Origin of the sequence: Streptomyces sp. NPDC050418, from assembly GCF_044458745.1 — a bacterium.
Classification (GTDB): Bacteria; Actinomycetota; Actinomycetes; order Streptomycetales; family Streptomycetaceae; genus Streptomyces.
Genome location: NZ_JBITIG010000012.1, coordinates 166,948 through 223,580, shown reverse-complemented (window position 1 = coordinate 223,580; position 56,633 = coordinate 166,948). Strand labels below are relative to the sequence as shown.

At 71.1% G+C, this 56,633-nt stretch carries 46 protein-coding genes and 1 pseudogene (1 of these 47 running past the window's edge); 22 read left to right on the top strand and 25 right to left on the bottom strand.

Translation table 11 applies throughout. The features are described 5' to 3' along the window. The 4 genes from ACIBI4_RS28035 to ACIBI4_RS28020 all read left to right on the top strand — a co-directional run. Nucleotides 1–1,518, top strand: partial view of a hypothetical protein gene (locus ACIBI4_RS28035; RefSeq protein ID WP_399206865.1) — the 3' portion only. 432 nt of this gene lie to the left of the window's left edge; the window shows 1,518 of its 1,950 coding nt (coding positions 433–1,950); its start codon lies beyond the left edge, outside the window; its stop codon occupies nt 1,516–1,518. 91 nt (nt 1,519–1,609) lie between these two features. After that, nucleotides 1,610–2,545, top strand: coding sequence for a metal-dependent hydrolase (locus ACIBI4_RS28030; RefSeq protein WP_399206864.1), 936 nt, complete (start codon nt 1,610–1,612; stop codon nt 2,543–2,545). 1 nt (nt 2,546) lies between these two features. Then, entirely contained in the window at nt 2,547–3,605 is a 1,059-nt protein-coding gene (locus ACIBI4_RS28025) for a PDR/VanB family oxidoreductase (RefSeq protein ID WP_399206863.1), read from the top strand. A gap of 77 nt (nt 3,606–3,682) precedes the next feature. After that, nucleotides 3,683–4,396 (top strand): TetR/AcrR family transcriptional regulator, encoded by a 714-nt coding sequence (locus tag ACIBI4_RS28020; RefSeq protein ID WP_399206862.1) that lies wholly within the window; start codon nt 3,683–3,685, stop codon nt 4,394–4,396. 25 nt (nt 4,397–4,421) lie between these two features. Here ACIBI4_RS28020 and ACIBI4_RS28015 read toward each other — a convergent pair whose 3' ends face one another. Beyond that, a complete protein-coding gene (locus ACIBI4_RS28015; protein ID WP_399206861.1) occupies nt 4,422–4,766 on the bottom strand; it encodes a 5-carboxymethyl-2-hydroxymuconate Delta-isomerase in 345 nt (114 codons plus the stop codon). Between the two features lie 164 nt (nt 4,767–4,930). On the opposite strand from ACIBI4_RS28015, the gene ACIBI4_RS28010 reads away from it, so the two are divergent. Further along, entirely contained in the window at nt 4,931–5,443 is a 513-nt protein-coding gene (locus tag ACIBI4_RS28010; protein ID WP_399206860.1) for a GNAT family N-acetyltransferase, read from the top strand. Nucleotides 5,444–5,488: 45 nt separating this feature from the next. On the opposite strand, the gene ACIBI4_RS28005 is transcribed toward ACIBI4_RS28010, so the two are convergent. After that, nucleotides 5,489–6,715 (bottom strand): PucR family transcriptional regulator, encoded by a 1,227-nt coding sequence (locus ACIBI4_RS28005; protein ID WP_399206859.1) that lies wholly within the window; start codon nt 6,713–6,715, stop codon nt 5,489–5,491. 172 nt (nt 6,716–6,887) lie between these two features. Between ACIBI4_RS28005 and ACIBI4_RS28000 the strand changes: the two genes are divergently transcribed. After that, on the top strand, nt 6,888–7,622 hold the full coding sequence (locus ACIBI4_RS28000; RefSeq protein WP_399206858.1) for an AMP-binding protein: 735 nt from the start codon (nt 6,888–6,890) through the stop codon (nt 7,620–7,622). Here ACIBI4_RS28000 and ACIBI4_RS27995 read toward each other — a convergent pair. The 8 genes and pseudogenes from ACIBI4_RS27995 to ACIBI4_RS27960 all read right to left on the bottom strand — a co-directional run bounded on the left by ACIBI4_RS27995 (nt 7,552) and on the right by ACIBI4_RS27960 (nt 22,207). Continuing rightward, on the bottom strand, nt 7,552–9,210 hold the full coding sequence (locus tag ACIBI4_RS27995; protein ID WP_399206857.1) for a SpoIIE family protein phosphatase: 1,659 nt from the start codon (nt 9,208–9,210) through the stop codon (nt 7,552–7,554). The two genes, ACIBI4_RS28000 and ACIBI4_RS27995, sit on opposite strands and share 71 nt — an antisense overlap. 252 nt (nt 9,211–9,462) lie before the next feature. After that, nucleotides 9,463–14,751, bottom strand: a complete 5,289-nt coding sequence (gene pulA, locus ACIBI4_RS27990; RefSeq protein WP_399206855.1) for a pullulanase-type alpha-1,6-glucosidase — start codon at nt 14,749–14,751, stop codon at nt 9,463–9,465. A 111-nt stretch (nt 14,752–14,862) separates the two neighbouring features. Continuing rightward, a pseudogene (locus ACIBI4_RS27985) lies at nt 14,863–16,263 on the bottom strand (alpha-amylase family protein); the annotation flags it as partial. A 60-nt stretch (nt 16,264–16,323) separates the two neighbouring features. Then, nucleotides 16,324–17,418 carry a LacI family DNA-binding transcriptional regulator gene (locus tag ACIBI4_RS27980; RefSeq protein WP_399206931.1) on the bottom strand — a complete coding sequence of 365 codons (1,095 nt, stop codon included), beginning with the start codon at nt 17,416–17,418 and terminating at the stop codon, nt 16,324–16,326. Further along, entirely contained in the window at nt 17,403–19,037 is a 1,635-nt protein-coding gene (locus ACIBI4_RS27975; RefSeq protein WP_399206854.1) for a glycoside hydrolase family 13 protein, read from the bottom strand. The genes ACIBI4_RS27980 and ACIBI4_RS27975 overlap by 16 nt, the downstream gene beginning before the upstream one ends. A 46-nt stretch (nt 19,038–19,083) precedes the next feature. Next, a complete protein-coding gene (locus tag ACIBI4_RS27970) occupies nt 19,084–19,944 on the bottom strand; it encodes a sugar ABC transporter permease (protein ID WP_399206853.1) in 861 nt (286 codons plus the stop codon). Continuing rightward, on the bottom strand, nt 19,941–20,819 hold the full coding sequence (locus tag ACIBI4_RS27965; protein WP_399206929.1) for a carbohydrate ABC transporter permease: 879 nt from the start codon (nt 20,817–20,819) through the stop codon (nt 19,941–19,943). Before ACIBI4_RS27965 ends, ACIBI4_RS27970 begins: the two co-directional genes overlap by 4 nt. Nucleotides 20,820–20,932: 113 nt before the next feature. Continuing rightward, on the bottom strand, nt 20,933–22,207 hold the full coding sequence (locus tag ACIBI4_RS27960) for an extracellular solute-binding protein (RefSeq protein WP_399206852.1): 1,275 nt from the start codon (nt 22,205–22,207) through the stop codon (nt 20,933–20,935). 312 nt (nt 22,208–22,519) lie between these two features. On the opposite strand from ACIBI4_RS27960, the gene ACIBI4_RS27955 reads away from it, so the two are divergent. Both ACIBI4_RS27955 and ACIBI4_RS27950 read left to right on the top strand, forming a co-directional pair. Next, on the top strand, nt 22,520–23,536 hold the full coding sequence (locus ACIBI4_RS27955) for a LacI family DNA-binding transcriptional regulator (RefSeq protein ID WP_399206851.1): 1,017 nt from the start codon (nt 22,520–22,522) through the stop codon (nt 23,534–23,536). Nucleotides 23,537–23,716: 180 nt separating this feature from the next. Further along, the gene (locus ACIBI4_RS27950) at nt 23,717–24,613 is read left to right on the top strand and encodes a phosphatase PAP2 family protein (protein ID WP_399206849.1); all 897 of its coding nucleotides are present in this window, start codon (nt 23,717–23,719) and stop codon (nt 24,611–24,613) included. A gap of 83 nt (nt 24,614–24,696) precedes the next feature. Here ACIBI4_RS27950 and ACIBI4_RS27945 read toward each other — a convergent pair whose 3' ends face one another. Then, nucleotides 24,697–27,687, bottom strand: a complete 2,991-nt coding sequence (locus ACIBI4_RS27945) for a bifunctional [glutamine synthetase] adenylyltransferase/[glutamine synthetase]-adenylyl-L-tyrosine phosphorylase (protein ID WP_399206847.1) — start codon at nt 27,685–27,687, stop codon at nt 24,697–24,699. 148 nt (nt 27,688–27,835) lie between these two features. On the opposite strand from ACIBI4_RS27945, the gene ACIBI4_RS27940 reads away from it, so the two are divergent. Together ACIBI4_RS27940 and ACIBI4_RS27935 are read left to right on the top strand one after the other, a co-directional pair. Beyond that, complete coding sequence (locus ACIBI4_RS27940; RefSeq protein ID WP_399206845.1) at nt 27,836–28,267, top strand: VOC family protein; 432 nt, start codon at nt 27,836–27,838, stop codon at nt 28,265–28,267. 56 nt (nt 28,268–28,323) lie between these two features. Continuing rightward, nucleotides 28,324–28,698 (top strand): hypothetical protein, encoded by a 375-nt coding sequence (locus ACIBI4_RS27935; protein ID WP_399206844.1) that lies wholly within the window; start codon nt 28,324–28,326, stop codon nt 28,696–28,698. Nucleotides 28,699–28,763: 65 nt separating this feature from the next. On the opposite strand, the gene ACIBI4_RS27930 is transcribed toward ACIBI4_RS27935, so the two are convergent. Next, complete coding sequence (locus tag ACIBI4_RS27930) at nt 28,764–30,125, bottom strand: glutamine synthetase family protein (protein ID WP_399206842.1); 1,362 nt, start codon at nt 30,123–30,125, stop codon at nt 28,764–28,766. A 229-nt stretch (nt 30,126–30,354) separates the two neighbouring features. Between ACIBI4_RS27930 and ACIBI4_RS27925 the strand changes: the two genes are divergently transcribed. The 7 genes from ACIBI4_RS27925 to ACIBI4_RS27895 all read left to right on the top strand — a co-directional run bounded on the left by ACIBI4_RS27925 (nt 30,355) and on the right by ACIBI4_RS27895 (nt 36,414). Next, complete coding sequence (locus tag ACIBI4_RS27925) at nt 30,355–31,017, top strand: DUF3105 domain-containing protein (RefSeq protein WP_399206841.1); 663 nt, start codon at nt 30,355–30,357, stop codon at nt 31,015–31,017. Nucleotides 31,018–31,039: 22 nt separating this feature from the next. Further along, nucleotides 31,040–31,669 carry a DUF305 domain-containing protein gene (locus tag ACIBI4_RS27920; protein WP_399206840.1) on the top strand — a complete coding sequence of 210 codons (630 nt, stop codon included), beginning with the start codon at nt 31,040–31,042 and terminating at the stop codon, nt 31,667–31,669. A 49-nt stretch (nt 31,670–31,718) separates the two neighbouring features. Then, nucleotides 31,719–33,170, top strand: coding sequence for an APC family permease (locus tag ACIBI4_RS27915; protein ID WP_399206839.1), 1,452 nt, complete (start codon nt 31,719–31,721; stop codon nt 33,168–33,170). A 64-nt stretch (nt 33,171–33,234) separates the two neighbouring features. Further along, on the top strand, nt 33,235–33,942 hold the full coding sequence (locus tag ACIBI4_RS27910; RefSeq protein WP_399206838.1) for a DUF998 domain-containing protein: 708 nt from the start codon (nt 33,235–33,237) through the stop codon (nt 33,940–33,942). Then, complete coding sequence (locus tag ACIBI4_RS27905) at nt 33,939–34,784, top strand: alpha/beta fold hydrolase (protein ID WP_399206837.1); 846 nt, start codon at nt 33,939–33,941, stop codon at nt 34,782–34,784. The genes ACIBI4_RS27910 and ACIBI4_RS27905 overlap by 4 nt, the downstream gene beginning before the upstream one ends. Before the next feature lie 61 nt (nt 34,785–34,845). Continuing rightward, nucleotides 34,846–35,310 (top strand): DUF5990 family protein, encoded by a 465-nt coding sequence (locus ACIBI4_RS27900; RefSeq protein ID WP_399206835.1) that lies wholly within the window; start codon nt 34,846–34,848, stop codon nt 35,308–35,310. A 192-nt stretch (nt 35,311–35,502) separates the two neighbouring features. After that, nucleotides 35,503–36,414, top strand: coding sequence for a DUF4190 domain-containing protein (locus ACIBI4_RS27895; RefSeq protein WP_399206834.1), 912 nt, complete (start codon nt 35,503–35,505; stop codon nt 36,412–36,414). Nucleotides 36,415–36,520: 106 nt separating this feature from the next. On the opposite strand, the gene ACIBI4_RS27890 is transcribed toward ACIBI4_RS27895, so the two are convergent. The 3 genes from ACIBI4_RS27890 to ACIBI4_RS27880 form a co-directional block, all read right to left on the bottom strand. Then, nucleotides 36,521–37,540 (bottom strand): endonuclease/exonuclease/phosphatase family protein, encoded by a 1,020-nt coding sequence (locus ACIBI4_RS27890; RefSeq protein WP_399206833.1) that lies wholly within the window; start codon nt 37,538–37,540, stop codon nt 36,521–36,523. A 237-nt stretch (nt 37,541–37,777) separates the two neighbouring features. Beyond that, nucleotides 37,778–38,458, bottom strand: coding sequence for a TetR/AcrR family transcriptional regulator (locus tag ACIBI4_RS27885; RefSeq protein WP_399206831.1), 681 nt, complete (start codon nt 38,456–38,458; stop codon nt 37,778–37,780). Nucleotides 38,459–38,564: 106 nt separating this feature from the next. Next, nucleotides 38,565–40,157, bottom strand: coding sequence for an MFS transporter (locus tag ACIBI4_RS27880; protein ID WP_399206830.1), 1,593 nt, complete (start codon nt 40,155–40,157; stop codon nt 38,565–38,567). Nucleotides 40,158–40,280: 123 nt separating this feature from the next. Here ACIBI4_RS27880 and ACIBI4_RS27875 point away from each other — a divergent pair, with 123 nt between their 5' ends. Then, nucleotides 40,281–43,628, top strand: coding sequence for a BTAD domain-containing putative transcriptional regulator (locus ACIBI4_RS27875; protein WP_399206829.1), 3,348 nt, complete (start codon nt 40,281–40,283; stop codon nt 43,626–43,628). Nucleotides 43,629–43,684: 56 nt separating this feature from the next. On the opposite strand, the gene ACIBI4_RS27870 is transcribed toward ACIBI4_RS27875, so the two are convergent. The 3 genes from ACIBI4_RS27870 to panB all read right to left on the bottom strand — a co-directional run bounded on the left by ACIBI4_RS27870 (nt 43,685) and on the right by panB (nt 46,585). Then, nucleotides 43,685–44,536, bottom strand: coding sequence for an ABC transporter permease (locus ACIBI4_RS27870; protein ID WP_399206828.1), 852 nt, complete (start codon nt 44,534–44,536; stop codon nt 43,685–43,687). Next, on the bottom strand, nt 44,533–45,555 hold the full coding sequence (locus ACIBI4_RS27865; protein WP_399206827.1) for an ATP-binding cassette domain-containing protein: 1,023 nt from the start codon (nt 45,553–45,555) through the stop codon (nt 44,533–44,535). The genes ACIBI4_RS27870 and ACIBI4_RS27865 overlap by 4 nt, the downstream gene beginning before the upstream one ends. Before the next feature lie 151 nt (nt 45,556–45,706). Then, nucleotides 45,707–46,585 carry a 3-methyl-2-oxobutanoate hydroxymethyltransferase gene (gene panB / locus ACIBI4_RS27860; RefSeq protein ID WP_399206825.1) on the bottom strand — a complete coding sequence of 293 codons (879 nt, stop codon included), beginning with the start codon at nt 46,583–46,585 and terminating at the stop codon, nt 45,707–45,709. A 177-nt stretch (nt 46,586–46,762) separates the two neighbouring features. On the opposite strand from panB, the gene ACIBI4_RS27855 reads away from it, so the two are divergent. Then, entirely contained in the window at nt 46,763–48,163 is a 1,401-nt protein-coding gene (locus tag ACIBI4_RS27855; protein ID WP_399206824.1) for a recombinase family protein, read from the top strand. Between the two features lie 62 nt (nt 48,164–48,225). Then, nucleotides 48,226–49,023 carry a site-2 protease family protein gene (locus tag ACIBI4_RS27850; protein ID WP_399206823.1) on the top strand — a complete coding sequence of 266 codons (798 nt, stop codon included), beginning with the start codon at nt 48,226–48,228 and terminating at the stop codon, nt 49,021–49,023. A gap of 13 nt (nt 49,024–49,036) precedes the next feature. Here ACIBI4_RS27850 and ACIBI4_RS27845 read toward each other — a convergent pair whose 3' ends face one another. The 3 genes from ACIBI4_RS27845 to ACIBI4_RS27835 form a co-directional block, all read right to left on the bottom strand. Then, complete coding sequence (locus tag ACIBI4_RS27845) at nt 49,037–49,207, bottom strand: hypothetical protein (protein WP_399206822.1); 171 nt, start codon at nt 49,205–49,207, stop codon at nt 49,037–49,039. A 119-nt stretch (nt 49,208–49,326) separates the two neighbouring features. Continuing rightward, on the bottom strand, nt 49,327–50,055 hold the full coding sequence (gene npdG, locus ACIBI4_RS27840) for an NADPH-dependent F420 reductase (RefSeq protein WP_399206820.1): 729 nt from the start codon (nt 50,053–50,055) through the stop codon (nt 49,327–49,329). A gap of 44 nt (nt 50,056–50,099) precedes the next feature. Next, the gene (locus ACIBI4_RS27835; RefSeq protein ID WP_399206819.1) at nt 50,100–51,203 is read right to left on the bottom strand and encodes an exo-alpha-sialidase; all 1,104 of its coding nucleotides are present in this window, start codon (nt 51,201–51,203) and stop codon (nt 50,100–50,102) included. A 229-nt stretch (nt 51,204–51,432) separates the two neighbouring features. Between ACIBI4_RS27835 and ACIBI4_RS27830 the strand changes: the two genes are divergently transcribed. Continuing rightward, nucleotides 51,433–52,047, top strand: coding sequence for a hypothetical protein (locus ACIBI4_RS27830; protein ID WP_399206818.1), 615 nt, complete (start codon nt 51,433–51,435; stop codon nt 52,045–52,047). A gap of 117 nt (nt 52,048–52,164) precedes the next feature. Here ACIBI4_RS27830 and ACIBI4_RS27825 read toward each other — a convergent pair whose 3' ends face one another. After that, nucleotides 52,165–52,827, bottom strand: a complete 663-nt coding sequence (locus ACIBI4_RS27825) for a heme oxygenase (biliverdin-producing) (protein WP_399206817.1) — start codon at nt 52,825–52,827, stop codon at nt 52,165–52,167. 184 nt (nt 52,828–53,011) lie between these two features. After that, entirely contained in the window at nt 53,012–53,869 is an 858-nt protein-coding gene (map, locus tag ACIBI4_RS27820; protein WP_399206816.1) for a type I methionyl aminopeptidase, read from the bottom strand. A gap of 80 nt (nt 53,870–53,949) precedes the next feature. Here map and ACIBI4_RS27815 point away from each other — a divergent pair, with 80 nt between their 5' ends. Then, on the top strand, nt 53,950–54,186 hold the full coding sequence (locus ACIBI4_RS27815) for a hypothetical protein (RefSeq protein ID WP_399206815.1): 237 nt from the start codon (nt 53,950–53,952) through the stop codon (nt 54,184–54,186). A 57-nt stretch (nt 54,187–54,243) separates the two neighbouring features. Here ACIBI4_RS27815 and ACIBI4_RS27810 read toward each other — a convergent pair whose 3' ends face one another. Both ACIBI4_RS27810 and ACIBI4_RS27805 read right to left on the bottom strand, forming a co-directional pair. Next, a complete protein-coding gene (locus ACIBI4_RS27810) occupies nt 54,244–55,533 on the bottom strand; it encodes an MFS transporter (protein ID WP_399206814.1) in 1,290 nt (429 codons plus the stop codon). 82 nt (nt 55,534–55,615) lie between these two features. After that, a complete protein-coding gene (locus ACIBI4_RS27805; protein WP_399206813.1) occupies nt 55,616–56,605 on the bottom strand; it encodes a hypothetical protein in 990 nt (329 codons plus the stop codon). Between the last annotated feature and the right edge of the window lie 28 nt (nt 56,606–56,633).

Here is a 56,633-nt window from a genome sequence, read left to right as displayed (position 1 = left end):
GCCCTGGACCAGCGGCTCTCCGCACTGTCCGGGCCCGCGCGCGCCGCCTACGTACTGCGCGGGCTGGAAGGCCTCGCGGACGCGGAGGTGCGCAAGACCCTCGGCGCGGCCGGGGTGGACGATCCGCATGCCGCGCTCGCCGAGGCGGACGGGGTCGAGGCGATGTACGCGCTGCTCGACTCCCCGGAGTTCGACCCGTGTTCGCTGCAGGCCCGGCCCACCGATCTGATGCGCCGCCGCCAGCACACGAAGGCCGCCTTCGTCGCCACGGCCGCGCTGCTCGTGTGCGGTGCGCTGCTCGGGCTGCCCGGTGACGGCTGGGGTCCGGACGGGGCCGCGGCGCCCGCGTACGCGAAGAATCCGGCGGGCGAGGCCGCCCTGGATCCGGGGCAGTTGACGCGCGCGGACGCGAAGGCGTGGGAGCGCGCTGCCCGTACGGACTTCTCGGTGTGGCCCGCGCGCGGCTCGCTCACCGGCGACCAGGAGCTCCTGCGCCGCGCGCTCGCCGTGTGGGCGCGGCCCGGCGGCAGCGTGCAGGTCTCGGCGACCCCGGGGACACCGGCGGGCGCACCGCCCGGCCCGGCGCAGCTGCTCTTCGCGGGCGAGGTCGACCAGGCGCGGGTGGTGATGCTGTACGACGGGCTGCGGATCGCGCGCTATGCCGAGCCCAGGGAGGGCACGAGCGGCGCGGCGCTCGACTTCGCGCGGGTGGACGGCGCGGGGGCGCCCACCGCGAGCGCGCTGGTCGTGGGGCGCACGGACGGCAATGTCCGGTATCTGATGGCGCCTTGGGTGCGGGGCGTCTCGGTCCGCGACCTGACCGACCCGTCCGCGCAGCCACGCAGGCTGGAGCGCGACAAGGACGGGGTGACCGATCCGGTCGCGAGCCCGGCACAGGCCCGTACCTGCACGTCGTGGAACGCACTGGAGCTCAGCGACCGCTCCACCGCCCGCTCCACCACCCGCACCGTCACGGACCTCGGTGAGCTCACCCCGGCGCATCTCACCTCGGGCCGGCCCGAGGCGCCGCGCGAGGTCGCGGGCGCCGCGGCCCGCGAGAGCTGGGCGCGCACCGCGTGTCTGCTGCCCGCCGTGCGCTCGCACGGGGTGCGCTCGGTCAACTCGTGGGCGTACGCGGCCCAGGCGCTGCCCGAGGACAACGGCACCGCGACCTGGGTGTGCACCCGCGCCGAGACATGGCGCGGCGGCGGCAGCCGGACGCTCGCGCAGTTCCAGGCGCCGGGCAAGCCGACCGGGGCCATCGCGGCCAAGGCCGAGGACTCACCGGCCTGCGGGCCGCGCGATCCGAAGGTGCTCGCCGGGGTGATGTGGAAGTCGCGGGCGGGCAGCTGGTATCTGCTCGCGGGCGGCAGCCGTCAGGTCGCCTCGATCACCACCTCGGGCGGCGTCACTGCCTCCGCGCGGGGCAACACCCTGTCCACGCGTGCCGAGGACGGCGCCCGCGCTGAGCTCAACGGGCGGCTCGAGAACGGGGATCGGGTGCGGACGCTGCGCTGAGCGGGGCAGGTGGGAGAGGGGGCGTGGCGCCGGGGCAAAATCTCGTCCGTGAGGGGTGTGCAGACTTCTTACTCCCCAGTACATTGACGCCATGTCTAATACGCAGTCCAGGGTTCTCCCGCAGCCCGTTGCGTCGGAGCACACCGCCCTCAAGGCACGCAAGGTCTCCTTCGCCTGGGAGGAGACGCCGCTGCACTGGATACCCGGAGACCCGTTCACCACGCACACGATCAACGTGCTGCATCTGCTGCTGCCCGCGGGCGAGCGCTGGTTCGTGCACGTCTACAAGCAGATCCTGCCGTACATCAAGGACGAGCAGCTGCGCCGCGACGTGATCGGGTTCATCGGGCAGGAGGCAATGCACGCCCAGGCCCACGACGAGGTGCTGCCGCACCTCAAGGAGCAGGGGCTCGACCCGGCGCCGTATCTCGCGCAGGTCGACTGGCTCTTCGAGAAGCTGCTCGGGGACAAGACGCTGCCGCCGGGCAAGGCCCGCAAGTGGTGGCTGATGGAGCGGGTCGCGATCATCGCGGCGATCGAGCACTACACCGCGTTCCTCGGCAACTGGGTGCTCAACGCGGACGGTCTGGACCGCGAGGGCGCCGACCCCACGATGCTGGACCTGCTGCGCTGGCACGGCGCCGAGGAGGTCGAGCACCGGTCGGTGGCCTTCGATCTCTTCATGCACGTGGACGGCGGCTACGCGCGCCGGGTGCGGACCTGGGGCACGGCCTTCACCGCGCTGGTCTTCCTGTGGCAGCGCGGGGCGCGTTTCTTCATGGAGAACGACCCGACGCTCGTCGACGGGCGGGCCTCCTGGCGGGAGTTCCACTCGAAGGGCCGCGCGGGAGTGCTGCCGACGACCGGTGCGATGGTGCGGTCCATCCCGCGCTATCTCGGCCGCGCCTACCACCCCTCGCAGGAGGGCTCCACCGCCCAGGCCGTCGCCTACCTCGCCTCCTCCCCCGCGGCGCTGGCCGCCGAGGCGCGCGAGCACGGCACCCCGCTCGGGAAGGACGCCGTCTGACATGCCCCGTCTGCGTACCGTCGCCGCCGTGGCCGGCGTCGCCCTGCTGACCCGGCGCGCGCTGCGCCGCCGGATCGAGCGCTCGCCGCTGTGGCCGCTGCCCGCCCTGCCGGTGCCGACCTCGGGCCGCCCGCGCGGGCGCGCCCTGACGCTGACCGTCGGACGGCGCGAGGAGCCGGCCGAGGGCGTCGTCCAACTGCATCTGTACGGCGAGGACTTGCCGCCGTGGGAGCCGGGCGCGCATCTGGAGCTGACGCTGCCGTCCGGTCTGGTGCGGCAGTACTCGCTGTGCGGGGATCCGGCGGACCGGGCCGTGTACTCGGTCGCCACCCGGCTCGTCGAGGACGGCCGGGGCGGTTCGCGCGAGGTGCACGAGGCGCTGCGGGAGGGCACGCAGCTGACGGTGCGCGGCCCGCGGAACCGTTTCGCGCTCGCCTCCTCGCACGCGTACGTCTTCGTCGCGGGCGGGATCGGGATCACGCCGATCCTGCCGATGCTGCACGCCGCTGAGGCCTCCGGGGCGGACTGGCGGGTGCTGTACTGCGGGCGCAGCCGCGCTTCGATGCCGTTCCTCGACGAGGTCGAGAAGCTCGCGGGTCCCGCGCGGCTGACCGTCGTGGCCGAGGACGAGTCCGGACTGCCGGATCTGCGGGCGCTGTTCGTCGACGTACCGCAGGCCGCGGCCGTCTACACCTGCGGTCCCGAGCCGCTGATGGACGCGGTGGCCGAGGTGCTGCCCGCCGGGTGCACGCTGCATCTGGAGCGGTTCGCCGCGGCGGCGGTCGCGGCGCAGGGCAACGAAGCCTTCGAGGTCGAGCTGCGCCGCTCGGGCCGCACGGTGGAGGTCGCCGCCGACGAGACGGTTCTCGCTGCGGTACGGCGCGAGCTGCCGGACACGGCGTACTCCTGCGAGCAGGGTTTCTGCGGTACGTGCCAACAGCGGGTCCTCGCGGGCGAGATCGAGCACCGCGACGAACTCCTCACCGACGACGAGCGCGACGCCTCGATGCTGATCTGCGTGTCCCGTGCGCGCGGTGGGCGTCTGGTGCTGGACGTCTAGACAGTGGGGCGGCGCACGTGCGGCAGGTGCCTCGCCCGGGCTGCCGGGCCCGGCGCCGTGCCCGATAGAGTGTTCGCATGACGACCGGGGTGCGGCGCAGGATGGCTGTCGAGGAGCGGCGGCAGCAACTCATCGGCGTGGCCCTGGAGCTGTTCAGCCACCGCTCCCCCGACGAGGTCTCCATCGACGAGATAGCGGCGGCCGCGGGGATCTCCCGGCCGCTCGTCTATCACTACTTCCCCGGCAAGCACAGCCTGTACGAGGCGGCGCTCAAGCGGGCCGCCGAGGATCTCGCGGGCCGGTTCGTGGAGCCGGCCGAAGGGCCGCTCGGGGCGCGGCTGCTGCGCGTGATGGGGCGCTTCTTCGACTTCGTGGACGAGCACGGACCGGGCTTCTCGGCGCTGATGCGCGGCGGGCCCGCGGTGTCCGGGACGCTCGGCGGCGAGGCGTCCTCGGCCGTCGGAGCACTGATCGATTCGGTGCGCCAGGCCGCGTACGAGGAGATCGTGCGGCATCTGGGGATCACCGCGCCGCCCGCGCGGCTCGAACTCGTCATCCGTTCCTGGGTGTCGCTCGCCGAGGCCACGGCGCTGATCTGGCTGGACGGCCGGCGCATCCCGCGCGCCGAGCTGGAGCTGCAGCTGGTGCACGACCTCGCGGCGCTCGCCGCGGTGAGCGCCGCGTACGACGCGGAGATGGCGGCCGTGCTGCGCCGGATGCTCGCCGACGAGCCGGCGGACGGGCCGTTCGGCGACCTCGTCACGCGGCTCGTGGCGCTGGCCCCGCGCTAGGGCCTGGGCCTGCCCTCCACGTCGGTCACGCCTTGGAGTACGACCCGTCCAAGTCCCGTACCTCCACGGACACATGCCCGGCCACCGGGGTGTTCTCCGCGTACTTGCCCGCGAGTGCGGCCGCCGCCTCGGCCAGGCGCTTCTTCGTCTCCTCGGTGCGTCCGGCGAGCAGGGCGATCTCGATGTGCAGGACGCCGGGGGCGCCCTCGTCGCCGATCACGTTCTCCTCGGTCGTACGGAAGCGGGTCTTGCAGGCGGCCAGGCGGGCGTCCGCGAGCTCGACGACGAGCGGGTGCAGCGCGAGCGCGAAGCCGCGGCGGTCGAAGGAGCCGGTGAGGTCGGCGGGGTGGTCGACGGTGATCTGCGGCATAAGGCGCTCCGGGGTCGGGGTCGGGCCGGGTCGGCTCAGGTCACGTCGAGCGTACGGCGCGTACGGCCGGTGATCGACACGGGGCATGGACGGCCGGGGGGATGTCCGGCAGGGGCGCAGGGGCGGGCGCATGGACACGGCGGGGCCTGCGCATACTGAAGCGCATGATCACTCTCGATTTCCGCCGGGCCACCGACTCCCCCGCCGACCTCGCCACTCTGGTCGGCCTCTACGACGGAGCGGCACAGTGGATGCTGGACAGCGGCATCGACCAGTGGAAGCCGGGCGAGAAGAGCGAGGAGCACTTCCGGCTGCGGATCAAGGAGGGCGAGGTCTGGATCGCGTCCGCGCTCGGCGCTCCGGCCGGTGCGTACGAGCTGTGGTGGGACGACGAGCCGGCCTGGGGCGCGCAGCCGCCCGTCGCCGGGTACGTCCACCGTCTGATGACCCACCGCGAGGCTCCCGCCGGTACGGGCCGCGCGCTGCTCGCCGACGCCGAGCAGCGGATCACCACGGCGGGCCGCGCCCTGTGCCGCCTCGACTGCGTCTCGTCGAACCCGCGGCTGCGGACGTACTACGAGCGGGCCGGGTACGCGGTCGTGGGCGAGCAGCCGCTGAAGGTCGGGGCGGACGGCAGCAAGTACGGGGTGACGCTGCTGGAGAAGAACCTCGGCTGACCGCTGCGCCCCCTGCCCCTTAGCCGCCGGCCGTCCTCCGCCGGCTCACCGGTCCCCAGCCACCCGCTGCCGTTCGAGCAGCATCGGGAAGGTCCCCACCGCGTCCAGCGCCATGGACAACTCGGCGACGATCTTCGGGTCGTCGAGCGGTCCGCGCAGGAACTCCTCCAGGCGGTGCATGCGGTAGCGCACCGTGTTCTGGTGGCAGTAGAGCATCCGGCCCGCCTCGGCCGCCGAGCCGTGCGCCTCCAGCCAGGCGCGTGCCGTGGCGAGGAGCGTGGTGCGGTCCTCCTCGGGCAGCGAGAGGACTCCGCCGAGGATGCGCTGCACGGCGCGCTGAGTGGTCTCCAGGTTGGTCATCACCAGCTCGGTCAGCGGGGTGTCGTCGAGCTGGCGCACGGCCGGGGATCCGGACGGCAGGGACTCGGCGGCCACTTGGGCGTAGCGCAGGGCACGGCCGGTGCGGTCGAGCCGGTCGTAGCGCGGGCTGACGCCGACGCGGCTTGTCGCGCAGGCGCGTACGGCCTCGATGATCTGGTCCTCGGGCCGTCGCTTGGGGCAGGAGAGCACCCCGGTCTCGGAGCCGCGCTGGGCGCGCCAGGCCGAGGCGACGCCGAGGTCGCGCAGGCGCCGGTCGAGGCCGGGAAGCGGGGGTTCGTGGGAGGTCAGCCCTTCGGCGCTCACCACGAGGAACGAGCCCTGGAAGGGGAAGTCGAGCATGCGCGCGACCTCCCACACGGTGTCCGTGCCGGTCGAGGGCCCGTCGATCAGCTCGCCGACGAGCGCGGAGCGGCGCCGGTCCGTCTCGACCATCCGCTCGGCGCAGGTCTCGCGGTAGGCGTCGGTGAGCGCGGAGGAGTAGGCGTCCGCGAGCTCCCAGATGTGGGAGGCCTGTTCGAGCAGTGCGTCGGGCACGGGGCCGCCGACCTTCCGTGCCTCGGCGAGGAGCTGCTCCCAGATGCGCTGGAAGTTGACGCGGTAGGCGCGCAGCACCTCGGGCAGCGGCGCGTTCTGCTGGGCGCGCCGGCGTCCGGTCTCCTGGGGCGCGGAGAGGTCGAGGGTGGTGGCCTCGGGGCGGGTGAGGTAGGCGACGACGCTCTCGACGTTGCGCACCATGGACGCGTGCAGGTCCTCGGGGCCGACGACCGCCGACCGGTAGAACTCGATCTCCCGGTAGGTGAGTTCGGACATCTCCGCGGCGAGGGAGTCGACCCGGTCCAGGAGTATGCGCGCCAGGTCGGCCACCAGTACGCGGGGATTTGTCACAGACACGGGGAAGAGCTTAGGCCGGGTTTGAACGCTGTACGTCCACAACGTCCCAATCCGTGAACGGTCGTTGTCGTGCGGGACAACGGTTGCTGTGGGCGTCGACATGGTGGTGTGCGCGGGTGCGTCGCGAGGATCGTCGGGTCGGAGCAGCTCTCGCGCATGAAGGTGAACCAACGTGACCAACCTCGCCACGGCCCTGGTGGCCGCCGCCGAGCGGTACCCGCAGCGGACGGCGGTCCGGGCCGGCGAACTCGGCCTGACCTGGGCCGAGCTGGACGATCTGACCGCGCGCGTGGCGGGCGGCCTCTTCGCGCACGGGGTGCGGGCCGGTGACCCGGTGGGGCTGCGGGTGCCCGACGTACCGGCGTTCCCGGTGCTGCACTTCGGGGTGCTGCGCGCGGGCGCGGTGGTCGTGCCGCTGACCCCGGGGCCGGTGACGGCACGGCTGCAACTGCTGTTCAGTACGCCGGAGGAGACCCGCGACCCGGAGGGCGCCGAGCCGCGGGTCGAGGGCGCAGGTGCCGGTTCCGGTGCCGTGCAGGTAGGCCCCGAGTTCCTGGACCAGCTGGCGTTCTGGCCGCGGCGCCCTGAGATCGCGCACGTCAGCGACGACGATCCGGCGGTACTGCTCGACGCGGCGGACACCTGGTACCACGGGCACAGCGCGAGCGCGCTCACGCACGGCGATCTGCGCGAGAACGCCGTCGCGGCCGCCGCGGCGCTGCGGGCGGAGGGCGCCACGCAGCGGGTTGTGGTGTTTCCCTGTACGGGGCGTTCGTACGGTCTGGGCACGGTGCTGCTCGCGGGCGCCTGTCTCGGGGCCGCGGGGCCGCCGTGTCCTATTCCGCGGCAGCCCGCCGCACCACAAGGAGCGCAATGTCATCGCCGCGTTCGTGTCCGAAGCAGCTGAGCAGGGTGTCGCAGAGGGCGGCCGGGTCGCCGGGGGCGTCCGCGGCCACCTGACGGAGCTGCTCCAGGGAGACGCCGAGGTCGACGCCGCGGGTCTCGATCAGACCGTCGGTGACCATCAACAGGCAGTCGCGGGCGCCGAGTTCGAACTCGGTGGGCTCGGGGCGGGCGAGTCCGAGCCCGAGGAGCGGTCCGCTCACGTCGCAGTGGCGGGCCGTGCCGTCGGTGACGATCAGGGGCGGGAGGTGGCCCGCGTTGGCGATCCTGGTCCGGCCGGTGGCCGGGTCCAGGAGCGCCAGGCAGACGGTGGCGGTGGCGTGCGGGTGGTAGCGCTGCAGCATCCGGTCGAGCCGTTCGACGAGCACCCGTGGATCGCAGGATTCGACGGCGTACGCGCGCAGGGCGTGCCGGAGTTCGACCATGACGGTGGCCGCGTCGAGGGAGTGCCCGACCACGTCGCCGACGCCGACGAGGATGCCCTCGCCGGTGGCGATGGCCGCGTAGAAGTCGCCGCCGATCTCGGTGTGCCGTGAGGCGGGCACATAGCGCACGACGACGTCGGCGCCCGGGAGTCCGGACAGGTGCTGCGGCAGGAAGCTGTGCTGCAGCGTGAGCGCGATATGCCGTTCGAGCTCGTACATCAGGAGCGGTTCGGCGGCGAGCGCGGTGGCGTGGACGAGCCGCCCGAGAAGCCGTCCGCCGGCGTCCCGCGCGCCGTTGCCCTGCCCGTTGCCGAGCCCGTCGACCCGCGCCGGTACGGCCACGCACACCGGTGGCCGCGTATCGCTGCCGCAGGCCACCACGAGGCGGGCCGCCTCGGAGGTGCCGGCCCGGAAGTAGCCCGCGGGCCACAGCGGGGCGGGCACGACGGTGGAGTGGACGCCGGTGCGTCCGGCCATCAGCCGTTCGGAGAGCCGTACGACCTCCTGGGCGGCGCTCAGATCGGGCAGCGCGCCCGCGACGCGGCGCTGCGAGCTGCCGACGACAAGGCCGCCTTCCTCGCCGGAGACGAAGGCGACGGCGGGCCCGCCGCTGATCCGTGAGGCACCGGCCGCCGCCGCGGTGGCCAGCTCCTGCGGGCAGCGTGCGCCCTGGACGGCGAGCACGGCCTCGGCGAGCAGCGAGAGGCGGCCCGCCTCGGCCTCGGCGGTGGAGCGGAACCGTGCGCCGCGCACGGCGGCGCGGACGACGGCCTGGATCTCCTCGGGTTCGGCGGGCACCGAGAAGTACGCGTCGGCGCCCGCGTCGAGACCACGGGTGCGGTCGCCGGGACCCGCGGGCTTGGCGGAGAAGTGGACCACGGGCATCCCGGCGGTGAGCGGGATCTCCTTGATCCGGCGGCACAGTTCGTAGCCGCTCATGTCGGGCAGGCCGACGTCGACGAGCGCCACGTCGGGCAGGGCGCCGGCGCGCTGCAGGGTGTCGAGTTCGATCAGCGCCTCGCCGGCGCTCGCGGCGGGCACCACATGGTGTCCGGCCCGGCGCAGTGCGGCCCCGATCGCGTACCGCCCGGCGGCCGCGTCGTCGACGACGAGGACGGTGGTGTTGTCCGCGGCGGACTCCGGGCCGCCGCTTTCCGCTGCGTGCATGGGGAGGACCCCCTTCGGGGGCGCGGGCGGTCCGGGGGATCACGCCCTGGTGGGGGGGGGGGGGGGGGGCGGGCCCGCCCCCCCCCCCCCCCGCGCCCGGGGCCCCCCCCCCCCCGCCCGCCCCCCCCCCCCGCGCCCCCCCAGCGCCCCGCCTCCGCGCCACCCCCCGGGGGGGCGCCGGCCGCGCCGCGCGCCCCCGCCGGGGGGGGGGGGGGGGCGGCGGCCGCCCCCCCCACCCCAAGCTAGCGCTCCTTATGAACCGGCACGGCTGAAGACGGCAACCGTGCGACCCGGAACGGCGAACGTCCCCGAACCCTCGTCGAACGAGGCGGACCTGACGGTACGATCACTCCCTTCCGCCTGCACGGGATGCAGCCGCCAGCCGGCCCCCGCATCCGCCCCGAGCCGCTGCTCCCGCCGCTTGGGCGTCGCGTTGAAGACCACCATCAGGTCGCCGAGGCGCATGGTCACGACGCCGGGGGTCTCCCGCTCGCCCGACAGCGGGAACGACAGGTCGCGCTGCACCGCGTCGAGGTCGCCGAGCGCGAAGGCGCTCTCGGTCGTACGGATGCGCAGCAGGTCGCGGTAGGCGGCCGAGGCCCCTTCGATCTGCGGGCAGCGCACGGGCGCCACCGCGGTCAGCAAGGGCTTCGCGAACACCCACTTGTCGCGGTTGTCGGCGGCGGGCGGCAGTCCGCGTCCGAAGCCGTTGCCGTCGCGGCAGTCCCAGTGGACGGCGTTGAACCAGTCGCCGCTGTCGTACGAGTTGCGGTCGAGGGATTTCGAGCGCAGCAGGTCGCTGCCCGCCTGCGAGAGCGAGGGCCCCTGGGACAGGGCGGCGGTGGCCATGGAGAGGACCTGCATCCGGGCCCGGTCCTCGGCGCTCACCGTGGGCGGCAGCTTGTAGGCGAGCGCGTCGAACAGGGTCTCGTTGTCGTGGGCGTCGGCATAGGCGAGCGCGTCGCCGGGAGCGGCCGCGTAGCCGGCGGGCGCGCCGTTGTAGTCGACCTCGGAGCCCTTGACCTTGCGTCCCGAGCTGTCGGTGAACGTGTAGCCGGCGAGATTGCCGGTGAGGCCGACCTTGATCAGGTCCTGGTAGTGCAGGAGCCGCTGCTTCTGCTCGGCCTCGGTGCCGTTCGCGGGCGAGGAGTTGGGCTCGGTGAACAGGCCGGAGCCGAAGCCCTGCACGCGCGGGTCCTCGTCGAAGGGCCCGCCGCCGCGGACCGCGTCACGCGCCCGGTCGGAGAAGGTGGCGATGCCGGTGCCCGCCATGTTCTTCTGCGTGGCCTGCTCGAAGCGGGCGTCGTCGGCGATCTCGCCGAAGTTCCAGCCCTCCCCGTACAGGATGATCTTCTTGCCGTCGACGCCGTCCTTCGCGACGGTCAGGGCGTCGAGCGCCTTGCGCACGGCGAGGATGTTGGCCTTGGGGTGGTGCCCCATGAGGTCGAAGCGGAAGCCGTCGACCTTGTACTCGCGCGCCCAGGTCACGATCGAGTCCACGACGAGCTTGCCCATCATGGCGTTCTCGGGCGCGGTGTTGGCGCAACAGGTGGAGGTGGCGACGGTGCCGTCGGCCATGAGGCGCTGGTAGTAGCCGGGCACGATCTTGTCGAGGACGGAGGTCTTGGCCTGGCCGCTCGCGGTGGTGTGGTTGTAGACCACGTCCATCACCACGCGCAGGTCGGCCCGGTTGAGCGCCTGCACCATCTCGCGGAACTCGACGGTACGCCGGGTCCCTTCGGGATCGGTGGCGTAGGAGCCCTCGGGGACCGTGTAGTGGTACGGGTCGTAGCCCCAGTTGTACGCGTCCTTGGCGGCCACCTCGGTGACGCACTCCTGCTGCCGCTCGGAGTCGGCCGCGTACTGGCTCAGATCGCAGCCGACCGTGGCGGCGTTCCGCTCGGGGATGGTGGCGATGTCGAAGGCCGGCAGGAGGTGGACGTACGAGGTTCCGGACTCGGCCAGCTTGCGCAGGTGCCGCATGCCCTTGCCCTTGCCGGACGGGTCGGTGAAGGCCGTGTACTTGCCGCGGTCGGCGGCCGGGACGGAGGAGTCGGCGACGGAGAAGTCGCGGATGTGCAGCTCCTGGATCTGCGCCTGGCTCATGGGAACGGCCGCGGGCTTCTTCAGGCCGGTCCAGCCCTTGGGCGCCAGGGACTTCGCGGAGAGGTCGGCGATCAGGGACTGCTCGGAGTCGGTGGTCAGGGCGGTGGAGTACGGGTCGGTGACCTTGTTGGTGACCACCTTCTGCACGCTGGGCGCCCAGACCTTCACCGCGTACCGGTACGGCTTCCCGGTCCAGGACCTGCTCCCGGTGACCGACCAGACCCCCGTCTTCGAGGAGCGCTTCATCGCGACCGTACGGCCGTCGAGTTCGAGCGACACGGACTGGGCGGTGGGCGCCCACAGCTTGAGCGTGGGCACGCCCTTGGCGTCGAAGACTGCGCCGAGCGAGGTGTCGGTGGCGTACAAGTCGTCGAGGACACCGGCTAGTTGGACCCCGGTTCCGGCGACGACCGCACCGTTCGCGGCGCGTTGCGTGGCGACGACCTGGCCGCGCAGTGCCTCGCGGACCCGGTCGCGGTCGCGCGGGTCGACCGTCCATGCGGCGTACGAGGCGAGGTGCGGGAACTTCTTCTTCTGGGCGTCGCTCAGGAAGGTCTTGGACAGGCGCAGCCAGCGCGCCGCGTCGAGGTTCCCGTCCTTCGTGTAGAGGAGCTGGGTGGAGACGGCGGACTTGGAGCCGTTCCACGCCACGGTGTCCGCGTCGAGCCAGACGGCCTCGGCCTTGGTGTAGTCGGGCTCGGTCGCCTTCTGCTGCGGCAGCAGGTACTTCTCCTTGCCGCCCATCAGCCACACCTCGTGCCCGGCGGTGGCGAGGTCGAGTGACTGGTCGGAGGGCAGGTCCTTCTCGTCGCCCTTGTGCAGGATGTAGCTGAGCGACGTGGCCCCGTCCGCGAGCGGCACCTCATAGACCGCACCATAGGCGTCGGTCCGGGTGGGCAGCAGTGGCTTGGACCAGTCGGTGGGGTCCTCGGCTCCGGTCCAGGTGTGCAGGCCCCAGCCCTCGTAGTCGCCGTCGGGACGGTTGTAGTGCAGGACGGCCTTGGTCTTGTCCTGCGGCGGATACGCGCCGTCCGGTGCGCTGCCCGCCTGCCCGTCCTTGCCCTGCTCGACCCAGACCTCGCCGGTCGAGGCGAGCGGGACGGTGCGCTGCGGGCCGTCGGCGGCTCCTGCCTTCTCGATGGTGTACGGGACCTCGGTGGCGCCGTCCGGGACCTTCACCCAGGCGAAGGCGCCGTAGGCGTCGCGGCCGCTGAACTCGGCGGTGCTGTCACCGGACTTGAGCTGCCAGCCGTCGTAGGCGTCGTCGGACCGCTTGTAGTGCACGACCGCGTAGTCGCGCTCGACCGCGCTCGGCGGGGGCTCGACCGGGGTGGCGCCCGCGGTGGTCTCGGCGCGGGCGCTCGCGGTGCGGCCGTCACTGGAGACCGCGACCGCCTTGTACCGCATGGGAGTTCCCCGCTCGGCGGTGATCTTGTCGGTCACCTTGTACGGGGCGTGGTCCGCGGAGCCGAGGGTGCGCCACTTGCCGTTGCCGGTCTGCGCGGCGAAGACGACACGGTTGAGCTGGCCGCCGTCCACGCCGGCGGTGACCTCGACGCGGCCGGTGGCGCCCGCGGCGGGGGCCTTCAGCGTGACCTCGGGCGCGGAGTCCGGCTCGGCGAGCGGGCCCGCCGCCTTGAGGACCAGGCTGCCGTACGCGGGGACGGTGACCTCGACCGTCCGGTCCGTACCGCTCTCGAAGCTGCCCGAACCGCCGTGGAGCGCACGGAAGTTCATGCCAGCCGACCCCGTGGGGATCCGTACCTTCTTCGGTTCGGCGGCATTGTTCACGGCCACCACGTACTCGGTACGGGACTTGGGGTCCGTCCGCGAGAACGCGTACACCGAGTCCTTGGCGTACCGCTCCTCCTGCACCCCGTCCGCGAGCGCCGGATGCGCCGCGCGGAGCTTCGCCAGGCCGGCGAGCTGCCGGTAGAGCGGGTGCTCGGGGTCGTACGCGGCGTCCGCGTGGGTACGGTCCGTGCCGAGTTGGTCGTCGTCCAGGTAGTCGGCGGTCTTCGAGGCGAACAGGGTCTGGCGGGCGTCCTTGTCGCCGCCCGCGCCGGTGAAGCCCTGCTCGTCGCCGTAGTAGACGACGGGGTTGCCGCGGCTGAGGAACATCAGCTCGTTGGCGAGCCGGTAGCGGCCGAGGAGTTCGGCCTCGGAGGCCTTCGGGTTGTCCTGCTCGAGGAAGGTGCCGAAGCGGCCCATGTCGTGGTTGCCGAGGAAGGAGACCTGCTCGTAGGCGTTCGCCTTGCCGGTCGTGTACTTGTGGTCGTCGCCGAAGACCTTCGCGAGCCGCTCGGCGGACGCGCCCTGGGAGGCGTACGCGCGGGCCGCGTCCTGGAACGGGAAGTCGAGCGTCGCGTCGAGGCGGCCCTCGGTGACGTACGGCGAGGTGATGTCGGTGTCGGCGGAGTACACCTCGCCGAACATGAAGAAGTCCTCGCGGCCCTGCTTCTTCGCGTACGCGTCGAGCGCAGTGGCCCACTGCGTCCAGAACTTCAGGTCCACGTGCTTGACGGTGTCGATCCGGAAGCCGTCGATATCGAAGTCGCGCACCCAGCGCTGGTAGATCTTCGCCATGCCGTCCACGACCTCGGGGCGCTCGGTCCACAGGTCGTCCAGACCCGAGAAGTCGCCCTGGGTCGCGGACTCCCCGGCGAAGGTCGAGTCGCCGCGGTTGTGGTACAGCGTCGGGTCGTTGAGCCAGTCCGGCACCTTGCGCTCGCCGGGCTTCACGACCGGGGTGTACGGGAAGGTCTCGGTGCTCGCCTTCTTGCGGGGCGCGTCGTCGGCGTACGGGCGGCCGTCCGCGTCGAGGTACGGGAAGGCGCCCGCGGGCTTGTAGCCGTACTCCTTCTCCGCGTAGTCCACCATGTCCGCGGTGTGGTTGGTGATGACGTCGAAGAAGATCTTCATGCCCTTGGAGTGGGCCTTGTCGACCAGCCGCTCCAGGTCCTTGTTCGTGCCGAAGTGCGGGTCGACCTGGGTGAAGTCGGTGATCCAGTAGCCGTGGTAGCCGGCGCTCGCGTCCTTGCCGGTGCCCTGCACGGGCCGGTTCTTGAAGATCGGCGCCATCCAGATGGAGGTGGTGCCCAGGCCCTTGATGTAGTCGAGCTTCTCGGTGAGGCCCTTGAGGTCGCCGCCCTGGTAGAAGCCCTTGTCGGCGGGGTCGAAGCCGGTCTCGAGGCGGGAGCCGGTGAGTCCGCCCTTGTCGTTGCCGGTGTCCCCGTTGGCGAAGCGGTCGGGAAGGACGAAGTAGAACTGTTCGCGGGTCAGGTCGTAGCGGGCCGGCTCGGCGGCCAGCTTCGCGTCCGAGGGCGGCGGGGGCGGGGCGGCGGCCGCCGCCGGCAGGGCGGGGGTGAAGGCCGCGAGCAGCGCCACGGCCGTGGCGGCGGCGGCTCTTCGGGCATGCGGAAGTGAACCGGTCACGGTCCGGATCTCCTTGAGGTGGGAAAACGGGCGGGCCGCTTCATGCAGCGGGGATGGATGGGCATGAAGCGGCCCGCGGTTCGGTGGGGCGGTCCTGTCCTAAGAGGTCGTGCAGTTCCTCGCGCCCGTGTGCAGGGCGAGCGCGGTGCCCGCCGGGAGGTTCGCCGTGAACTGGCCGGAGCCGTTCACTGTCACGCCCTTGGCGCTCTGCACATCGCAGTAGTCGCCCGCGGGCAGTGAGGTCTGGAAGGTGCGGGTGAGCGCCGAGGTCTCGTGGTTGATGGCCACGTACGCCTTGCTGCCGCGGCCGAACGCGATCCGGTCGCCGCCGTCGTCCCACCAGTCGGTGACGGCCTGGCCGCGTGCCTCGTTGCGGAAGGCCACCATGGACGAGATCTCGCGCCACGCGTGCTGGCACTTCCAGCCGTCCTGGTAGCAGGCGTTCACGGTCCCGGAGTTGGGCGGCCCCGCATCCTTGTCGGACCACTCGTAGCCGGAGTGGACGTCCGGGGAGCCGTAGGGCCAGGCCAGCATGAAGACATGGGCGAGGGTGTAGGCGGAGCCGTTCTTGTAGTTGAGGGTGTCGCCGCCGCGCTCGGTGTCGTGATTGTCGACGAACACCGCGGACTTCCCGGACTCCATGTAGCCCCAGCCCTCGCCGTAGTTCTTCAGATACGCGAGGTTCTCGTTCTGGAAGACCCGCTTGAGGTCGCGCGCGTACCGGAACTCCTGCACGTCACCGTTGCCGAGGTACTCGCCCGGCGAGACGGCCTCCCCGCTCCCGTAGATCGCCTCCTGCTTCCAGTAGGCGCCGGGGTCGGTCAGCCGCGCCTTGATGTTCGCGAGGTCGGCGGCCGGCATGTGCTTGGCGGCGTCGATACGGAAGCCGTCGACACCGAGGGAGAGGAGATCGTTGAGATACGCGGCGATCCGGCCGCGTACGTAGTCCTCACCGGTGTCCAGGTCGGCGAGACCGACGAGCTCGCAGTTCTGGACGTCGGCGCGGTCGCCGTAGTTGCTGATCTGCGAGCGGCAGTCGTCCAGGTCCGCGCCCGAGTAGATCCCGGGGTAGTCGTACTTGGTGTAGGCGGATCCGCCCGTGCCCGTGCCGTCCCCGGCCGCCATGTGGTTGATCACCGAGTCGGCGACCACCTTCACCCCGGCCGCGTGGCAGGTGTCGACCATGTTCTTGAAGGCGGTCCGGTCACCGAGCCGCCCCGCGATCTTGTACGAGACCGGCTGGTACGAGGTCCACCACTGCGCGCCCTGGATGTGCTCCTGCGGCGGCGAGACCTGCACGTACCCGTACCCGGCGGGTCCGAGCTCGTCGGTGCAGGCCTTCGCCACCGAGGCGAAGCGCCACTCGAAGAGGACGGCGGTGACGTCCCGGTCACCGGGCGGTGCGGCCTGGGCGGTGCCCGTGGGTGCGGCCACGGTGACGCCCAGAGCCGTTGCCAGAACCGTTCCCGTGGCGCCTATCGCACCGAGGAGCTTCCTTCCACGTGCTGCCATGTGTCCTCCAGGTGGGGGGAGTTACGTGGTGCCGTACGTGTGCGGGGGGGGGATGGTGACTTACCTGTGCGGGACCTGCGCGGTCGAGCCGCGCACCACCAGTTCCGGCTGGAACACGAACTCGGTGCGCTGGACCGGGTTGCCGTGCAGTTCCTCAAGGAGCGCGCCCACCGCGGCCGTCGCCATGGCCTGCACCGGCTGGCGCACGGTCGTCAGCGGCGGGTCGGTGAACGCGATCAGCGGCGAGTCGTCGTAGCCGACGACGGAGACGTCCCGGGGGACGTCCAGGCCGCGCCGGCGGGCCTCGCGGACCGCGCCGAGCGCCATCAGGTCGCTGGCGCAGACGACACCGGTGCAGCCCTGGTCGAGCAGCACACCGGCGGCCGCCTGACCGCCCTCGACGCTGAACAGGGTGCGCTGGACACGGAGTTCGGCATCCCCCCGCGGGAGGCCGAGCAGCTCGTGCAGCGCGGTGACGAAGCCCTCCGCCTTGCGCTGTGCGGGCACATAGCGGGTGGGGCCGACCGCGAGACCGATGCGTTCGTGACCGAGGTCCACGAGGTGCCGTACCGCCATGGCGGCCGCCGCGCGGTCGTCGGGCGAGACGAACGACGCCTCTATCTGCGGGTGGTAGCCGTTGATCAGCACGAACGGGACACCGCGCGCCCCGAGCCGTTCATAGCGGGCCGGGTCGGCGGAGGTGTCGGCGTGAAGTCCGGACAGGAACACGATGCCGTTGACCCCGCGCTGTTCGAGCTGCTCCACGAGCTCGTCCTCGGTGGCGCCGCCCGGCATCTGCGTGCAGAGCACCGGCGTATAGCCGTGCCCGGCCAGGACCTGCTCGATGACCTGCGCGAACGCCGGGAAGATCGGGTTGGTGAGCTCGGGGATCACCAGTCCGATCAGTCCGGCGCTGCGCTGCTGCAGCCGGACGGGCCGCTCGTAGCCGAGCACGTCGAGCGCGGCGAGCACCCGGCGGCGGGTCGAACTCGCCACGCCCGGCTTGCCGTTGAGCACCCGGCTCGCGGTGGCCTCGCTGACGGAGGCCTGCGCGGCGATGTCGGCGAGCCGCGGGCTGCCGCCCGGCGCGGGCCGCGGGGTGCCGCCAGGGGGTGCGGCACCCCGCGGTACGGGGACGGTCACGCCTGCCACCAGACGGTGGTGTCGGCGGGCAGCTCGGCGCCCTGTTCGTTGTAGTGCACGGTGGCGCTGGACAGGATCGCGCGGCCCGGCGTGGGGATCGTCACGGGCTGCCCGGTGGTGTTCGCCGTGCAGACGAAGCCGTCGCCGCGCACGAAGTGCAGGACGCCTTCGGGCGCGTCCCGCCACTCGACGCTCTCCCCCGCGCCGAGCCCGGGGTGCTCGCGGCGCAGGGCGAGCGCGCCGCGGTACAGCTCCAGGGTCGAGCCCGGGTCACCGGTCTGCGCCTCGACGCTCAATCCGGCCCACTCGGGCGGCTGCGGCAGCCAGCTGCCGCCGGAGCCGAAACCGTACGAACTGCCGTCCCTGGTCCAGGGGATGGGCACCCGGCAGCCGTCGCGGAAGCCGTCCTGGCCGGCCGCGCGGAAGAACGACGGGTCCTGGCGGGCCTCGTCCGGCAGGTCCGTGACGTCGGGCAGACCGAGCTCCTCGCCCTGGTAGACGTACGCGGAGCCGGGCAGCGCCAGCATCAGGAGCGTCGCCGCGTGCGCCCGGCGCAGCCCCAGCCCGCGGTCGCCCGGGGTGCGCAGCTGGGTGCCCAGACCGGCCGGGTTGGCGAACCGGGTCGCGTGCCGGGTGACGTCGTGGTTGGAGAGCACCCAGGTCGCGGGCGCGCCGACGGGCCGCATCGCCGCGAGCGAGGAGTCGATGACCTCGCGCAGGGCTTCGGCGTCCCAGTAGGTGCCCAGGTAGGGGAAGTTGAACGCCTGGTGCAGTTCGTCGGGGCGTACGTAGAGGGCGAGGCGCTCCGGGGTCGGCGCCCAGGCCTCGGCGACGGCGATCCGGTCGTCCGGGTACTCGTCGAGGATCGCGCGCCACGAGCGGTAGATCAGGTGCACACCGTCCTGGTCGAAGAACGGCATCGAGGCGTTGCCGAGCAGCTTCAGCTGGTCGCTGCCGCCGATGTCGGGCAGCCCCGCGGCCTTCACGAGGCCGTGCGCCACGTCCACCCGGAAGCCGTCCACGCCCTGGTCGAGCCAGAAGCGCAGGATGGAGCGGAACTCGTCGGCGACGGCCGGGTGCTCCCAGTTGAAGTCCGGCTGCTCGGGGGCGAACAAGTGCAGATACCAGTCGCCGGGGCTGCCGTCGGGGTTGTCCGTACGGGTCCAGGCGGGTCCGCCGAAGATGGACTCCCAGTCGTTGGGCGGGAGTTCGCCGCTTTCGCCGCGGCCCGTGCGGAAGTGGTAGCGGTCGCGCAGGGCCGAGCCGGGGCCCTCCTTGATGGCCCGCTCGAACCATTCGTGACGGTCCGACGAATGGTTCGGCACGACGTCGACGATCACGCGCAGGCCCAGCTCATGGGCGTCCCGGATCAGCGCGTCCGCGTGCTCGACGGTGCCGAACATCGGGTCCACGGCACGGTAGTCGGCGACGTCGTAGCCGGCGTCGGCCTGCGGCGAGGCGTAGAACGGGGAGAGCCAGACCGCGTCCACGCCGAGCTCGCGCAGATACGGCAGCCGGCTCCGTACGCCTTCCAGATCGCCCATGCCGTCCCCGTTGGCATCGGCGAAGCTGCGCGGATAGACCTGGTAGATCACGGCATCGCGCCACCAGTCGGCGGAGTGCTGAGTCATGTCATCCCTGAGAGTTGGGTGGTTCTTGCGTGTACAACGTGCTCTATCAGGACTTCGTCGCCCCGGCGGTCAGTCCCGCCACCAGGTGCCGCTGCGCGAAACCGAAGATCACCGCTGCGGGTACGGCGACGACGACCGCGGCCGCGGTGAGCGAACCCCAGTCGCTCGTGTACTGGTTGACGAAGGTCTGCAGACCGCCCGCGAGGGTGAGGTTCTCCTCGCCGGTCATGAAGGCGGAGGCGTAGGCGACTTCGGCCCAGCCGGTGATGAAGCTGTAGAAGCCGGTGACCGCGAGGCCGGGCTTGGCGAGCGGCAGGATCAGCCGCCAGAAGGTGCCGAAGGGGTTGAGCCCGTCGACCCGTCCGGCCTCGTCGATCTCCACCGGGATGGTGTCGAAGTAGCCCTTCATCATCCAGGCGCAGAAGGGGATGGCGATCGTCAGATACGTGATCACCAGGCCGACCGGCTGGTTGAGCAGGCCGAGACTCGCCAGGAGGTTGTAGAGCGGCACGATCAGGACGGCCACCGGGAACATCTGCGTGATGAGCAGCAGCCACATCAGGGGCCGCATCCCGGGGAACTTGAAGCGGCTCACCGCGTATCCCGTGGTCGCCGAGATGAACACACCGATCACGGTGGTCAGGCCGACGACGATCAGCGAGTTGCCGAGCCAGGTGAGGAACTCGGTCTCGCCGATGACGTGCGCGTAGTTGGCGAACGTGAAGTCCTTGACCAGATCGGTCGTGAACGCCTCGTCCTTCGGCTTCAGCGAGGTGACGAGCAGCCACAGCGGCGGGAAGACCGCGATGACACTCGCGACGACGAGCGTGAGGTGCAGGCCCACGGAGGCGAGCGGGCCGCGCTCTCCGCGTGCGCGCGGCTTCTTCGGAGTGGTCACGTCGGTCACCAGACTTCCCCCTGCTTGCGGAGCGCACGGCGGTAGACCACCGCGAGGAGCGAGAGCAGCGCGAGGATGAGCACACCCCAGGCCGCGGAGCCCGCGAAGTCGCGGGGGCTGACGACGAAGGAGAGCCGGTAGGCGTACGTCACCAGGATCTCCGTCGCGTCACCGGGACCGCCGCGCGTGAGCAGGAAGATCACCGGGAACATGTTGAAGGTCCAGATGCCGCTGATCAGGACGACGGTGGAGCTGACGGGCCGCAGGCCCGGCAGGGTGATGTGCCGGAAGCGCTGCCAGGCGTTCGCGCCGTCCATCTCGGCGGCCTCGTACAGGTCGGCGGGGATGGACTGCAGTCCGCCGAGCATGGCGATCAGCATGAACGGCACACCGAGCCATACGTTGACCGCGATCACCGAGAGCTTCGCCCAGGTCGGGTCGTTGAGCCATGGCACGGCGTCGATGCCGCCGCCGGCGAGCAGCGCGTTGAACAGGCCGTTCTTCTCGTTGAAGAGCAGCCGCCACGTGAACACCGAGACGAAGGCGGGCACCGCCCACGGCAGGATCAGCGCCATCCGGTAGAGCGAGCGGCCCTTGAGCTTCCGGTTGAGCATCACGGCGAGGGCGAGCCCCAGCGTGAAGGAGAGCCCCACACAGGACACCGTCCATACGAGCGTCCACAGGAGCCGGTCCCAGAAGACCCCGTCGGACAGGATCGCCGTGTAGTTGTCCAGGCCGACGGACTCGTAGGTCGCGGGGATGTGGTTGACGCCGATGGTGCGCTCGACGTTCGCCTCGTTGGCGTTCGTCGTCGACAGGTACATGCCGCGCACCAGCGGCCAGCCGATGATGACGCCGATCACCACGACGACCGGGGCGACCATGGCCCACGCGTACCAGTGGGCCGACAGCGTGCGCCGTATACGGCCCGGGGGCCGGCCGGCCGCCTTGGTTGCCCTGGCGGCCGGCGCCTTCTTCTCGGTGAGCACGGTCACGGTTACTTGTAGTCCTTCAGGAGCTTCTTGTACGCGTCACCGACGCCCTTGGCACCCGCCTCCGGCGAGGCCTTGCCACTGAGCACCTTCTCCATCTGCAGGCGGATCGGCTCGAACAGCGCGTTGGCCTCGGCGATCCACGGACGCTGCACGGACTTGTCGACGGCCGGCTTGAAGAACTGGACCATCTGGTTGTCCTTGACGGACTGCACCTCGTACACCGACTTGCGGGTCGGCAGCAGGCTCAGCTTCTCGGTGGTCTGCTGCTGCACCTTCGCGGAGCTCATGTACTTCACGAACTCGTAGGAGGCGTCGAGGTTCTTGGAGCCCGCGTACACCGAGAGGTTCCAGCCGCCCTGCGGGGACGCGGCACGGGCCGAACCGGCCGGCACCGGGGCGACGCCCAGGTTGGCCTTGTCCTTGAACTGCTTGCCGGCCAGGGCGCCCTCGATGGACCAGGGCCCGTCGATGGCCATGGCGACGTCGCCGTCCTTGAAGGCGTTGAGCTGGTTGTTGTAGCCGTCGGAGGCGTCGGTGACCGCGGCCTTCGAGTCGACCAGGTCCTTCATCACGGCGAAGGCCTTGGCGCCCGCCTCGTCGTCGACGGTGATCTCCTTCTTGCCGGTGTCGAGCAGGTCACCGCCCTCGCCGTAGAGGTACGGGAGGTAGAAGTACGGGTCGTCGCCGCGCAGGTAGAGACCGGTCTTGCCGCTCTTGTCCTTGATCTTCTCCGCGGCGGCCTTGACCTCGTCGACGGAGGTGGGCACCTCGACGCCGGCGTCCCCCAGCATCTTCTTGTTGTAGAAGAGCGCGAGGGTATCGATGGTCTGCGGGACCGCGTACGTCTTGTCGTTGAACTTCGTGGAGGCGGCGGCCTGTTCGAGGTAGTCGTCCGCCTTGTCGATCGCCGCCGTGCCGTCCAGCGGGGCGAGGTAGCCGAGGTTGGCGAAGTCGGCGACCCAGGCGACCTCGGTGCGCATCACGTCGGGGGCGCCGGAGTTGCCGCCCGCGGCGTTCTTGAACTTGGCGTTGGCCTCGCCGAAGGGCACGGTGACGACCTTGACGTCGACCTTCGGGTGCAGCTTCTCGAAGCCCTCGGCGAGCTCCTTGTACGTGGCCTTCTCGGCGTCGTTGGACGTGTCCCAGAAGGTCACCGTGCCGGACAGCTCACCGCCGGCGCTCTTGCCGCCCTCGTTACCGCCGTCGTCCCCGCCGCACGCCGTCGCCGCCAGTGCGATTGCCGCGACCAGCGCGGTGGCCGATATGCCACGCCGCATGAGTGCTCCTTCAACTCGTCCCGCCCACCGCCCCTGACGCGGCCCCCGGGTTCGGCCAGGAACGTAACAAGGCTGAAAGCTATTGGAAAGACCTTGCGGCAACTTTCTGCAAGAGATGCGGATCGTTACCTCCGCTTGCCCTTCCTGGACAGCGCAGGGTGCTTGCACTAGGCGGGAGCCGCCATGAATGGAGCTGCAAGCCCTTCCCTGTCACCTTGCAAGATCTTGCAAGAGCACCTGCGGCGACCGTCCGGATCCGGACCGTGTGCATTCGGTGGGCAATCCGCGCCCCGACCGGTACAGTCCAGTGCCGTGACCGCACGGCTAGCCGACATCGCAGCCCAGGCGGGGGTCAGCGAAGCCACAGTCAGCCGCGTGCTCAACGGCAAGCCCGGTGTGGCCGCGGGCACCCGCGAATCCGTCCTCGCCGCACTCGACGTGCTCGGCTACGAGCGGCCGGTCCGCCTCAAGCAGCGCAGCGCCGGTCTCGTCGGACTGATCACGCCGGAGCTGGACAACCCGATCTTCCCGGCGTTCGCGCAGGTCATCGCCCAGGCCCTGACGCGCCAGGGGTACACCCCGGTGCTCGCCACGCAGACCCCGGGCGGCTCCACCGAGGACGAGCTCACCGAGATGCTCGTGGCCCGCGGCGTCAGCGGGATCATCTACGTCTCGGGGCTGCACGCGGACACCACGGCCGACACCGGGCGTTACGACCGGCTGCGGGCGCAGGGCGTCCCGCACGTCCTGATCAACGGGTTCTCGCCGCACGTCAAGGCGCCGTTCGTCTCCCCTGACGACCGGACCGCGATGGAACAGGCCGTGACCCATCTGACCGCGCTCGGTCACCGCCGGATCGGCCTCGCGCTCGGCCCGAAGCGGTTCGTGCCGGTGCAGCGCAAGACCGCCGGCTTCCTCACCGCCGTGCACGAGCGGCTCGGCCTCGGCGAGGAGGCGGCGCGGGAGTTCATCCAGCACTCGCTGTACACGCTGGAGGGCGGCCAGGCCGCCGCAACAGCGCTGCTCGACCGCGGCTGCACGGCCGTCATCTGCGCGAGCGACATGATGGCGCTCGGCGCGATCCGCGCCGCACGCGCGCGGGGCCTCACCGTGCCCGGTGACCTGTCGGTCGTCGGCTACGACGACTCGCCGCTGATCGCGTTCACGGACCCGCCGCTCACCACCATCCGCCAGCCCGTTCCCGCGATGGGCCAGGCCGCCGTGCGCGCGCTCCTGGAGGAGATCGACGGGACGCCGGCGCCGCACAGCGAGTTCGTCTTCATGCCGGAGCTGGTCGTTCGCGGTTCAACGGCCTCGGCACCCCGCTGACCGGTCCCCTGACCATCTTGTGTGCGTCTGCCGCAGTAGTCGCCCGGAACCCTTGCACACCCTGTCTGCACCCCTAGGCGATTTGCCCTGCGGAGGTAGTCCGCAGGACGGACTGGATGCGTACAAGACCCGACCAAGGGATGATCAGGTGGGTGTGGGTATCTGGCAGACTCTTCTCCCATGGGTGACACGACTGTGAGGACACTGAACGGCCCAGCGGCCGCGACGCCACCCAAGGGGGATGAAGCGGGTGTCAAGGGGGACGAAGCGGACGGAAACACCGCCGCCGAGGGCACGTTGTGGCAGCGGCTTCGTCGGCCACGGCGTCCGCGTATCTGGTTCGAGCTCGCGCTCATCGGGGTGAGCTACTGGCTCTACTCGCTGGTACGCAACGCCGTGCCCGAGCAGAAGGCCGAGGCGATGCGCAATGCCGACTGGATCTGGCGCGCCGAGCACGCGATCGGCCTGGGCTTCGAGGAGGCCTTCAACCGCGCGGTCAACTCGGTGACATGGCTCATCGTCGGGATGAACTACTACTACGCGACGCTGCACTTCATCGTGACGATCGGCGTCCTGGTCTGGCTCTACCGCCGCCATCCCGGCCGGTACGCGGCCACCCGCTCGGTGCTCTTCCTCACCACGGGTGTCGCCCTCGTCGGCTTCTACCTGTTCCCGCTGGCTCCCCCGCGCCTCATGGAGGGCCAGAGCTTCATCGACACCGTCCTGGTGCACCACACCTGGGGCTCGATGGCCTCGGGCGACCTGAAGCACATGACGAACCAGTACGCGGCGATGCCCTCCATGCACATCGGCTGGTCGCTCTGGTGCGGACTGACCATCTGCGCCCTGGCCAAGGCGCCCTGGGCGAAGATCCTTGGCGCGCTCTACCCGGTGGCCACGCTCGTCGTCATCATCGCCACGGCGAACCACTTCTGGATGGACGCGGTCGGGGGCATCATCTGCCTGATGTTCGGCTTCGCGGTGGTCACGGCCTGGTACGGCGCACTGCCGTTCAAGCTGCCTCGCTGGGTTCCCACGCGGGAGCCCGAACCCGATCTCGAGCTCGCGCGAGCCTGAACGCCCCAGGGCCCCGGTTGCTGCCGGGGCCCTGCCGCTTTCCGGGCCCTGCCGCTTTCCGGGCCCTGGCACCCTGACCGGCCCTACGCCCCGTAGAACAGCTCCTCCACGACGGCACGGGCCCGTCGCGTCGCCCGCCGGTAGTCGTCGAGCAGGTCGCCGACCAGGCCCGGGCCGTAGCCCAGGTACCGGCCCACGGCGGCCAGCTCACGGCCCTCCGAGGGGAACGTGTCCCCGGCCCGCCCGCGCACCAGCATCACCGCGTTGCGCACGCGCGTGGCCAGTACCCAGGCCTCGTCCAGGACGGCCGCGTCCTCGGTCGAGATCAGCTCCGCCGCCCGCGCCGCCGCCAGCGCCTGACGGGTCCGCGTGGTCCGCAGCCCCGGCTCGGCCCAGCCGTGCTGGAGCTGCAGCAGCTGCACGGTCCACTCCACGTCGGACAGGCCGCCGCGCCCGAGCTTCGCGTGCAGCGTGGGGTCGGCACCGCGCGGCAGCCGCTCGGTCTCCATGCGCGCCTTGAGCCGCCGGATCTCCCGTACGGCGTCCTCGCCGAGGCCCTCGGCGGGGTAGCGCAGCGAGGCGACCAGGTCCATGAACCGCGCCCCGAGCTCCGCGTCGCCCGCCACGGGTTCGGCCCGCAGCAGCGCCTGGCTCTCCCAGACGTGCGACCAGCGCCGGTAGTACGCCTCGTACGACTTCAGCGTCCGGACCAGCGCCCCGTTCTTGCCCTCGGGCCGCAGATCCGTGTCGATCAGGAGCGGCGGGTCCTGGCTCGGGATCTCCAGGAGCCGGCGCATCTCGGCGACCACCGTGACCGCCGCCTTCGTCGCCTCCTGCTCGTCCACGCCCTCGCGCGGCTCGTGCACGAAGATCACGTCGGCGTCGGAGCCGTAGCCCAGCTCGTGCCCGCCGAAGCGGCCCATGCCGATGACCGCGAACCGGGTCGGCAGCTCGTCGCCCCAGCCCTGGCGCACGACCGCCCGCAGCGTGCCCGCGAGCGTCGCGGCCGTGAGGTCGGAGACCGCGGCACCGACGAGGTCCACCAGCGCCCCCGGGTCGGCCTCGGCGGGGTGCTCCTCCGTCCCGTACGACCGGATGAGGTCCGCCGCGGCGATCCGGAACAGTTCGCGCCGCCGCACCCCGCGGGCCGCGGCCACCGCCTGCTCGGCGCCGTCGGCGCGGCCCACCGCCGCGAGGATCTCCTGCTCCAGGTGGGCGTGGCCGCGCGGCTCCAGGCCCCTGGCGTCGCCGAGCAGCGCCACCGCCTCGGGCGCGCGCATCAGCAGATCGGGGGCGAACCGGCCGGCCGACAGGACCCGCGCGAGGTTCTCGGCGGCGGCGCCTTCGTCGCGCAGCAGCCGCAGGTACCAGGGGGTCTTGCCGAGCGCGTCGGAGACCTTGCGGAAGCCGAGGAGGCCCGCGTCGGGGTCGGCGGAGTCCGCGAACCAGCCGAGCAGCACCGGCAGGAGCGTGCGCTGGATCGCGGCCTTGCGCGAGACACCGGAGGCGAGCGCCTCCAGGTGGCGCAGCGCGGCCGCCGGGTCGTTGTAGCCGAGCGCCACGAGCCGCTCGCGGGCGGCGTCCGTGGACAGCCGGATCTCGCCGGGCGCGAGCTGGGCGACGGCGTCGAGCAGCGGCCGGTAGAACAGCTTCTCGTGCAGCCGCCGCACGGCCGAACTGTGCTTGCGCCAGGCCTTGTTGAGCTCGGTGACGGGTTCGGTGCGCAGCCCGAGCGAGCGCCCGAGCCGCCGCAGGTCGGCCTCGTCCTCCGGTACGAGATGGGTGCGCCGCAGCCGGTGGAGCTGGATGCGGTGCTCCATGGCGCGCAGGAAGCGGTACGCCTCGTCGAGCTGGGCGGCGTCCGCACGCCCCACGTACCCGCCGGCGGCGAGCGCGTTCAGTGCCTCCAGGGTGGAGCCGCTGCGGAGGGAGGTGTCGCCGCGGCCGTGCACCAACTGCAGGAGCTGTACGGCGAATTCGACGTCCCGCAGCCCGCCGGGACCGAGCTTCAGCTCACGCTCCAGCTCGGCCCGCGGAATGCTGTCGACGACCCTGCGGCGCATCTTCTGCACGTCGGGCACGAAGTTGTCCCGCTCGGCGGCCTGCCACACCAGCGGCGCGAGCGTGTCCACGTACTCCTGGCCGAGTTCCGGGTCGCCGGCGACCGGCCGTGCCTTGAGCAGCGCCTGGAACTCCCAGGTCTTGGCCCAGCGCTGGTAGTACGCGAGGTGGCTGGCGAGGGTCCGTACGAGCGGCCCGTTGCGGCCCTCGGGGCGCAGATTGGCGTCGACGGGCCAGATGGTCCCCTCGACGGTCGTCTCCGAGCAGATCCGCATCATGTGCGAGGCGAGCCGGGTCGCGGCCTGCAGCGCCTTGCCCTCCTCGGCGCCGTCGGCCGCGGCGGCCACGAAGATGACGTCCACGTCGGACACGTAATTCAGCTCGTGGCCACCGCACTTGCCCATCGCGATCACGGCGAGCCGGCACAGCGCGTCGTCCTCGGGCGCGGCCGCGCGCGCGATGGCGACGGCGGCGCGCAGCGTGGCGGTGGCGAGGTCCGCCAGCTCGGCGGCGGTCTCGGCGACATCGGTGGTCCCGCACACGTCCCGTGCGGCGATCGACAGCAGACAGCGGCGGTACGCGACGCGCAGGGTCACCGGATCCGTGGCGTGGGCGAGCCCTTGCTCGAACTCCTCGACGCCCGGGTGCAGATCGCTCGCCTCGTACGTGACGAGGGCGTGCCAGTCGCCGGGGTGGCGGGCCAGATGGTCGCCGAGCGCCTCGGAGGCGCCGAGCACGCCGAGCAGGCGGTCCCTCAGCGGTTTCCCGGCAAGGAGGGTGTCGAGCAGCATCCGCCGCTGCTCGTCGTCGGGCTGCGCCTCCACGAGGCGCACGAGGCCGAGAAGTGCGAGATCCGGGTCGGCGGTGGCGCCGAGGGCGTCGAGGAGGACGGGGCTGGACTGAAGGGAGGCCAGATGCGGACTCTGCAGATGCCGCTCGGCCGCGGAGGGATCGGTGAACCCGTGCCGCAACAGTCTCGTGAAGGCACTGCTCCTGCGCCCTGACACGGTCATCCGCGACCCCTTCCGTCGATCAAGGTCCGGGTCGAGCCTAGTCGGAGGGCGGCCTCGGCCACAGGTCGGCGGGCGCAACGCGAAGTGCCGGATCCGGCGCGGCGCGTTCCGTGTCGCCGGGCGGTACCGGCCAGGGCATGGTGAAGCCATGGAGTACACCCTCGAAGTAGTGCAGATCCCTGTCTCCGACGTGGACCGCGCCAAGGATTTCTACGCCGACCGGTGCGGCTTCAAGGTCGACCTCGACCAGCAGGTCGCCCCGGGCATCCGGATCGTCCAGATCACCCCGCCCGGCTCGCGCTGCTCGATCGCGCTGGAGGAGGGCATGCCGAGGACACCGGGCCAGAAATCGATGGAGCCGGGCTCGCTGCAGGGGCTGCAGGTCTGCGTCACGGACATCGAGGCCGCGCATGCCGAACTGCGCGCCCGCGGCCTCGACCTGTCGGAGATCATGCACGTCGGCGCATCGGGCTGGGAGCCCGGCAAGGGCGAGACGTGGAACTCCTTCGCCACGTTCTCGGACCCGGACGGCAACGGCTGGATCATCCAGGAGGCCCCGGCCCCGCTGTCGGAACGCTGAGCGGCCGCGGAAAACCGGAGGCCGGACACGGTCCGCCCGCCCTAAGGTCGGGCGTCATGACGAGAAGACGGCGGATCCGCCGCCTGGTGACCGATGACGCGGTGTACGAGTGGTGCTTCGCGCACCGGCACGACCGTGTGCGCGGCTACGACGGGTGCCGCAGCACCGTGACGCTGTGGCGGCCGGGCAGCCGGGCCCGGCTGCGGTTCGTGTTCCGTCCAGGACCCGACCGCCTCATCGCCGAATGCTCCTTCGACCAGGGCGCGGCGGTGCGCATGCCGGACCGCGCCTACCTCAACCTGTACGAGCCCGGGAGCGTCCGGGCCCTGCTCGACGAGCACCTCACGCACGAACCGTTCCCCGACTCGGGAACGACCGAGGTGGACGCGTGGCCGCTGTTCGACGCGGTGACCCCGGCCCCCGTCGCGTAGCAACGGATCCGGGCCGGCGGGATCACCCCCGACCGGCCCGGATCACGCAAGCGGATGCCGCCGCCTCAGAGCACCGGCAGATTCTTCCGCAGCTCGAACGCCGTGACCTCGCTGCGGTACTCCTCCCACTCCTGCTTCTTGTTGCGCAGGAAGAAGTCGTAGACGTGCTCACCGAGCGTCTCGGCGACGAGTTCCGAGCGCTCCATGAGCGCGATCGCCTCGCCCAGGTTCTGCGGCAGCGGCTCGATGCCCATCGCGCGGCGCTCCGCGTCCCGCAGCGCCCACACGTCGTCGTCGGCGCCCGGCGGGAGCTCGTAGCCCTCCTCAATGCCCTTGAGGCCCGCGGCGAGCAGCACCGCGTACGCCAGATAGGGGTTGCAGCCCGAGTCGAGGGAGCGGACCTCGACGCGCGCCGAGCCGATCTTGCCGGGCTTGTACATCGGGACCCGGATCAGCGCCGAGCGGTTGTTGTGCCCCCAGCAGATGTACGAGGGCGCCTCGCCGCCCGCGCCCGCGGTGCGCTCCGAGCCGCCCCAGATGCGCTTGTAGGAGTTGACCCACTGGTTGGTGACGGCGGCGATCTCGGCGGCGTGCTTGAGCAGGCCCGCGATGAAGGAGCGGCCGACCTTCGAGAGCTGGTACTCGGCGCCCGACTCGTAGAACGCGTTGCGGTCGCCCTCGAAGAGCGAGAGATGCGTGTGCATGCCCGAACCCGGGTGTTCCGAGAACGGCTTCGGCATGAAGGTGGCCTGCACGCCCTGCTCCAGGGCGACCTGCTTCATGACGAGGCGGAACGTCATGATGTTGTCCGCCGTGGAGAGCGCGTCCGCGTACCGCAGATCGATCTCCTGCTGCCCGGGCGCGCCCTCGTGGTGGCTGAACTCGACCGAGATGCCCATGGATTCGAGCATCGTGATGGCCTGCCGGCGGAAGTCCATGCCGACGTTCTGCGGGGTGTGGTCGAAGTAGCCGGAGTTGTCGGCGGGGGTGGGGCGCGTGCCGTCGAGCGGCTTGTTCTTCAGGAGGAAGAACTCGATCTCGGGGTGGGTGTAGAAGGTGAAGCCCAGGTCGGAGGACTTGGCGAGCGCGCGCTTGAGGACATAGCGCGGGTCGGCGAAGGACGGGGAGCCGTCGGGCATCAGGATGTCGCAGAACATCCGGGCCGTACCGGGAGCCTCCGCGCGCCACGGCAGGATCTGGAACGTGACGGGGTCCGGCTTGGCGATCATGTCGGACTCGTAGACCCGGGCGAAGCCCTCGATCGCCGAGCCGTCGAAGCCGATGCCCTCGTCGAAGGCCTGCTCCAGCTCGGCGGGGGCCACGGCGACCGACTTCAGGAAGCCGAGGACGTCGGTGAACCACAGGCGCACGAAACGGATGTCGCGCTCCTCGAGCGTACGGAGCACGAATTCCTGCTGCTTGTCCATGTCGACTTTCCACCCATCCTCGCCGGCCGGCCGACCACCGGAGTGTGCGCATCGTCCCGGGCCGCTCATGTGCGCGTCTTCCCGGGGTCACCTGAGCATCCCACCACACGGTTTCGGGCACGTTGCAAACCGGGCGGGATCTTCCGGGGTACCGGGGCGGCTGACGTGGCGACAGGCCACGGATAACATCAGCTAGCCCACCTGCCACTGGAGAACGGACACACGAGCCATGGGTTCCGCCCGCAAGAACTCCTCCGCCGACCGTCGGGCCCGCATAGAGGAGATGCGCCGCGCCGAACAGGCCCGCGAGCGCCGCAACCGCCTGCTCACCATCGGGATCAGCACGGTCATAGTGGTCGGTCTCGTCGGCTTCGGCTCGTATCTGTTCATCAACGAGCAGAACAAGCAGGACAAGGAAGACGCCAAGGTGAAGGCCGCCGCCAATGCGGACATCAAGGGCCTTGAGGAGTTCGACGCCAAGAAGCTGGGGCGCAACCACGTCACCAAGCAGGTGACGTACCCGCAGACGCCCCCGGTCGGCGGCGACCACAACCAGGTCTGGATGAACTGCAACGGGGACGTCTACGAGAAGGCGATCCCGGACATGAACGCGGTGCACTCCCTGGAGCACGGCGCCGTGTGGGTCACCTACAACAAGCAGGCGAAGGACGCCGACCTCAAGGCGCTCCAGGAGAAGGTCAAGGCCACTCCGTACTCCCTGATGAGCCCGGTCGAGGGTCAGAAGGGTGCGCTGATGCTGACCGCGTGGGGCAAGCAGGTGACCGTGGACTCCGCGAAGGACAAGCGCGTGGACAGCTTCTTCGCCAAGTACGTACAGGGCGAGCAGACCCCCGAGCCGGGCGCCGCCTGCACCAACGGACTGGCTCAGTGATCGGATCGTTCCTGTGAAGCGCATGACCATGCTGGGGATCGCGGCCGCGGTCGTCCTCGCGGCGGGCGGCGGGATGACTCTCGCGCTCGCCGACGGCTCGGACGACCCGGCGCCCCCCTCCGCCACGGCCTCGCCCTCGACGGACTCGGCGGACGCCGGTTTCGCCCGGGACATGGCCGTGCACCACCAGCAGGCCGTCGAGATGTCGTTCATCGTGCGTGACCGCACACAGAACGAGGACATCCGCCGGCTCGCGTACGACATCGCCAACACCCAGGCGAACCAGCGCGGCATGCTGCTCGGCTGGCTCAACCTGTGGGGGCTGCCGATCGCGTCCGGTGACGAGCCGATGGGCTGGATGGACATGCCGGCCTCTCCGGCGCCCGGGCACGACGGCGCGCTGATGCCGGGCATGGCCACGAAGACGGAGCTCGAGCGGCTCGGGAAGCTGAGCGGCAAGGAAGCCGAGATCTTCTATCTGCAGCTCATGACCGACCATCACAAGGGCGGTGTGCACATGGCCGAGGGCTGTGTGGAGCGCTGCACGGTGGGCGTGGAGAAGCGGCTCGCGCAGGGGATGGTCGACGCGCAGGAGTCGGAGATCGACCTGATGGCGGACCTGCTCAAGGAGCGCGGCGCCAAGCCTCGGTAGCCGTTTCGCTCGGCGTGCGGACCGCCCGTACCGGATTGATCATGACCTCATGACGACCACCGACGAGGTCAAGGACCAGGTCTCCGACGACGGTACGAAGCGGCAGTTCATCTCCTGGGTGACGCTCGCCCTGATGACGACCGCCTCCGTGGCGAGCCTGCGCCCCTCCCCCTCCATGGCGATCTACGGGCTCGCCGCGATCTTCCTCTATCTGCTGCCCGCGATCGTCTTCCTGCTGCCCACCGCCCTGGTCGGCGCCGAGCTGGCGTCCGGCTGGACGGGCGGCATCTACCGGTGGGTGAGCGAGGCGCTCGGCAAGCCGCTGGGATTCCTCGCGGTCTGGTGCCAGTTCGCGATGACCATCGCGTACTACCCGAGCCTTCTCGCTTACGTGGCCTCGACCTTCGCGTACGTCATCCATCCGAGCCTCGCCGAGAACGGGCTCTACGTCGCGATCGTCATCGTCGTCATCTACTGGACCGGCGTCTGGATCACTTCGCGCGGCACGAAGACGGTGGCCGGTCTGTCCAGCCTGGGCCTGATCATCGGCACGCTGATCCCGGGTGTCGTCCTGGTGGTGCTCGGCATCGTCTTCCTCGCGCAGGGCAATCCGTCCGAGGCGCCGATGAGCGCCGACCACTGGCTGCCGCCGTGGACGGGTCTGGCCAGCCTGGTCCTGATCGTCAACAACTTCCTCTCGTACGCGGGCATGGAGATGAACGGCGTGCACGTCTCCAGCCTGCGCGAGCCGCGCTCGGAGTACCCGCGGTCGATCTTCATGGCCACGGGCCTGGTGCTGCTGATCTTCATCCTTCCGGCCCTCGCCATCAGCTGGGTCCTGCCCGCCGAGAACACCAGCCTGACGGCCGGTCTGATGCAGGCCTTCCACGCCTTCTTCGACCATTTCGGCGTCGCCTGGATGACGAAGATCGTCGGGATCATGGTGGTGATGGCGGCGCTCGGCGGGATGCTGACCTGGCTGGCGGGTCCCGCGAAGGGGCTGGTGCAGCTGTCGCGGCAGGAGGGGTATCTGCCGCCGTTCCTGCAGAAGCTGAACTCCCATGGCGTGCCGCAGAACATCATGATCGCCCAGGGTGTGATCACCACCCTGATCGGTGTGCTCTACGCGTTCAGCTCGGATGTGTCGTCCGCGTACTGGATGTTCTCCGTCATCACGGTGCAGATCTATCTGATCGCGTATCTGCTGATGTTCGTGGCCGTGGTGAAGCTGCGCCGCAGTCAGCCGGACCGGCCGCGCGGCTTCGTGGTCCCGGCCGTGACGCTGGTCGCGGGCGTCGGCTTCGTCGCCTCGGCCTGCGCGATGGTCATCGGCTTCGTGCCGCCGGACCAGTTCGGCGACGGTCCGCTGTGGCGCTATCTGCTGATCGTCGGCGGCGGGCTGCTCGTGCTGGGGCTGATCATCCCGCTGGCCTTCCTCAAGTTCCGCAAGCCGAGCTGGGTGCACCCCGAGTACCAAGGGGCCCGGGCCCCGGTGGAGTGAAGACCGACTCCGGGAGGGGCGTAGGGTTTGCCCCACTATGTCCCTCCCGGTGGTGTGTGCAGCGATGACCCCTTCCCGTTCCCGCGGTCTGCGGCCCGCCGCCGTGCTGCTCGGCCTGGGCGCGGTCGCGTACACCGCGTGGGTCCTGGAGGTCGTGGTCTCCACCGGTCTCGATCCGATACGGACCTACGTCAGCGAACTGGCCGCGCGCAGCGAACCCCTGGGCGGCGTCTTCCGTACGACGGACCTCGTGGCGGGGCTGCTCGTGCTGAGCGGCGCCGTGTGGGGTCTGGTGCGGGACCGGCCGCGCGGGCGGTGGACGACGGCCGGATGGGCCGGGCTCGCGCTGTTCGGCGCGGCGACGGCGATCGACTCGCGGCTGCCGCTGAGCTGCACCCCGACGGCCGACCCGGAGTGCGCGGCGCGCGAGACGGCGGGCCTGGTGCCCGCCACGCACACGGCGCACGCGGTGAGCAGTTCGGTCGCGGTGTTCGGCGCCCTGGCCGGCATCGTCGCCCTGACGGCGGCGGCCCGCCGCTACGGCCGGTGGCCGCTCGTCGCCCGCGTCGGCCCGTGGCTCGCCTCGGCCGAACTGGGCGTCACCGTCTGGGTCCTTGCGTCGGTCGCGGCGTTCCAGGCGGGCAAGGGAACCTGGCTGCTCGGCCTGGGCCAGCGCTCGCAGGTGCTGCTCATCGCAGTGTGGCTGGGGTTGTTCGCGTACGAGGTGGGGCGGCGGCCGGGCGGGGCGCCCGGCCCAGGAGGACGCGGATGACCACGTTCGTACGGATCGGCGGAGTGGCCCACCATGTCGTCGTCGAGGGCGACGGGCCCGTCTGCGTGCTCACGCCGGGGCTCGGGATGGCCTGGTTCGACTGGGACGCGGTCGCCGCGCCGCTTGCCGGGCACCGCACCGTGGTCCGCTTCGACCGGCCCGGACTCGGGCTCAGCGCACCGTCGCCCGTACCGCCCTCGCTGGCCGGCGAGGCGGACCGGATCGCCCGGATCCTCGACGCGTGCGGCCTCGACGGGCCGGTCACGGTGGCCGGGCACTCCCTGGGCGGCTTCCACGCGGAGGCGTTCGCGCGGCTGCACCCCGGGCGCACGGCCGGGCTCGTCCTGGTCGACTCCAGCGTCGAACCGGCCGCGCGGCCCCGGCCCGCCCCCGCCCTGCACACCGGCCTCACCCGCCTCGCCGCGGGCGCGTTGAGCGCGGCCGGGGTGCCGTACGCGCTGGGGCCCGCGGGGCGGCGCGCCGCGGTCCGGCTGGCGCGCGGCCGCCGGGGCGGGGATCCTGCGCCGTACGCGCTCGTGCGCCGTACGTACGGGACGAGCCGTTCGCTGCGGGCGCTGCTCGCGGAGTACACGACGTATCCCGACGTGGCGGCCCAACTGGTCTACGTACGACGCCAGTTCCCCCTCACCGACGCGCTGCCCGCGACGGTCCTCGCGGCGGGCTCCGACCCGCACTGGCTACGGCTGCAGGGCGCCCTGGCGAAAGAGCTGGGCGCCGCGTACCGCGTGGTGCCCGACGCCGGGCACCTGGTGCCGCTCGACCGGCCCGAGGAGGTCGCGCGGGCCGTGCTGTCCGTGAGTGACGCCGCCGGTGGGCCCTGATGGCCGACGAGCTGCCACGCCGGCGAACCGCGTTGTCAGTGCGCCGTGCTGAGATGGACGCATGACTCCGCCCGCCACCGCCGCCTCCGCCACCACCCGGGGCGAGCTGCGCCTGCGCCTCGTCGGGCGTGACCTGCCCGGCCGCTCCTGCGGCTCGTACGACGACGTGCATGTCGCCGTGCAGCGCGGGCGGGACCCGGAGGGTCCGGTGGCGGGCGACGCGGGCGGGGCGGTCTGGGAGTTCACGGTCGGCACGGTGACGACGGCGGACGGGACGGTCGACTTCCGGGGGCCGTATGTGCACGGCAGGCGCGAGGCGCGCTTCCTGTATCTGACGTGGGGCGAGCTGCCGCAGGGCGGGGAGTTCGCTATGTTCCGGCGCGCGAAGATCTTCTTCGCCGACCTGCCCGACGCTCTGGTGGAGTCGGGCGCGGCCGAGGGCTCGCTGCCCCTGACGGACGAGTGCGGTATGCCGCTGTGCGCGGCGGTCCGCCCGCCGTTGATCTCCTGGCGCCCGCTGCCGTAACAACTCCCGTTCCGTAACGCCCGGTTCCGCGGGGTTCCCGGCCCTTCCGCACCCCGCGCGCCCTTTATCACGTCCTGGCGCCGACACCACCCGGCACCCCCCGCGTTCGCGCAGGTGAAGCCCCTGATAAAGCCCGGATAAGCCTCTGTTACGGTTGCCGCAAAATCACACCGCTCGCGCACAAGGACCAAAATGACCACTCCGCCGCCGCCCGGCCCCGAATCCCCCTGGGCCCCGCCGCCGGCCTCCGGCCCCGCCCCGCACCAGGCTCCCCCGGTGCCCGGCTCCCCGTACCCGATGGCCCCGCCGCCGGGCCCGTACATGATGCAGCCGCGCAACGGTCTGGGCATCGCCGGTCTCGTGCTCGGCATCATCGGCACGGTGCTGTTCCTGACCATCTGGGTCGGTATCGTCCTCGGCATCCTCGCGCTGATCTTCGGCCTCATAGGCCGCGGCCGCGCCAAGCGCGGCGAGGCGACCAACGGCGGTGTGGCCCTCGCGGGCGCCATCCTCGGCGGTATCGCACTGCTGGCGTCCTCGGTGTGGCTGGTCTTCGCGGTGCTCATCGTCAGCGACGCCGTGGACAAGGTGAACGACGAGATCACCCAGGTCGAGAAGGGCGACAAGTCGTCCTCCGACGACTCGTCCTCGGGCTCCGACTCGGGCTCCGACGACGCCGGTTCCGGCGACTCCGCGGGCAGCGACGACGCGGCGGCCTTCGGCGACAGCTACAAGTACGACGACGGTGTCGTCGTCACCGTCTCGAAGCCGGTCTCGTACACCCCGGACCAGTACGCCGCGGGCCACGAGAAGGGCAACAAGGCCTTCCAGTTCACGATCACCATCGAGAACGGCGGCAAGGAGAAGCTCGACATCTCCGGCGCGCTTCCGTCCCTGCGTGACGGCGAGGGTGCCGACGCCGAGATGGTCTTCGACGGCAGCAACGGCACCAAGCCCTTCAACGGCTCGGTCCTGCCCGGCAAGAAGGCCACGGCGAAGTACGCCTTCTCCGTGCCGGCCGGCGCCGAGAAGGACCTGCAGCTGGAGCTGACCCCCGCGATCCTCGACTACGAGGAAGCGTTCTGGGCGGGTGCGGCCAAGTAGTCCCCCGGGTCCCGGGACAGGGACCACAACGCGAACGGGTCCTTCGGCTCTCCGGCCGAAGGACCCGTTCGTCGTTCTGCATGGCCCCAGGACCTGTGTCCGGGCCTCAGAGCTCCACCGACGCCGCCACCGGCAGATGGTCGCTGCCGGTCCCGTCCAGCGTCCAGGACTTCACCGGCTCGAGGCCGCGCACCATGATCTGGTCGATCCGCGCCATCGGGAACGACGCCGGCCAGCTGAACCCGAAGCCGTCCCCCGCCGCACCCTGCGTGGAGCGCAGTTGCGAGGTGACCGGGGACAGCGCGCGGTCGTTCATCGTGCCGTTGAGGTCGCCGAGCAGCACCAGCTTCTCGACCCGGTCCTCGCGGATCGCGACACCGAGCGCCTCGGCGCTGCTGTCGCGCTGCTCGGCCGTGAACCCGGCGTTCAACTTGACGCGCACGGACGGCAGATGCGCCACGTACACCGCGAACTGCCCCTTCGGGGAGTCGACGGTGGTGCGCAGCGCGCGGGTCCAGCCCATCTTGATGTCCACGGACCGCGAGTCGCTGAGCGGGTACTTGCTCCAGACGCCGACGGTGCCCTCCACCGCCGCGTACGGATAGGTCTCGGCGAGGACCTTCTTGTACGTGGGCAGCGCGTCGGCCGTCAGCTCCTCCAGGGCGACCACCTGGGCGCCGGACGAGGCGATCTTGCGGGCGGTGCCCTCGGGGTCGGGGTTCTCGGCGTTGACGTTGTGCGTGGCGACCGTGAGATCGCCGCCCGCGGAGGACTTGTCGAAGATCAGGCCGCCGAAGAGGTTCACCCACACCAGGGCCGGGAGCAGGACCGCGATCAGGGCCGTGGCCGACTTGCGCAGCACGGCGACGACGAGCAGGACGGGCACGAAGAGCCCGAGCCACGGCAGGAAGGTCTCGGCGAGCGAGCCGAGGTTGCCGATCTTGTTGGGGATGCGCGAGTGCAGTCCGAGGACGAGGGCGAGGAGCACCGCGAGGACGGCGACGACGATGCCGCGCCGCCAGATGTCGCGGTCGTGCCGCCACGAGTCGAGCAGGCGCCGGACACGGGAACGGTGCTCAGGTCCCGAGCCGTTGTTCCCCGTCTCCGTCATATACGCCTGCGCCATACCGTCGCCTCATTCGCCGTGCACACCGTCCTCGTACCCGGTCGACCCTAGGTGATGGCGGTGCCGTGCCTTGCCGTGCGGAACCTGGACAGGGCCCGGGGTCCCTTGGACGGCCGTACTGCTACGAGGACGGGTGCCGGGCGCGGACAGTTCCGCGGGAGGGGTGCGCGACGGGCTCTGTGACGAAACGCGCACACCAGGGACGTGTCGCCGCTCACGGTACGGACGTGCCGCCGCTCACGGTGCGGACGGCGGCGGTCCCGGCAGGCGCAGGCCTTCGAGGACGGTGTCCACGATCGTGGCGGGGAGGTCCTCGGGCAGCGGTGCGTCGATGCTGAGGATCGTGCGGGCCAGCATGGGGCCGGTGAGCAGGTCGCCCATCACGGAGAGGTCCAGGTCGCCCCGGATCTCGCCCGCGGCGATACCGCGCCGCAGCACCTCCATGACCCGGCCGCGGCGTGGCGCGACGACCTCGTCGTGGTAGAGCTCCCACAGCTGCGGATAGTTCTTGGCCTGGGCGAGAAGGTTGGCGAGCAGCGCGGAGGACCGCTTGGCGAGGCCGCGTTGGCGGATCGCCTCGATGATGACGACGAGGTCGTCGCGTACACAATCGCCCGCGAGCTCCTGGTCGGGCGCGTCCATCACGCGCATGACCTCGACGAAGAGCTCCTCCTTGCCCTTCCAGCGGCGGTAGATGGTGGCCTTGCCGACGCCCGCCTTGCGGGCGATCCGCTCGATCGACATGTCGCCGAGCGCGACGCCCTCCTCCAGGAGGCTCATCACGCCCTCGATGATCGCCCGCTCGGCGGCCTCGCTGCGCGGCCGGCCGCGTACCGCCTTGTCGGGGCGGGGGCCGCGCGGACCTGTCAGCGGCCGGTGCTGCTCGTGCCACTGCTCGTGCCGGTCCCTCAGGCTCATGGTCCGCGCTCCCGTCGTACGCCCTGGAAAGCCGTCGTCATTGTCGCTCAGGCGACGGCGCCCGCCGGCCGCTCCCGCCCGCTCCCCGTCGCCCGCTCCCCCGCCGTCAGCTGCTCGCCTTCACCGGCTCAGCCTCCTCGGCGGGCGTGTCCGCGGCCGGCGGGCGGCCCGGCAGGAACAGGGCGACGACCGCGGCGCCGACCAGCGCGACGCCCGCCCCGCACAGGGCGGTGATGTGCATCGCGTGCAGGAAGGCGTCATGCGCGGGCAGGACGAGGGCCTCGCCGCGCTCGCCGAGCGAGCGGGCCACGCCGAGGGTCGCCTCGATGGACTCGCCGGCCGCGTGCTGCGCGCCGGCGGGCAGCGCGCCGAGGTGCTGCTCGATGTCGGAGCGGTAGGCGGCGGAGAGCACCGAGCCGAGCACCGCGATGCCGAGCGCGCCGCCGACCTGCCGGAAGGTGTTGCTGAGCGCGGAGGCCGAACCGGCCTTCTCGCGCGGCAGGGCCTGCATGATGACGACGCTCACCGGGGTCATGATGTGCGCCATCCCCGTGCCCATCAGGAAGAAGATGACTTCGAGCAGCCAGATCGGGGTGTCCGCGTCGAGCAGCGCGAACGCGCCCAGCATCGCGGCGATCACCAGCAGACCCGCGGTGGTGACGGCCTTGTTGCCGAAGCGGTCGACGACGAGCCGGGCGCGCGGCGCGAAGATCAGCTGGGCCGCGGCGAGCGGGATCAGGAGCAGCCCGGACTCCAGCGGGCTGTAGCCGCGCACGCTCTGCAGGTAGAAGACGGCGAAGAACGTGACGCCCATGAGGGCGAAGAAGACCAGGGCGATGGCCGCGATGGCGGCCGAGAACACCTTGTTCTTGAAGTAGGTGACGTCGATCGACGGGTGGTCGCTGCGCTTCTGGTGCACCACGAACACGACGAGGACGGCGAGTCCCGCGCCCGCGGTGGCGAGCACCATCGGGTCGGTGAAGTCGGCGAGGCGGCCGCCCTCGATGATCCCGTAGACGAGCAGGACGAGACCGAGGACGGACAGCAGCACGCCGACGGGGTCGATCCGGCCCGGGTTCGGGTCACGGGAGTCCGGCACGAGCACGACCATGAGGACGATCGCGAGCAGCACGATCGGCACGTTGACCAGGAAGACCGAGCCCCACCAGAAGTGGTCGAGCAGCAGTCCGCCCGTGATGGGCCCGATGGCGATGGCGAGCCCGACGCCCGCGGCCCAGATGCCGATCGCCTTGGGCTGCTCGTCCCGTTCGAAGACGTTCATCAGGATGGCGAGCGTGGCGGGCATCACGAACGCGGCGCCGAAGCCCATGACGGCGCGGAACCCGACGAGTTCACCCGGCGAGCCCGCGAGCGCGGCGAGCAGGGAGCCGGCGCCGAACACCACGAGCCCGAGGAGCAGCATCTTCTTGCGGCCGATCCGGTCGCCGAGGAGCCCGGCGGTGAACAGGAGCCCGGCGAAGACCAGCGTGTACGAGTTGATCGCCCACTCCAGCTCGCCCTGCGTGGCGCCGAGGCCGGTGGGCGCCGGCTCGGAGATCGTCTTGACCGCCACGTTCAGGATCGAGTTGTCGAGCACGACGATCAGCAGGCTGAGCATCAGCACACCGAGGATCGCCCAGCGGCGGCGGTGCACGGCTTCGGGTATCCGGGGTACGGCGGGAGGAGCGGGAGTCGTCATGCGTCGACCCTAGCGCCTTTTCGATACGGCACCGTCTCGTATTGGAACTCCTTAAGGAGTCTTTACCCGTACGGGGCGGGTTGGTGCGACTCCTTTGCGAGGCCGCCGCACCATCGGGGGACAATGGCACGCGTGCACTATTCCGTCCTCGGCACCACCCAGGCCCACCAGTCCGACGGCACCCCCGTGACCTTGGGCGGTGCGCGGCTGCGCGCGCTGCTCACCGTGCTCGCACTCACTCCCGGGCGGGCGGTCGCCACCGCCCGCCTCGTCGACGAGGTGTGGGACGGCGAACCGCCCGCCGACGCGGGCGCGGCGCTGCAGGCGCTGGTCGGGCGGCTGCGCAGGTCGCTCGGCGCGGAGGCGGTCGAACTGGGGCCCGGCGGCTATCTGCTGGCTGCCGAGCGCGAGGACGTGGACGCGTACCGTTTCGAACGGCTCGCGTCCGAGGCGGCGGGCGCGCTGGCCGACGACGACCCGGTCAAGGCCACGGCCCTGTACGACGAGGCGCTCGCGCTGTGGCGCGGCCCCGCGCTCGCCGATCTGCCCGACGGCGCCTCCGAGGCGGCCCGCTGGGAGGCGCGCCGGTTCGAGGCGCGCCGTGGCAGGTTCGCGGCGGCGCTGGGGCTCGGTCGGGCCGAGCAGGTCCTGCCGGAGCTGAGCGGCTTCGCCGAGGCGCACCCGCTGGACGAACCGCTGCAGGCTCTGCGGCTGCGCGCGCTGCGCGACGCGGGGCGTACGGCCGAGGCGCTGGCCGCGTACGAGGCGGTACGGGAGCGGCTCGCCGATCGACTGGGCGCGGATCCCGGGGCCGAACTGCGGGCGCTGCACGCGGAGTTGCTGGAGCCGGTGGCCGCGTCGGATCCCTCCCCGGTGCGGGCCCGCCAGGCGCCCGCAGGGCCCGAGGTCCCCGCCCGCAAGGGCAATCTGCGGGCCCGGCTCACTTCCTTCATCGGCCGCGAGGACGACCTCGCGACCCTGCGCGGCGCACTCGCAGGGGCGCGCCTGGTGACCCTGCTCGGCCCCGGCGGCGCGGGCAAGACCCGGCTCTCGCAGGAGGCCGCCGACGGGCTCGACTACCAAGACGGCGTCTGGCTCGCCGAGCTGGCCCCGGTGAGCGCCGACGCCGACCACGACGCCGTACCGGAAGCGGTGCTCACCGCGCTCGGTGCGCGCGAGACGGTCCTGTACGGGGCGGGCGCCGAAGAGCTGCGGTCCGTGGACCGGCACGGCCAGGACCCCCTCGTACGTCTCGTGGAACATCTCGCGCGCCGCGAAGTGCTGCTCGTCCTCGACAACTGCGAGCATGTCATCGGCGCGGCGGCCGACATGCTCGCGTACCTGCTCGCACGCTGCCCCGGTCTCACGGTGCTTGCCACGAGCCGTGAACCCCTGGGCGTACCGGGCGAGTTGGTGCGGCCGCTCGGGCCGCTGCCCGAGGACATGGCGCTGCGGCTGCTGGACGAGCGCGGTGCGGCCGCGCGGCCCGGCTTCTCGGTCGGGGACGACCGGGCCGCGGCCGAGGAGATCTGCCGCCGTCTCGACGGCCAGCCGCTCGCCATCGAACTCGCCGCGGCCCGGCTGCGGATGCTCACGACGCGCCAGATCGCCGACCGCCTCGACGACCGCTTCCGGCTCCTGACCGGCGGCAGCCGTACGGTCCTGCCGCGGCAGCAGACGCTGCGGGCCGTCGTCGACTGGTCCTGGGAACTGCTGGACGATCCCGAGAAGGCCGTGCTGCGGCGCCTGTCGGTGGTTGCGCGCGGCTGCGATCTCGCGGCCGCGGAGGCTGTGTGCGGTGCGGTGCCCGAGACGGACGGGGACGCCGCCTGCCATCTGCATCTGATGGTGGACCGGCGCGACGTCATCGAGCTGCTCGGTTCGCTCGTCGACAAGTCGCTGGTCGTGGCGGCGCCCACGGCCGAGGGCGGGATGCGCTACCGGCTGCTGGAGACGGTCGCCGAGTACGCGGCCGAACGGCTCGACGAGGCAGGGGAACGGGCCCTGGCCGAGCGGGCGCACCTCGTGCACTACCGCGAACTGGCCCGTACCAGCGATCCGTTGCTGCGCGGCAGCCGGCAGTTCGAGGCGATCCGGCGGATCGAGACCGAGTACGAGAACCTGCGCAACGCGCTGCGGCGTGCCGTCGCCCTGCGCGACGAGCAGGAGGCGCTCTGCCTGGTCCACGCGCTGTGCTGGTACTGGCAGATCCGGGACCAGCGGGCCGAGGGGCAGCACTGGTCGAGCGCCGCCGCCGAGCTCGGTCCCGACCCGTTCACGTGGCCGGTGACGCCCGCCCCCGAGGTGCACGAGCGGTGCACGGACGCGCCGCCGCCGATGAGCCCCGAGGTCCTTCAGGAGGCGCGGCGCGGGGTGCGGCTGATCCGGATGGCCACGCAGGACCACGGCCGGGAGATCTGGTCGGACGACTCCCAGCGCGACATGCTGCAGGCCGTCGTCGCGACGTACCGGGTCGGCATGCCGCAGACCTCCCGGATGCCCGGATCGCTGTGGTTCTTCGCGCGGCTGATGAGCGGGGAGCCCTTCGACGTCCTGGAGCTCAGCGCGCAGAGCGTGCAGGCCTGCCGGGACCTCGGCTACCGCTGGGAGCTGGCCGCCTCGCTGCAGATGCGGGCCAACATCCTCGCCAACCGCGGCGAATGGGCCGACGGCGCGTGCGACGCCGCGGACGAGGCGCTCGCGATCTACACCGAGCTCGGCGACGTCTGGGGGAAGGCGGAGGCGCTGTCGGCGCGCGGGGAGGCCTGGGAGCGGCGGGGCGAGTACGCGCGGGCCGCCGAGGACTACCGTGCGGCGATCGTGCACACCGAACGCATCGGTGCCCCCACCCAGGTGATGGTGCTCAAGGCCCGGCTGGCCGGCGGGGCGCTGGCCGAACTCGACCAGGGAGACGAGGCCGAGCGGCTGCTGCGCGAGGTGATCGCCGAGACCGATCCGGCGGTGCTCGAAGCCCAGGCCTTCGCCCGGCTGTTCCTGGCGCTGAGGCTGGGCCGCACCGGCCGCACCGATGAGGCGCGTGCGTGTCTGGAATGGCTGAACGCGCAGTTCAGCGCGGGCCCGATCGCGATGTTCCAGGGCATGATCATGGGCATGATGGGCTGGCTCGACGGGGTGGACGGCCACTACGAGTCGGCGCTGGAGCGGGCCGGGACCGCGCTGGAGCGCGCACTCGACCCGATGCCGCAGATGGTGATGCCGCAACTGACCTGGACCCACTTGTCGTTGGCGGCCCTGGCGCTGGCCGGGCTCGGCCGGGGCCCGGACGCGGCCCGGGTGCTCGGCGCGTCCGACGCGCAGCGGCCCGTCAAGCATGTGGCACCGCAGTACGAGCGGGAGCTGCGCGCGAGCGCGGAGGCGGCGGTCCGGGACCTGCTCGACGACGCGGCGTACGAGCGGGCGTACACGGAAGGCGGCGGCCTCTCCGTGGAGGAGGCCGCCGCCCTTTTCTGATCCGGTGCCGCGGGACGCGATCCGACGGGCGGATCAGGTTCCGGGGGGCGTCCGCATCAGCTCTTCTTCGCGAACTTGTGGATGGCGTACGGAGCCATGACCACGGTCAGACCGACCGTCCAGGCCAGCGTCACCCACAGGCCGTGGGCGACGGGGTGGCCGGTGGTCATCAGACCGCGGGCCGCGTCCGCGAGGCCGGACATCGGGTTGTACGTGGTGAAGGACTGCAGCCAGCCGGGCATGTTGCCGGTCGGCGTGAAGATCGACGAGCCGAACTGCAGCGGCATCATCACCAGGAAGCCGAGCGCCTGTACGGACTGGGCGCTCTTCATCGTCACGCCGAGCACCAGGAAGATCCACATCACGGCGGAGCCGAAGAGCAGCGAGAGTCCGACGGCGGCGAACAGGCCGGGCCAGCTCTCGATGTCGAAGCCGACGAGCACGGCCACGATCATCAGGACCGTGGTGGCGAGCAGCATGCGCAGGATCTCGACGGAGATCTTCGCGATGAGGACCGAGGAGCGTCCGATGGGCAGGGACCGGAAGCGGTCCATGATGCCCTTGTGGAAGTCCTCGTTGAAGCCGGTGCCGACGGCCTGGGCGATCGACATCGACATCATGGCGAGCATGCCGGGGATCACGTACTGGACGTAGGCGTCCTGGCCGCCGCCCATCGCCTTGCCGATCGAGCCGCCGAAGACGTACACGAAGAGCAGGGTGAAGACGACCGGCATCAGGAGGGCGTCGAACATCGACTCCGGGTCCTTCTTGATCCACAGCAGGTTGCGGCGGATCAGGGCGCCGGTGTGGCGCAGGTTGGCGCGCAGGCCGATGCGGCCGTCCTCCTCGCCGTTGAGGAGGGGCTGCTGCTCAACGGGTGCGGGCTTGTTGAGGGTTGCGGTGCTCATACAGCGACCTCCTCGAGTTCACGGGCGGAAGCGTCCTGCGGAGCACTGGCCTTCTGGCCGGTCAGCGACAGGAACACCTCGTCCAGGCTGGGCAGTTCGGTGGCGATGTCGGCGAGCTGGTATCCGGCGGCGGCCAGATGGGCCACGATCGCGGTGAGCTGCTCGTCGCTCTGCACGGGCACGATCACGGTGCCGTTCTCGGTGTCGACGGTCGTGGTCGCCAGGCCCGTGAGCCCGGACGCGTCCAGGTCGGAGGCCATCGTGCGCAGGCGCAGAGGGTCGGCCGGTCGGATCCGCAGGGTGCGGCCGCCGACCCTCGCCTTGAGCTCGGCGATGCCGCCCTCGGCGATGATCCGGCCGCGGTCGATCACGGTGAGCTCGGAGGCCAGCTGCTCGGCCTCCTCCATGTACTGGGTGGTGAGCAGGACGGTGACACCCTCGTCACGCATGGACTTCACCTCGTCCCACACCTCGTTGCGGGTACGGGGGTCGAGACCGGTGGTCGGCTCGTCCAGGTAGAGGACGGCCGGGCGGCCGATCATCGAGGCGGCGAGGTCGAGGCGGCGGCGCATGCCTCCGGAGTACGTGCCGGCGGTGCGCTTGGCGGCCTCGGTGAGCGAGAAGCGCTCCAGGAGCTCGTTCGCCCGCTTCTTGGCGTCGGCCTTCGACAGGTCGAGCAGCCGCCCGATCATGTACAGGTTCTCGAAGCCGGCGAGCTTCTCGTCGACGGAGGCGTACTGCCCCGTCAGGCCGATCTTGCGGCGCAGCTGCCGGGGCTGGCGCAGGACGTCGTAGCCGGCCACGGTGGCGGTGCCCGCGGTGGGCTGGATGAGGGTGGACAGGACTCGTACGAGGGTGGTCTTGCCGGCGCCGTTCGGGCCGAGGACACCGAGCACGGTGCCCTCGCGCACGTCGAGGTCGACACCGTCCAGTGCCTTCGTCTCGCCGTAGTGCTTGACGAGCCCTCGCACGGTGACCGCGTTGCGGCCGGGGTTCGGGTTCTTGTCGGATCGCGTCATGCCGACAACTCTGGAGGGAGGCGCCGACAGCTCACCGATACGGCGCCGACAGCGGGTGCCGGTGGCCGATGGGGTGCCTATATCTGCAGGTGGGATGGGGTGCGGGTGCCCGCCGCAAACTCAACGGACCCGCACCCCACGCCACCTCGCCTCAGTGGAACGTGTGCTCCTCGCGCGGGAACGCCCCGCCCACGACCTCCTCCGAGAACTCACGGGCCGCAGAAACCATCTGCGCCCGCAGATCCGCGTACTGCTTCACGAAGCGCGGCATCTTCCCTGGGGTGAGCCCCATCATGTCCGTGTAGACGAGCACCTGGGCGTCGCAGTCGGGACCGGCCCCGATGCCCACCGTCGGAATGTGCAGGGACCGCGTGACCTCTGCGGCCAGCTCGGCCGGGACCAGCTCAAGGACGAGCGCGAACGCCCCCGCGTCCTGCGCCGCCTTCGCGTCGCGCAGGAGCCGGTGCGCGTCCTCGTCGCCGCGGCCCTGCACCCGGTAGCCCATGGTGTTCACGGACTGCGGGGTCAGGCCCAGGTGGGACATGACGGGGATGCCGGACTGCACGAGCAACTCGGTCTGGGCGAGAGAACGCTCGCCGCCTTCGAGCTTCACGGCGCCGACGCCCGCCTCCTTGACCAGCCGGGTCGCCGAGCGCAGCGCCTGCACCGGGCCCTCCTGGTACGAGCCGAACGGCAGGTCGCCGACGACCAGGGCGCGCGAGGTGCCCCGTACGACCGCGGCCGAGAGCATGGTCATCTCGTCGAGCGTGACCGGGACGGTGGTGTCGTACCCGAGGTGGCAGTTGCCCATCGAGTCGCCGACGAGCAGGACGGGGACGCCGGCCTCGTCGAAGACGGAGGCGGTCATCGCGTCGTACGCGGTGAGCATGGGCCACTTCTCGCCGCGCTCCTTGGCGGCGATGAGATCGCGGACGGTGACTCGGCGGGTGGACTTGCCCCCGTACAGCGCCTTGCTGCTGTCGGTGGCCTGCTGCGGGGCAGGCGTCTGGGCAGCCGAAATCTGCGTCATGGCAACGGCTCCTTCAGTCATCTCGAGGCGCCCTGACGGCGTCCCCGGATCACCTCCCATGGTGGCACCTCTCCACTGCCGAGGCCAAGCCCCCACCGGGCACACCCGATCCGTACGATCCAGATGGGCTATGCAAACTCTAAGACAGCTAGAAGTGCAGCAGATAGCCTCGATGGCGTGGAAAGACCCAAACGAGCGCTGATCGCCGTCCGCCTGACAGTCGAAACCGAGTCGACAACCGGCCCCGAGCGGCAGCTCGAAGGCTGCCGATCTTTCTGCGAGCTGCGCGGATGGCAAGTCATCGGAACTGCAGAGGACCTCTCGGTATCCGCGACCGCATTGCCTCCCTGGAAGCGCCCGAGCCTGTCTCAATGGTTCGACCAGCGCGCCCCTGACTTCGATGTGCTCGTCTTCTGGCGAGTTGACCGGTTCGTCAGACGTGTCACCGATCTCCAGCAGATGATCGAGTGGGCCGAGCAACACGGCGGCAAGGCGCTCGCGTCCGCCACGGAAGCCTTCGATCTCACCACCCACACCGGGAAGCAAACCGCGAAGCTCATCGCCACATTCGCTCAAATGGAATCGCGCGCGGCCGCCGAGCGCGTCTCTTCGGCACGGGCGCACCTCCTCACATCGCCTCGGTGGGGCGGTGGTTCTCCACCGTTCGGGTATCGCACTTACGCAAAGGACGGCGCCCGCCATCTGGAGATCAACCCGGTAACAGCCGAGGTCGTCCGCGAAGCCGCTCAGCGCGTCATCCAAGGAGAGTCGGTCAACGCCATCTGCCGCGACTTCGAGGCGCGAGGGATCCCAGCCCCGGCGAACACGTACGCCCGGAATAAGTCCGGCAAGGATTTCGTCTGGTACCCGCGCACCCTGAAGGGAATCCTGACGTCACCCACACTGCTGGGCTGGAAAACACGCAACGAGGAAGTGCCGGGGAAGAGTTACAGGCGACGGGTCCTGGTGCGCGACCAGGACGGGAACCCGGTTCGCGCCTCTGAGGCAGTGCTCGGCCAGCACGATTTCGACAAGCTCCAGGTCACACTGGCCGGCTCAGCAGCTCCCCCCGGCACGCGGAGCTCAAGCCCCAGAACGCCGCTCCTCGGCGTGATCAAGTGCGGAGGATGCGGCAAGAACCTTCAGCTGCACACGACGAAGAAGCTGCGAAAGGACGGGACGTACCGGTACACCAAGAAGATCCGCTGCCTCTCACGGCCCGCCTCTCCCCCGTGCCCCGGCTACGTGTTCCCGGAGGAAGATCTCGTCGAACCGGTGATGACCATGCTGCTCGAAGCGATCGGAGAGAAACCCGTCACCCGCCGCTTCTATGTTCGGCACTACGAAGACCGCAATGAATCAGATAATCCAGACGAGGGCATTGACGATCACTGGTCGTACAAGCCTGTCGGAATGACCTTGGCGGAGCGATGGCAGAGCATGGCGATCGCAGATATCGGCGAAGACCTGCTCAACGCGGGAATCATCGTCAGGTGCCACCCGCGCGAACACGGTGGCCATGTTCTGGAAATCCCCGACAACTTCCAGGAACGCCTGGCCAAACACCTGGGATCGTAGATGGCGCCCTCCAGTCACATGGCTTCATCGCAACCGACCTCGATGCACCAGGAGCATTCCCCATGAATACTGCCGCTCGGATGCAGACGCGGCGCATCAGCCCCGTCTTCCTCGGCATCGTGGCCGCAACTGCAGTAGGCGGCTGGGCCACATGGAGCGGATTCGCCGACAATCCGGGAATCGCTGTCTTCGTGTTCGTCACGGGCGCCTGGATCGTCTCCCTGTGTCTGCACGAGTACGCGCATGCGCGGACCGCCCTGCACAGTGGAGACATCACGGTCGGCGCGAAGGGTTATCTCAGCCTCAATCCCTTCGTCTACGCACACCCCCTCCTGAGCATCGTCCTACCCGTCCTGTTCGTCATCATGGGCGGCCTGGGCCTCCCCGGCGGCGCCGTGTTCATCGAGCGCGGCCGGATCCAGGGCCGCTGGAGGCACAGTCTGATCTCGGCAGCGGGGCCGCTGACCAACGTGCTGTTCGCGATCGTCTGCACGGCGCCGTTCTGGCTTGACGCGCTGGACGGGGTGCCGGTCGTCTTCCAGTACGCGCTGGCGTTCCTCGCGCTGCTGCAGGTGACGGCGGCGCTGCTGAACTTCCTGCCGATCCCGGGGCTCGACGGCTACGGGGTGATCGAGCCGTGGCTCTCGTACAGGATCCGGCGGCAGGTGGAGCCGTTCGCGCCGTTCGGGCTGCTCGCCGTGTTCGGCGTGCTGTGGATCCCCGAGGTGAACGTGGCCTTCTTCGATCTGATCGACTCGCTGCTCCGGCTGCTCGGGATCGAGGAGTTCGAGTCGTACTGCGGGCAGAACCTCTACCGATTCTGGGCCGACCAGAACCCGGGCTGCCGCCTCAGCGGGTGAGCGGGCGGCGGACTCAGCCGCGGGCCGTGCGTCCCCGCTTCAGGTAGTACCAGGTCATGTTGGAGGACAGGCCCGCGATCAGGACCCAGACGATCCCGATCAGGCTGCCCTGCGCGAAGGAGACCACGGCCGCGGCCACGGCGAGGACGCAGACGATCAGCGCGTACAGAGCGAGGCGGGGCATGGGGACGGCTCCTGTCGGGTGGTGCATGACGGTGGTACGCCGTCCAGTGTCCCCCATGCCCCGCCCGCTCCCGTACGCGCGTCTCGGAGTGCGGCTCCCGGTGCGGCTCCGAGTGCGGCTCAGACGTCCGTGACCCGCAGGCCCGCGTGCGCCTTGTAGCGGCGGTTGGTGGAGATCAGGTTCGCCACGAGCGACTCGACCTGGTGGGCGTTGCGCAGCCGGCCGGCGAAGACACCGCGCATCCCGGGGATACGGGCGGCCAGGGCCTGGACGATGTCGGTGTCGGCGCGGACCTCGCCGAGGACCATCACGTCGGTGTCGATCTCGTCGACCGTCTCGTCCTGGAGCAGTACGGCCGAGAGGTGGTGGAAGGCGGCGGTGACGCGGGAGTCCGGGAGCAGGGCGGCGGCCTGCTGGGCGGCGCTGCCCTCCTCGACCTGGAGGGCGTACGCGCCCTGCTTGTCGAAGCCGAGCGGATTGACGCAGTCCACGACGAGCTTGCCGGCGAGGTCATCGCGCAGGGCTTCGAGGGTCTTGGCGTGCCCGTCCCACGGCACGGCGACGATCACGATGTCGCTGCGGCGGGCGCACTCGGCGTTGTCGGCGCCCTCGATGCCGAGGCCGAGTTCGCCGGCGGCGGTCTGCGCGCGCTCGGCGGCGCGCGAGCCGATGATCACCTTCTGGCCGGCGCGGGCGAGCCGGTAGGCGAGGCCGCGGCCCTGGTCGCCGGTGCCGCCGAGCACACCGACGACGAGTCCGGACACGTCGGGCAGCTCCCAGGGGTCCTTGGCTGGGGCCTTCTTGGGCGCGGCCGCGGGCGCTGCGTCAGGGGCATCATTCGTAGTCATGGCGCCGACGATACTTGCTGGTAGGGGCCTGTTGAGTTCGGCCCTCACGTGCTATCGACCGACGTCCATGCCTTGATCCTGGCGAGCGGGATCCGCCGGAAGGTGATGGTCTCGTACGGGGTGAAGTCCCCTGTCTCGTACAGGAGACCGAGGGTGTCCTCGTCGACGCGGACGAGGTCGGAGTAGGCGGCGGGGACGCCGCTGACGGTGTGCACGGGGCGCCAGGTGGAGCCGTTGTCGGCGCTGGCGCGCAGAGTCATCAGGGCGCGGTGGCCGGGGTCGGCGGGTCCGGAGTAGAGCAGCGGGCCGTCGTCGAGCTGGAGGACGGAGCCTTCGACGACGGGGCCGGTGAGGCAGGCCTGGGGGCGGAAGGCCTTGACGAGGGTGGCGCCGCCGTCCTTGGACCAGGCCTCGGCGCGGTTGCCGGGGGCGGGTGAGTCGTTGCGGGTGTTGAAGTAGACGCGGCCGTCGGGGAGTTGGGCGGCGGTGGTCTCGTTGACGTTGATGAAGCCGTCGGTGTTGTCGTCGACGTAGCCGATCCGCCAGGTCTGCCCGTCGTCGTCGCTGAGCAGGCAGTGGCCGCCGTTGTAGCGGGATTCGGTGCCGTCGTGGCCGGAGCCCGCGGCGGGCGGCAGGGAGTGGTTGGCGGGGACGACGATCCGTCCGGAGGCGAGTTGGACGGCGTGGCCGGGTGTGGTGGCGTACCAGCGCCAACTCGGCTTCTTGGTCTGTGCGGTGATGTCGCGGGGGCTCGACCAGGTGAGCCCGTCGTCGTCGCTGTGCATGACGTACACGCGGCGTCCGTCGGCGGCGGGGACCTGGCCGCGGCGGATCCGGGCCTCGGTCGCGGCGGCAGCGTTGCGGACGTGGACGAGGAGGATGCGGCCGTCGGCGAGGACGACGGGGGCGGGGTTGCCGGCGAGGTGGTCGCCGTTGCGGGCGACGACGGCGAGCGGGCTCCAGGTGCGGCCGCCGTCGGTGGAGCGTTTGAGGACGAGGTCGATGTTGCCGGCGTCGGAGGCGGAGGCGACGCGGCCCTCGCAGAAGGCGAGCAGGGTCCCGGCGGCGCTTCTGACGATGGCGGGGATACGGAAGCTTGCGTACCCCTCCCTGCCGCCGCGGTACGGAACGGATACCTCGCCTGCCATACGGGACCCCTTCGGATCGCGGACGCCTCGGACGGATCGCGGACGCCTCGGACCACCGACGCTCTCAAGGCGGGCGGAACGCGGCGTGAACGGGTGGGAACCGCGAGGCGGTCGACGTGTGCGCGAGGTCCGTACGCCCGTACGAGGAAGGGCGGGCCAGGTGCGGTGCGCGGCGGGGAGTTGGTCCGAACCTGCCTGGGTGCGGGGCCGGTTGGGGCAGGATGCGCGCATGGACGCCGTACGGGTCGCGCTGCTGCGCGAAGTGCTCGCCGGGACGGAGTGGCCGTCGGCCACCCGCCGCTTCGCCGCGTCCCTGCGCGGTGCGGTGGTGCCGCACGGCGGCGGTCTGCTCCTGGTCGGCACCGAGGAGTACGAGCCGTGGCATCTGGCCGCGCACCTGGTGGACGAGGCGGCGTGGTCGGGGACGCCGGAGCTGACGCCGACGCTGGTACGGCACCGGGTGCGGGCCTCGGATCCGGTGCATCTGTCCGTGGGTCTGGGCCGGATCGAGGCGGCGCGCAGCGGTGAGACGCTGCTCGTGGTGGCGCCGGACGATCCGGGCGAGGGACTCCTGTCGCGGGTGCATGACGCGCGGCGGGCGGGAGCGACGGTGCTCGCGCTCGACACGGGGGGCGGGGAGCTGCCGTCGCTGGCCCATGAGCTGCTGAGTGTGCCGCCGTCGCGGGAGCTGGATCTGGACACGGTGCAGCACCTGGTCAGCGCGGCGGCCGGCGAGAACTCACTGCCCTCGCCGGCGCCCACTCTTCGGACGGGCCGCCGCCTGCGGGATCGGCTCTCGCGCCTGGCCGACCAGCTGACAGCACCGCCGCCGGCGCGCTGGTAGGGCGCCTGCGGCGGGCTTTCTCCCCCACCCCGCCCCTTCCCGAAACCGGGGGCTCCGCCCCCGGACCCCCGCATCCGAACTTCGTTCGGATCTGCTCAAACGCCGCAGGGGCTGAATTTACGCGCTCAGCGGGAACTCATCCCCCAGCGCCCTGAACACCCCGGTGTTCAGGGCGAACGCCCGCTTGCACTCGTCGATCACCCGCTGCTTCTCCAGGTCGTCGACGGCCAGCGCGTCGAGCAGCTCGCGGTAGTGGCGCTTGAACGCGGCCGGGTTGGCGATCTCCTCGAAGACGTAGAAACGGACGCCGTCGCCCTTGCGGCTGAAGCCCCAGGTCTTCTCGGCCTTGTCGCGGATGATCTGGCCGCCGGAGAGGTCGCCGAGGTAGCGCGTGTAGTGGTGCGCGACGTAGCCGGCGGGCCAGGTGCGGGCGCACTCGGCGACGCGTGCGGCGTACGCGGCCGTGGCGGGCAGCGGGCGCAGAGTCTCGCGCCAGTCCTCGCCGCCGTGCAGATGCGTGAGGTCGCGCTCCAGGGCGGCGGTGCGCAGCAGCTCGGCCTGGATGAACGGGCCGGCCACCGGGTCCTTCGCGAGGGCGGCCGCCGCGTCCTCCAGGGCGCGGTACACGAACCACAGCTGCTCGGTGTAGCGCGTGTACGCGTCCACACCCAGCCGCCCGCCGAGCAGGTCGCTCATGAACGTCGAGGTCTCGGCCTCGGTGTGCTGTTCGTGTGAGGCGGTGCGGATCACCGTCGAGAACGGGGTGGGCGCCGTATCCACAGGGGGACCTCCGGTCCGGGGAAGCGGGAACTATGCTTGATCCTGCTACTTAGGCTTACCTAAGTCAATAGCTTGCCGACGACCTGTCGGTAACGTTTCCGGACGGGGTGTCGGTAAAACCTCCCAGGGGAACGCGAAGGGCCCGCCGCAGATGCGACGGGCCCGGATGCGTACGGGGCGGAACTCAGGGAAGCGTCAGGATCTCCGCGCCCGAGTCCGTCACCACCAGTGTGTGCTCGAACTGGGCGGTCCGCTTCCTGTCCTTGGTGACGACGGTCCAGCCGTCCTCCCACATGTCGTACTCGTGCGTGCCGAGCGTCAGCATCGGCTCGATCGTGAACGTCATGCCGGGCTGGATCACGGTCGTGGCGTGCGGGGAGTCGTAGTGCGGGATGATCAGGCCGCTGTGGAACGACGAGTTGATGCCGTGCCCGGTGAAGTCGCGCACGACCCCGTAGCCGAACCGCTTCGCGTACGACTCGATGACCCGGCCGATGATGTTGATCTGGCGGCCCGGCTTGACGGCCTTGATGGCGCGGGTGAGGGACTCGCGGGTGCGCTCGACGAGCAGCCGCGACTCCTCGTCCACGTCCCCGACCAGGTACGTGGCGTTGTTGTCGCCGTGCACCCCGCCGATGTACGCGGTCACGTCCAGATTGATGATGTCGCCGTCGCTGAGGACGGTGGAGTCCGGGATGCCGTGGCAGATGACCTCGTTGACGGAGGTGCACAGCGACTTCGGGAAGCCGCGGTAGCCGAGCGTCGACGGGTAGGCGCCGTGGTCGAGCATGAACTCGTGCGCCACGCGATCGAGTTCGTCGGTGGTGACGCCGGGCGCGATGTGCTTGGCGGCCTCGGCCATCGCCTGCGCGGCGATGCGGCCCGCGATCCGCATGGCCTCGATGGTCTCGGGGGTCTGCACCTCCGGCCCGGTGTACGGCGTCGGGGCCGGCCTGCCCACGTATTCGGGGCGCTTGATGGCGCCGGGCACGGAGCGGTGGGGGGAGAGCTCCCCTGGTACGAGCAGCGACGGGACAGACATGTCAGTGAGTGTAACGAGCGCACTTCGGGCACGATGGCGGCGTGGGAGCGCAAGCGCCGCTCGCGGGAAGGGAGCCGGATATGGCCCTGTTCAAGAAGCGCACGGTCGGCAAACCGGGCGAGTGGTACTACTGCCTCGTCCACAAGAAGGTCGAGGAGGGCCCGGAGTGCCCGGCCAAGGACCGCTTCGGTCCCTACGAGACGCGCGAGGAGGCCGAGCACGCGATGCAGACGGCCCAGGAGCGCAATCTCGAATGGGAGACGGATCCGAAGTGGCATGACAAGGAGGACCCGGACGGGTCACAGCCCGGGAGCTGAGCGCCCCCGGGCGCGTCCGCACCGGTGCCCCCGGGGCGGTGACCCCGAGGCCGCGCCTCAGGCCGTCTCCACCACGTCCGCCGGGCCGCCCGCCTTCTCGTGCGCGGCCTTGCGGGCCAGCGCGTCCGGGTCGGTGTCCGCGTGGTACGAGACGAGGCGCGGCAGCGCGGCCGTGAGCAGGGCGACCGCGGCCACGCAGGCCGCGCCGCCCGACCAGATCGCGGTGCGCGTGCCGGTCCAGCCCGCCATCGCGCCCGCGCGGACCTGGCCGAGCTGCGGGCCCACGCTGTAGGAGAGCACCTCGATGCCGGCGAGGCGGCCGCGCAGCTCGTCGGGGATGGTCTGGTTCCAGATGGTGGAGCGGCCCAGACCGCTGAGCATGTCGCCGGCGCCCGCGAAGGCGAGGCAGACGAGGACCAGCCAGACGTTCCCGAACCAGCCCGCCGCCATGATCGCCAGACCCCAGGACGCGGCACCGAACACGACGAGCAGTCCGTGCCGGCGCACCCGAGTGGTCCAACCGCTCGTGAGGCTGAGCGCGAGCGAGCCGATGGAGCCGGCCGCGTACATCAGGCCGAGGGACCACTCGGCGTCGAGGTCGTCCGCGAGGAACGGGAAGATCGTGTTGGGGAACGCGAAGATCATCGCGGCCAGGTCGATGGCGTACGTGCCGAGCAGCACGGGCCGCGACCACGCGTAGCGCGCCCCTTCGGCGATCCCCCGCAGCGACGGCTTCTCCGCGTCGTGAGACGGCGGCGCGGGCGTCAGCCGAAGACACAGCAGCACCGAGGCGGCGAAGCCGGCGATGGTGACGGCGTACGCGGTGGCGAAGCCGGCGTAGGCGACCACGAGACCGGCCAGGGCCGGGCCCGCGATGGCGCCGATCTGCCAGCGCAGCGCGTTCAGTGCGGCGGCCGCGGTGAGCTGGTCGTGCGGCACGATCCGGGCGAGCAGGGAGTCGAGGGCGGGGCGCTGGAGTCCGGCGAGCGCGGAGACGCAGGCGGCGACGAGGTACAGCGGCCAGAGCATGGGGCTCGGTAGCAGCGCGTTGACCAGCAGGATCACCGCGAGGACGCCGAGGCCCGCCTCGGTGAGCAGGATGACCTTGCGGCGGTCGACGGCGTCGGCGAGCGCGCCGCCGTACAGACCGAAGACGATCAGCGGGATCAGCTCGACCGCGCCCATCGCGCCGACGGCGAGCGGGGATTCGGTGAGGTCCTTGATCTGCAGCGGCAGGGCGATCATCGCCATGAAGCTGCCGAAGTAGGTGACGAGGCCCTGGATCCACAGCAGCCGGAAGTCGCGGCTGCTGCGCCACGGGGACAGGTCGGGAAGTATCGCGCTCACGTGGGCCAATGGTCAGGGGTGGACTGGGGGGTGAGCAACGGGTTTTGGGCGCGGCCGGGCGGGGCCGCGCGGGTGCCCGGGCTCACTCGCCCTTCGCGCCCGTGGTCCCCATGATCCGGCTGGCCACCACGACGCCCGGCTGCGCCGCGTCCTTCGGCGGGACCTGGGCGGCGAGGCTCACCATGCGTTCCAGGGTGAGGGACTGCTTGACCTCGCCCGTGAGCAGCGGCTGGACATCCTTCGGGACCTCGATCTTCAGACCCTCGGAGGCCGTGCGCTTCTCGAAGTGCCGGGTCGCGAAGAAGACGAGGGCGCCCCCGTCCGTCGTCCGCAGCCCGAGCGGCGCGAAGTCGCCGGAGCGCTCGGGCTGGTCGACCCACTGGCGGGACCAGCCGGGGCTGCTCGCCCGGCGCTCGCGGTCCTTGCGCCAGCCGCTGGTGTGCGGGCCGGGCGCGAAGACCTCGGCGTCGTCCTCGAAGGAGTCGGCGTATGCCGCGGGCAGCTTGCCCGGGGACACGGCGAGATCCTTCGCGGAGGTGCCCGCGGGGATCGCGTAGCCGTCCTTGTCCGTCTTGAGGTCGGGGACCTCGCGGGGCGAGAGGATGTTGAGGTACGCGACCTGCCACGGGTCGTCGGCGCCGTGCTTGACGAAGGCCAGGAACCAGTGGGTGTCCTTGGCCGGGTCGTCGTCGACGTCCTTGTTGCTGTCGGTGTCGGCGACGAAGTAGCGCGGCCAGCCGGCCTTCTTCGGGATGTGGAACGTCGCGTCGGTGAGCTCGAGTTCCGAGTGGTTCGGGTTGCCCTCCGGCGAGTTCTCCGCGGCGGCCTTCAGAGCGGCCTGGTTGATCGCGCCGAGCGGCCCGGTGACACGGCCCTTCGAGACCGCGGGGTCGTACTCCTTGTCGGCCTTGTTGTACGCGGCGGTGAACTCCTCGAGAGCCTTGGCGGCCTCGGCCTTCGTCGCCGCCGGGACGATCTCCCGCTCCCCGTGCACGGTCACGCATCCGCTCGCGGTCAGAGCCAGGACCGCCACCGCTGCCCCCGCCACTGCCGGCCGACTCACCCTGCTCATGGTTCGCCTTCTGCTCCGTACGCCCCGC

Excerpts from the sequence above, each read along its gene's own strand:
- ACIBI4_RS28030 (WP_399206864.1), top strand. The coding sequence starts at position 1,610 with ATGTCTAATACGCAGTCCAGGGTTCTCCCGCAGCCCGTTGCGTCGGAG.
- ACIBI4_RS28025 (WP_399206863.1), top strand. The coding sequence starts at position 2,547 with ATGCCCCGTCTGCGTACCGTCGCCGCCGTGGCCGGCGTCGCCCTGCTG.
- ACIBI4_RS28020 (WP_399206862.1), top strand. The coding sequence starts at position 3,683 with ATGACGACCGGGGTGCGGCGCAGGATGGCTGTCGAGGAGCGGCGGCAG.
- ACIBI4_RS28015 (WP_399206861.1), bottom strand. The coding sequence starts at position 4,766 with ATGCCGCAGATCACCGTCGACCACCCCGCCGACCTCACCGGCTCCTTC.
- ACIBI4_RS28010 (WP_399206860.1), top strand. The coding sequence starts at position 4,931 with ATGATCACTCTCGATTTCCGCCGGGCCACCGACTCCCCCGCCGACCTC.
- ACIBI4_RS27995 (WP_399206857.1), bottom strand. The coding sequence starts at position 9,210 with ATGCACGCAGCGGAAAGCGGCGGCCCGGAGTCCGCCGCGGACAACACC.
- ACIBI4_RS27975 (WP_399206854.1), bottom strand. The coding sequence starts at position 19,037 with ATGACTCAGCACTCCGCCGACTGGTGGCGCGATGCCGTGATCTACCAG.
- ACIBI4_RS27965 (WP_399206929.1), bottom strand. The coding sequence starts at position 20,819 with ATGGTCGCCCCGGTCGTCGTGGTGATCGGCGTCATCATCGGCTGGCCG.
- ACIBI4_RS27960 (WP_399206852.1), bottom strand. The coding sequence starts at position 22,207 with ATGCGGCGTGGCATATCGGCCACCGCGCTGGTCGCGGCAATCGCACTG.
- ACIBI4_RS27950 (WP_399206849.1), top strand. The coding sequence starts at position 23,717 with ATGGGTGACACGACTGTGAGGACACTGAACGGCCCAGCGGCCGCGACG.
- ACIBI4_RS27945 (WP_399206847.1), bottom strand. The coding sequence starts at position 27,687 with ATGACCGTGTCAGGGCGCAGGAGCAGTGCCTTCACGAGACTGTTGCGG.
- ACIBI4_RS27940 (WP_399206845.1), top strand. The coding sequence starts at position 27,836 with ATGGAGTACACCCTCGAAGTAGTGCAGATCCCTGTCTCCGACGTGGAC.
- ACIBI4_RS27935 (WP_399206844.1), top strand. The coding sequence starts at position 28,324 with ATGACGAGAAGACGGCGGATCCGCCGCCTGGTGACCGATGACGCGGTG.
- ACIBI4_RS27930 (WP_399206842.1), bottom strand. The coding sequence starts at position 30,125 with ATGGACAAGCAGCAGGAATTCGTGCTCCGTACGCTCGAGGAGCGCGAC.
- ACIBI4_RS27925 (WP_399206841.1), top strand. The coding sequence starts at position 30,355 with ATGGGTTCCGCCCGCAAGAACTCCTCCGCCGACCGTCGGGCCCGCATA.
- ACIBI4_RS27920 (WP_399206840.1), top strand. The coding sequence starts at position 31,040 with ATGACCATGCTGGGGATCGCGGCCGCGGTCGTCCTCGCGGCGGGCGGC.
- ACIBI4_RS27915 (WP_399206839.1), top strand. The coding sequence starts at position 31,719 with ATGACGACCACCGACGAGGTCAAGGACCAGGTCTCCGACGACGGTACG.
- ACIBI4_RS27910 (WP_399206838.1), top strand. The coding sequence starts at position 33,235 with ATGACCCCTTCCCGTTCCCGCGGTCTGCGGCCCGCCGCCGTGCTGCTC.
- ACIBI4_RS27905 (WP_399206837.1), top strand. The coding sequence starts at position 33,939 with ATGACCACGTTCGTACGGATCGGCGGAGTGGCCCACCATGTCGTCGTC.
- ACIBI4_RS27900 (WP_399206835.1), top strand. The coding sequence starts at position 34,846 with ATGACTCCGCCCGCCACCGCCGCCTCCGCCACCACCCGGGGCGAGCTG.
- ACIBI4_RS27895 (WP_399206834.1), top strand. The coding sequence starts at position 35,503 with ATGACCACTCCGCCGCCGCCCGGCCCCGAATCCCCCTGGGCCCCGCCG.
- ACIBI4_RS27890 (WP_399206833.1), bottom strand. The coding sequence starts at position 37,540 with ATGGCGCAGGCGTATATGACGGAGACGGGGAACAACGGCTCGGGACCT.
- ACIBI4_RS27885 (WP_399206831.1), bottom strand. The coding sequence starts at position 38,458 with ATGAGCCTGAGGGACCGGCACGAGCAGTGGCACGAGCAGCACCGGCCG.
- ACIBI4_RS27880 (WP_399206830.1), bottom strand. The coding sequence starts at position 40,157 with ATGACGACTCCCGCTCCTCCCGCCGTACCCCGGATACCCGAAGCCGTG.
- ACIBI4_RS27875 (WP_399206829.1), top strand. The coding sequence starts at position 40,281 with ATGGCACGCGTGCACTATTCCGTCCTCGGCACCACCCAGGCCCACCAG.
- ACIBI4_RS27870 (WP_399206828.1), bottom strand. The coding sequence starts at position 44,536 with ATGAGCACCGCAACCCTCAACAAGCCCGCACCCGTTGAGCAGCAGCCC.
- ACIBI4_RS27865 (WP_399206827.1), bottom strand. The coding sequence starts at position 45,555 with ATGACGCGATCCGACAAGAACCCGAACCCCGGCCGCAACGCGGTCACC.
- panB (WP_399206825.1), bottom strand. The coding sequence starts at position 46,585 with ATGACGCAGATTTCGGCTGCCCAGACGCCTGCCCCGCAGCAGGCCACC.
- ACIBI4_RS27850 (WP_399206823.1), top strand. The coding sequence starts at position 48,226 with ATGAATACTGCCGCTCGGATGCAGACGCGGCGCATCAGCCCCGTCTTC.
- ACIBI4_RS27845 (WP_399206822.1), bottom strand. The coding sequence starts at position 49,207 with ATGCCCCGCCTCGCTCTGTACGCGCTGATCGTCTGCGTCCTCGCCGTG.
- npdG (WP_399206820.1), bottom strand. The coding sequence starts at position 50,055 with ATGACTACGAATGATGCCCCTGACGCAGCGCCCGCGGCCGCGCCCAAG.
- ACIBI4_RS27835 (WP_399206819.1), bottom strand. The coding sequence starts at position 51,203 with ATGGCAGGCGAGGTATCCGTTCCGTACCGCGGCGGCAGGGAGGGGTAC.
- ACIBI4_RS27830 (WP_399206818.1), top strand. The coding sequence starts at position 51,433 with ATGGACGCCGTACGGGTCGCGCTGCTGCGCGAAGTGCTCGCCGGGACG.
- map (WP_399206816.1), bottom strand. The coding sequence starts at position 53,869 with ATGTCTGTCCCGTCGCTGCTCGTACCAGGGGAGCTCTCCCCCCACCGC.
- ACIBI4_RS27815 (WP_399206815.1), top strand. The coding sequence starts at position 53,950 with ATGGCCCTGTTCAAGAAGCGCACGGTCGGCAAACCGGGCGAGTGGTAC.
- ACIBI4_RS27805 (WP_399206813.1), bottom strand. The coding sequence starts at position 56,605 with ATGAGCAGGGTGAGTCGGCCGGCAGTGGCGGGGGCAGCGGTGGCGGTC.